This is a genomic window from Nocardia jejuensis NBRC 103114 (assembly GCF_001613145.1).
Lineage (GTDB): Bacteria > Actinomycetota > Actinomycetes > Mycobacteriales > Mycobacteriaceae > Nocardia > Nocardia jejuensis.
In genome coordinates this window covers 1-57,671 of record NZ_BDBU01000010.1, presented here as the reverse complement: position 1 = coordinate 57,671, position 57,671 = coordinate 1, and the positions used below count along the sequence as shown (strand labels likewise).

The window sequence follows — 57,671 nt, the reverse complement described above, 5'->3', positions numbered from 1 at the left end:
ATGACCGTGCCGAACCAGTTGGGCGGCTGGGCCTCGGAGAACCCGCTGCTGGCACCGAACGTCGCGCAGCTGGCCACCATGGAGCCGTGGATCTCGCTGCCGGGCAACAACTACCTGCAGATCCGCGACGGCATGATGGACGCGATCGAGTCGATCGTGTTCCAGGGCAAGGATCCCCAGTCCACGCTGACCGCCGCCCGTGAGCAGGGCGCCAAGCTCCTGCCGGTCTCATGAGCGAACTGACTCTGGTCCAGATCACGGACACGCACCTGCGGGCCGACGGGGAGAAGGTGTTCGATCAGGTCGACACCCACGCCGCGCTGACCGGCGTGCTCGACCAGCTGAAGTCCTCCGGACGGCGGATCGACGCGCTGGTGCTCTCGGGCGACCTAGCCGACAACGGCTCACCCGAGGCGTACCGGCGGCTGCGAGCCCTGCTCGAGCCGGCCGCCGCCGAACTCGGCGCCCAGCTGATCTACGTCATGGGAAACCATGACGAGCGTGGCGCCTTCGGGGTCGAACTGCTCGACCTCGAACCGGGTGCGGCGGATCGATCGACGCCGCACGATCAGGTCACCGAGGTGGACGGGCTGCGGATCGTCGTGCTCGACAGCACCACCCCGGACATGGCCGACGGACGGCTCGAGGTCGATCAGCTGGCCTGGCTGCGGACACAGCTGAGCACGCCCGCGCCCCGGGGAACCGTCCTGGTGCTGCACCATCCGCCCCTGCCCTCGGCCATCGCCGCGGCCCAGGTGCTGAAGCTGCAGGACCCCGACGCACTGGCCGACGCCCTCGCCGGCACCGACGTCCGCATGATCCTGTGCGGGCACAACCACATGACCGCGGCCTCCTCCCTCGCGGGGATCCCGGTCTGGGTGGGACCGGCGCTGGCGTACCGGCTCGACGCCATGGCTCCGGCCGGGCGGCAGCGCGCGATCACCGGATTCGGTTACAGCCGAATCGATGTGCTCTCCTCGACGGTGATCGCCACCGCCGTGGAGGCCACCCCGGCCGCCGAGCTCTACAACCGCGCCGAGGCCGAGGTGCTCGAGCACCTGGCCGCGGTCGTCGGGGAAGCCGGGTAGCCCGGGTGTTCGTCCTCATCGACGCACAGGACGCGCCGCCGGAGTCCGTCTCGGCTCCGGCGGCGCGTCCGCGCACCGCGCTGCTGCACCGGGTGCGGCGGACCGCCGCACCGTACCTGTACCTCGCGCCCGCGCTCTTCCTGCTGATCGTGTGGACGTATCAGCCGCTGGTGCAGGCGTTCCAATTGTCCACGTACTCCTGGAATCTGCTGCCGACCTCGCCCATGAAACCGGTCGGCGCCGCGAATTACGAACGCCTGCTGGACCTTCCGGAGTTCTGGGCGTCGCTGCGCCGGACCGGGTGGCTGATCGCGGGCATGCTGCCGTTCACCATCGTGCTGCCACTGCTGATCGCGCTGGCCAGTCGGCGGGTGCAGGGCCGGGCCCGAACCTTCTATCACGCACTGATATTCATGCCGTTCCTGGTCGCGCCGGTCGCGGCGGCGGCGGTATGGCGGTGGCTGCTGCACCCCGGTAGCGGATTCGTGGATCAGCTGCTGGGCACCCATCGCAACTGGGTCTACGACTCCGGCACCGCGCACGCGGTGATCATCGGCATCACCTGCTGGCAGTTCATCGGCTTCGCGGTGCTGGTGGTGTGGGCCGGATTGGCCGGCATCAGCGGCGATTACGACGAGGCGGCCCGGGTCGACGGCGCGAGCGCGGGACAGATCCTGCGCCGGATCACGCTGCCGATGCTCTCACCCACCCTCATGTTCCTGGTGCTGACCACCGTACTGCTCAGTCCCACACTGACTTTCCCGCTGATCGACACCATGACCCAGGGCGGCCCCGCCCAGTCCACCACCAATGTCTACTACCTGCTGTGGGATTACGCCTTCCACAGCTTCGACGCCGGATTGAGTTCGGCGGCCGGTGTGATGCTCTTCGGTGGATTCAGCGTGCTGGCCGGAATTCTGGTCTGGATATCGGAAAAGGTTTCCTTCCATGATGATTGAGTCTCCGATCATGGATCGAGTGCGCACCGCCGGCAGCCATCTGCTGCTGGCGGTCACCGCCCTGATCTGTGTCTTCCCGATCTACTGGCTCTTCGCCACGGCCCTGCGCCGCCCCCAGGACGTCATGTCCCAGTCCCCCGTTCCGTGGCCGCTGTCGCTGGGGAACTTCACCACCGCGGCGCGCGATGTGGACATCACCGGCCTGATCGCGAACACCTTCCTGGTGGCGATCCTCTCGGCCGTGGGTCAGCTGCTGATCGCCCTGCTCGCGGCGTACGCCTTCGCCATGTACACCTTCCCGCTGCAACGCCTGCTCTACCTGGCGTTCGTGGGCACCTGGCTGGTGCCGTTCCAGGTCACCATGCTGCCCAACTACATCCTGCTCACCCGTCTGGGCCTGATCGACGCCCTGGTCGGCGTGGTCCTGCCCACCCTGTGCTCCGCGCTGGCGGTCCTGCTGCTGCGCCAGCACATGAACGCCTTCCCCAAGGAGCTCGTGGCCGCCGCCCGAATAGACGGGCGCTCCTCCTGGTCCATCCTGTGGACGGTCGTGGTCCCCAACCTGCGGCCCGCGCTGGCGGCCCTGGGCATCCTGCTGTTCATCAACGCCTGGAACGAATACTTCTGGCCCGCGGTGGTGCTGCGCCATTCCAACAGCGTCCTGCAGTTGGGCCTGCGCAGCTTCATGGGCACCGAGGGCGAACAGTGGGGTCCGATGATGGCCGTGGCGGGGCTGGCCTGCCTGCCCGTGCTGATTCTCTATCTGGTGCTGCAGCGCCACATCGTCAACGCGTTCGTGCGCTCGGGACTGAAGTAGCGGCCCGAATAGTTCAGCGGTACAGCACTTCAGCGGTACAGCGTCGGCTCGATCACCAGATCGAAGAGCGGCGTATCCACCCGGACGGGTGCGAGCGCCGTCGCGTCGAGTGTCGCCGGGTCGGTCCCGGGCCCGGCGAACACGCAGTGCCCATTGGGATTGATCACCAGTGATCGATCCGCGCCGTTGGCCGCGGCGATCCCCCCGGCCTCGGGTATGCGCACCCGCACCGCGCCCCGCAATTCCACCGCCGTGCCCGGCGCCACCGGCACCACCTCGTGCACCCACGGCGCGATGAACGGGTGCGCGACGATCACGGTGCCCTCGGGTCCGTCCCCGACCGCCACCTGTGGGACCTGAATCGGCGAGAACCCCGGCGTGAGCAACTCACCCTGGGTGTATCCCGCGCCGTTGGCCACCTGTGCGTAGTCGGGCCGGAACGTGTCGGCCTCGGCATTCCCCGCGCCGAGCGCGACCATTCCCACGCCCACGCCGACCGCGATTCCACCACCGATGATTGCTCGTCTCATCTGCCCGATTCTGCGGAAACCTCCGCTACCAGCACAGACTTAGACTCACCGCGATTGATCCACCCGCGTGGGAGCGGTCGCGGTGATCAGGCGGGGGATTTATTTCTTCAAGACGACTCGGTCTCGGCGCTCTGCAGGGTGTCCAGCGCGGCCGCGGCGAGGGTGCGGCCCTCGGCGATCACCGAGTCGGCTCGATGGAAATCCAGAGTGCCGCAGACGTTCTGGGGAATATCGATGACCAGGTCCGGTGGGTGAGCCGCGAGGTGATGCCTGGTCAGCGCGTTCAGCATCAGATCGATCGACCGCTGGGCCACATCGGTCGCGCGGATGCTGGTGAGCGCGCGCGGCGCGGCGTCGGCGGAGGCGATCTCGGCCGGGACCGCACCGCTGCGACGCTGTGCGGCATTGCGCCGCCACTGGGTGAACCAGTTGGGGCGCGGCTGAGCGCGGTCGTAGGCCGGATCCGGCGGTGCGGAGAGATTGACGCCGATCGTCAGGTCGGCCGGCCCCATCGCCATGGTGGCGATGACCGGCAGCGGATCCAGCACGCCACCGTCCACGAGCACGTGCCCGTCCATCAGCACCGGCGTGACGAACCCCGGAATCGCGATCGACGCGCGGATGGCGGCATCGAGCGCGCCCTCCCGGAACCAGATCGAGCGCCCGACCGTGAGATCGGTGGCCACCGCGATGTACGGCATCGTCAGCCCCTCGATCCGCAGATCGCCCAGCATCTCCCGAATTCGATCCAATACCCGCTCGGCCCGGATCACCCCGGGTTCGCTGAGCGAGGGATCCAACAGGCGCACCACCTCGAACTGCCCGAGAGTCGTTGCCCACGCGGTGAATTCGTCCAGTCGCCCGGCCGCGAACAGACCTCCGACGAGCGCCCCCATCGACGATCCCGCCACTCCGACGACCTCGTAATCGCGTTCGCGCAGCTCCGCGATCACCCCGATGTGCGCGTACCCCCGCGCCCCACCGCTGCCCAGCGCGAGCTTCACCCGTTTGCCCGACTTGCCCGACGACATCCTGTCACCGTACGGCGATCGGCAACTCTTTAGCAATCACAACTCGCGGGCGTGCGCTCCTCGGCGGCACGCCCGGAGAAAGTGCGGTCGATCAGCAGTCGATTCCGCCGGCCGATCCGAGACTGCGCTGCAACACGCATGCCAGCCCGGTCACCACGGTGCCGACCGAGCCGGAGCTCGATCCGGAATCACCGGCCACGTGCTCGACCGCGCCGGGCTGCTCGGCGGGCGCCGCCGTGGCCTGACCGGCGATCCCCATCAGCGCCCCCACCGAAACCGCCGCAGCCACCGCGGCATTCGCGATACCTCGCATGCTCACACACCTTCCGTCCTCGAATACCGCGGCCGCCCGCACGATTCCGGCGAAACGGCCGATTCCGCACTCGCAGCGAAGGCGAGTGCGAAATGGGACAGCCGTAGCCGGGACGGAGAAAAGTGAAACGCCGCTATTTCCATGGGCCTGAGCCCAGCGCCTCGGGTGATCACGGGGCCACCGGCGACGCAGCAGAACCGGCCCTGTTCCAGGTCGACCTCCGATTGCCCGAGCGCGACGACGAATTCCGGGTCCTGCTGCGCCATGCCCCCGGATTCGATTCGCGTGATCGCGTCACGCGTGCACAGCGACCGGGTCGGTGAGGGTGGCGATGAGGGCGGTGTCGTGGGTTGCGGAGTGGAAGCGGGGGTGATCGAGGACATCGTGCAGGAAGTCGGTGGTGGTGGCGATGCCCGGGCCCTCGAGCCGGGTTTCGGACAGTGCACGACGCATGCGGGCGATCGCGGCGGGGCGGTCGGGCGCCCAGACGACGACCTTGGCCAGCAGGGAGTCGTAGTGCGGGGGGATGGCATAGCCGGGGGCGATGTGCGTGTCCACGCGGACGAAGGGACCGGCCGGGAGTTCACAGGTGGTGAGAACGCCGGGGGCCGGGGCGAATTCGCGGGTCGGATCCTCGGCATTGATCCGGCATTCGATGGAAACGCCCTGGGGAACACGGTTTCGAGCGGTGGTGAGCGGCTCGCCGGCGGCGATGCGCAGCTGTTCGGCCACCAGGTCCACCCCGGTGACCATTTCGGTGACCGGATGTTCCACCTGCAGACGGCAATTCATCTCCATGAAGTAGAACCGGCCCTGGGTGTCGAGCAGGAATTCCGCCGTCCCCGCGCCGACGTACCCGGCGGCCGAGGCACCCCGCACCGCCGCGGCGCCGATCTGCTCGGCCAGCTCCGCGGACAGTCCGGAAGCCGGAGCCTCCTCGACCAGCTTCTGATGACGGCGCTGCAGGGAGCAGTCGCGCAGGCCCAGATGGATGACCGTGCCCTGGGTGTCGGCCAGGATCTGCACCTCGACGTGGCGGGCCTGATCGAGGTAGCGCTCCACGTACAGGCGCGGATCACCGAAGACCGCACCGGCATTGGCCCGGGTGCGCTGCCAGGCCGCGGCGAAGTCGGCCGGATCGCGCACGACCGACATACCGCGGCCACCGCCACCCGCGACCGCCTTCATGATCACCGGATATCCGATGTCGGCGGCCAGCTCCTGCGCCTCCTCGACCGTGTCGACGGGGTCGCGGCTACCGGGCAGCAGCGGCAAGCCCGCATCGGACATGAGCGCGCGTGCGGTCGACTTGTCACCCAGACGCGCCAGCACCGCGGCCGGGGCCCCGACGAAGATGAACCCCTCCGCCTCGCAGACCTCGGCGAAATCCGGGTTCTCCGAGAGGAATCCGTAGCCGGGGTGGATGGCGTCGGCTCCGCTGAGCCGGGCCGCCTCGATCACGGCCGGGATGTAGAGGTAGCTGCGCTTGGCGGGGCCCGGGCCGATCTGCACCGCTTCATCGGCCAACCGCACCGCCGCCGAATCGCGATCCGCGGCGGAATACACCGCCACGGTGGCGATTCCGAGTTCGGCGCACGTGCGGATGATCCGCACCGCGATCTCGCCCCGGTTGGCGACGAGCACCTTGCGGATCTGTCGCGTCATCGCAGCGCCTCGAAGACGATCAGCGCCTGTCCGTGCTCGACGGCCTCACCGTCGCCGACCAGGATCTCGGCCACCACGCCCTCCTTGGTCGCGGTGACCGGAATCATCAGCTTCATGGCCTCGACGATGCCGACCTGCTGACCCGCGCGGACCGGATCTCCTTCGGCCACGAACGGGCTCGCCCCCGGCTCGGACGCGTGATAGAACACCCCGACGGTCTCGGCCGCGAGGGTGAATGTCGCTGTCTGCGAAGTGGATTCACCGGACGACGCATCGCCGGCCGCGAGGTTCCCCGCGCCGGAACCGTTCGGAGCGACGGCGCCGGGCGCGACCTGGCCGCCGTTCGCGGAGCCGGCGCCGTTCGCGGAGCCGCCCGCGTGCTCGGCGGCGAACTGCTGCGACGAGCCCCCACCCTCCCAGCTGACCAGCAGCGACACCGGCCCGTTGGCCACCGTCACCGAGGTCGGCGCGGGTGTGGTGCCCGCGCGCACGGTCAGGGCGTGGCGCGCGAGCACCGCGAGGCTGTGGTCGGCATCGGCGGCGCTCACGGCGCGCGCACCGGATTCGGTGGTGACGGGGTTGTTCATCGGTTCTCCTGCAGATCGTTTCGAGCGACGCCGAAGCCTCGGAATCTGTTGTGCCGCCGCGCGAGCAGCTCGGACGTGGGCCATGCCCGCAGCTCGTGCACGGCCTGCCGCAGCGCCCGCCGCAGCAGTGCGGTGGCGGCGGCCGGATCGCGGTCCGATCCGCCCTCGGGCTCGGGCACGACGGCGTCGGCGATGCCCAGTTCCAGCAGCGAGGCGGCGTCCACCCGCAGCGCCCGCGCGGCCTGCGGCGCCGCTGCCGGGTCCTGCCACAGAATGGCCGCGCAGCCCTCCGCGCTGATCACCGAGTAGACGGCGTTCTCGCACATGAGGACTCGGTCCGCCAGCGCCAGGGCGAGCGCTCCCCCGCTGCCGCCCTCACCGGTGATCACCGCGACCACCGGAACCGGCAGCCCGGCAAGCAGTTTCAGGTTCTCCGCGATGGCTACGGCCTGGCCCTGCTCCTCGGCCTCGATCCCCGGATACGCACCGGCGGTGTCGACCAAAGTCACCACCGGGAGCCTGAGCTTGGCCGCCAGCCGCAGGACGCGCGCGGCCTTGCGGTACCCCGACGGGGTCGGCATACCGTAGTTGCGCTGTGCCAGTTCCGCTGCCGTGTGTCCCTTCTGGGTTCCGATCACCACGACCGGCACACCGTCGAGCCGCGCCAGCCCGGCCACCATGGCCGAGCAGTCCGCGCTCATCCGGTCACCGTGCAGTTCGATGAAATCCTCGAACGCACCGGCCAGATGATCCAGGGTGGTCGGGCGGCCGAGCCGTCGGGCGGCCCGCACTCGCTCCCACGGATCACCGGCGGACAGCACCGACGGATCGGTGATCACCGCCTCGGTGTCGTCCGAATACGGCCGCGCCGAGCGAACGGTCATGCCCACCAGGCGAATCAGCCGATCACGCAGTGCGGATCGATGGCAGATCAGATCCACGATGCCGTGCTCGAGCAGGAATTCCGCGGTCTGGAATCCGGGCGGCAGGGTCTGCCCGATGGTCTGCGCGATGACGCGCGGTCCCGCGAAGCCCAGGCGCGCACCCGGTTCGGCGACGATCACATCGGTGGAGGTCGCGAACGAGGCCGCCACGCCGCCGTAGGTGGGATCGGTGATGACCGAGACGGTGAGCACACCGGCATCGTCGAGGCGGCGCAGCGCGCGGCTGGTCTTGGCCATCTGCATGAGGGCGACGATGCCCTCCTGCATCCGCGCACCGCCGGAGGCGGTGACGATGATCAGCGGACGGCGTTCGGCCAGTGCGACTTCCGCCGCGGCCGTCACCGCCTCACCGAGCGCGCTGCCCAGACTTCCGCCCAGGAACCGGAAGTCCATGGCGGCCAGGACGACCGGCGTACCGCCGAGCGTGCCGCGCACGCAGTCGATCGCGTCCGCCATCCCGGTCTTGCGCCGAGCGCCCGCCAGACGATCCGGGTAGGGCCGGGAGTCGGTGAACGCCAGCGGATCCGGCACCGTCTCGGCGTACTCGATATCCACCGCGGAGCCGGCGTCGATCAGCAGATCGATGCGCTGGCGCGCGGTCAGCATGCCGTGGTCGTCGCATTCGGGGCAGACCCGATCGCTCCGGTCGTAGCGCTTGAGGTAGATCATGGCTTCGCAGCCCGGACACACCATCCAGGAGGCGCGGGCGGTCGTTCCGGTGTCGAGGATGGTCATCGTTCCTCCAGCGGTCGGGGTACATACCGGGCACACTCCGCCGGGAGACGCACTCCGGCGGAACGCAATTGCGCGACTCGCGTGAGATAGGCCGCCCCGGTCATGACCTGCCGCGCGATATCGGCCACGGACCGATTCTCGGGAGCGGCCAGGTAGGTGCCCTCGGTCCAGCCGTTGAACGCACCCATCGACGGGCCGCACCAGATCTGATAGTCCGCCGCCCGGTCGGCCTCGCCTCGAATGCTCCAGCCCGAGGACAATCCCAGGTACCAGCGGAACACCAGCGCCATGCGGGCCTTAGGATCTCGTTCTGCGACCGCCAGCTGCGCGGGATCACGCTCGGTGAAGAAGCTCACGCAGTCCTGCCACACGTCCTCGAGCGGACGCCGGAAGAGCCCGGCCTCCAGGTCTTTTCGCACCTTCTCCGGCAGCGCGTCCATGCTGTCGTAGGCCCGGTACAGGTCGTACAGCTTGTGCGCGCGGGCGGCGAACATGGTGCCCCGCCGCAGCACCTGCACCTGCACCCCGAGCTCGAACATGTCCGAGCTGGGAGCCATGGTGCAGTCCGCGAACTGCGCGGTGGCGAGCAGCTTCCTGGTCGACTCCGACTGATTCGCCTCCCGCGCGGACTGATTGATCGACCCGGTCACGACATAGGCCGCGCCCAGGGTGAAGGCCGCCGCCGCGGCATCGGGGGTGCCGATGCCGCCCGCCGCGCCGATGCGGACCGCCGCGGCCGCCGGTACGGTCCGGGCGATGCGGTCGCGCGCGGCCACCAGCTCCGGCAGCAACACCAGCAGCGGTCGCCGGTCGGTGTGCCCGCCCGAATCGCCCTCGGCGGTGATGTCGTCCGCCATCGGCACCTGTGCGGCGAGCGCGGCCTGCTCGGCGGTGATGCGCCCGCTCTCCACGAGCGCGGACAGCAGCCGAGCCGGTGCCGGCTTCAGGAACAGTTCGGCCACCTCGACCCGGGATACCTTGGCGATCAACCGGTTCCGGCAGACGATCCGGCCTCCGGAATCGACCGCCAGCCCGGCGGCGCGGTACAGCACCACCTCGGCGGTGAGATCCATGAACGCCGATGCCTCCACACAGCGCACACCGTGCTTCAGACACGCCTCCACGATGGCGCGCTCCAGCGCGGGCTCGGACGGGCTGTGAATCAGGTTGCAGGCGAACGGCTTCGCGCCGAGTCGCCCGGACAGCTCGCCGAGCGCGGCGTCGACCGCCGCCGGGGGAACCCCGGCCGCACCGTAACTGGCCAGATAGCCCGCCTCCGCCATGGCGGCGACCAGTGCGGGCGAGGCGATGCCATTGGCCATCGCACCCGCCGCGTACGCGGCCCGAACCCCGTGTGCGGCCCGGAAACCACTGTCGCCCAGCTGTTCCGGCGGCAAGGGCCCGACCGCCGCGAGGATCTCGCCGTGTGCGGCGAGTGCCTCGTCGGTGGTCGCCCCGACCCGGCCCTCGTGCCGCACGATCCACAGCGGCCGGTCCAGTTCCAGCAACCGGGCCGAGATGTCCTCGGCCGTGTGTGCCACGACCGGCTGTCGGAAGGTGGTCATGCCCGGGCCCCTCGATCGGCGAGTTCGACCGACAGGTCGACGAGTTCGTAGATCCGCAGGCCCGGCTTCCACAGCGACCCGTCGACCACGACGGTCACGCCGTTCGGCCCGCGCCGCACCGACTTGATGTGCACCTCGAGCTCGACGCTGCCGTCGCTGGGCAGGAACTGGCCGCGGTAGCGCCAGCTGAACGCGATATCGCGGGGAATCCGGAACACCGGATCGGTCAGGCCCGCGGCGAATCCCGCGTCGAGCATCCATTCCTGCACGGCGTGGATCACCGACTCGACACCCAGCGAACCCGGAATCACCGGATCGAGATGGAAATGGCGGGCGAAGAACCAGTCGTCCGGGTCGATGGCCCGCAGCGAACGCAGGTATCCGGCGCCGTAATCGCCGCCCTCGTCCACGACTTCGACGCGGTCGATCAGCGCCAGCTTGCCGCGCGCACACGGCGTCGCCGCCGAATCCGCTCGGCGCGCGGCCACATCGATGACCCGGACCGGAGCCTCCGGGTGTCCGGCCAGCCAGGTCGGCGCGAAACGCCCCGCGTCCAAGCCGGTCTGGTTGGCCAGCGCCTCGTCGCTGAAGTAGCCGAACATGGTTTCGCCGCGATAGAACGGCCGACCGTCGACGCTGAGGGTGTAGTCGAAGGTCTGCAGCGAGGATCCGGGCAGGATCGTGGTGGACAGCAGCCGTGAGGTCTGCTCGATGGTGGCATCGCGCAGATCGACCTGCCGCAGCACGGTGGCCGTGCCGCCGAGATTGCGCAGGCTCAGCGTGACGCCGGGCTGGGTCAGGGTCGGCCCCGCGTAGTACCCCATGAGCAGAGCGGCCTGCAGCGAGGTCTCCATGTACACGAAGTGCGGCATGGATTCGTCCGCCGTGTCCGCGTAGTACCAGGAATCGGCCGGCGAGACGTATTCCGTTGTGTACGTGGCACCCTCGAGCACGCCCCGCGCGCCGTCGAACTCCACGACACGGTCCACCAGCAGCAGGCCGCCGGTCGGCAGGCGGGTAGCCCGCACCCCCGTGTACGGCGCGAACTCCGGACCCATGGCGATCCGCTGATCCCCACGCGCCAGGTGCGCCATGTGGAACTCGTTGAGCAGCAGGCTGTTCACCGCCTGGCCGGGGCCGATCCCGGCCCCGGCCGCCTCGGCGACCTCGACCAGGACGCGCACCGTCGCCGCACCGCCGCCGAAGGTGGCCGTGGCCTCGAGATGCGGTCGCGGCACCAGGTCGAGTCGATCGACGATCAGCTCGAGCGTGCCGGACGAATGTCCCTGTGCCGCGGTGCCTCCGGCGAGCACTCCGCCGGTGAGCGTGCTGCCCGAGAGCACCAGCGGCATGCCGGTGAACAGTGCGAACACCTCCGCGGCCTGCACGGCGGCCGCGTGCACGTCACCGTCGAACCGCGCGAGCACCCGGCCGTTGCCTCGGCCGCCGTACAGCTCGAGGGTGGTGACCTCGGTCAGCGCCAACGGCGTCGTCGCCGCGATCCGGGCCACCGCCTCGACACCGTGCCGGTGATGGCCGGGGCCGAACACCGCACGCACCTCACCCGCCGCCAGAGCGAGCAGCGCTGCCCGGTCCAGCTCCGTGCGACCGGTGCGGGCGAGCGCCTTGAACGCTCCCTCCCGGGCAACACCGTTGCCCGCCACCGTCGGCACCATCGCCGCCGGTGCCGCGACCCGGTCGCGCACCCGCCGCCACAGCTCCCGCTGCAATGCGGTCTGTGCCGACAGCGCGGCCCGATGCGCGGCGACGACGCCCGCGCGGATCTCCGCGATCGGATCCGTACCGGCCGGAAGCACATGGAAGCCGCCGCGAGTCATCGGATCGTGCCCGGCCTGCGTGTTCTGCCGAGCCGGCGCGGCATCGCTGGCCGCCGTCGGTGCGGCTTCCCTGCCCGCCGCCGGTTCGCCCGGTGCCGGGAACTCACCGGCCACAGTGGATTTCCCAGTCGCCGCGGCCGATGGCTGCGGCGCGCCCAGGGGGTTGAAGGCGATACCGTCGAATTCGAGCATTGTCATGCCATCCACCCCCGTACCGAGGTTCGGAACTTCTCCGTCAGATCGGGTGTCGTCAGCACTGTGACATCCGAGAATCGTTGCAGTACATCGCCGTCGAGCGACAGCGCCGTCGCGTCGATGCGAGCTTCCATCCGTCCCGCGCGGGGGTTGTCCACCACGACCAGGAACGGTTCGCCGGTCGGGAGCGGCGCGTAGTAGTCGACGCCGCCGATGCCGAGCGGCAGACAGGCCGTCCCGAGCAGCCGGTGCCCCAGGATGGGCGGCACCTGCAGGATGAGGTCGGCGTTGACCGGATCGTGCAGCCGCCCGGCGTAGGCGCCGTGTGCGACCGGATCGGCCGCGAGCACGCATTCGATCACCAGGGCGTCGTCGCTCTCGGCCCGGATCGCGTGCAGCCCCTGCAGAGCGGGGCCGTGGAACTGGATCGCGTCACGGTAGATCCGTGCCGCACTCTCCCCCGGTCCGTGCGGCACCTGCCGCCGAGCGGGCCGGGTGGACTCGTCCACCGCGTCCGCCAGCAGCAACGTCGCCCGGAAGTGCGCGACCGAGTCACCGAAGACGGTGGTGCGCAGAGCTATCGGGCCGGTCGACGTAGGAATCTGCCCGGCCTGGTCACCGGCCTCCACGGGTTCGAAGTCGAACTCCAGTGTGTTCACCGGGTGGTCGAAGACCAGTCCCTTGAGCACCTGGAAATCGCGCACTCCCACCACGATTCGGCCCGGCAGCGCCCGTTCGGCGGCATTGATCATCGCGCCGAGCCCGAACGTGGCGGGCAGCACGATGTGCTCACCGATCCGGTGTGCCTCGATCACCGGCTCCTGTGCCAGCCCCGCGATGCCGCGGCGCATCCGCAGTGGAGCGGGAGTGGACTCGGCCGAGGACAGCGCCGTCGCCGCACCGACCAGCAGCACCGGTTCGGTCCGCCGTCCGGCGCTGAACTGCGCCGTGAACGCGGCCGCACCGGCCGCCGGGGCCAGCAGCGGAATCCCGCGCTCGCGGAAGTATTCCCGCAGTGTGGGGGTCACCATGCCGCCGTCCCAGGCGCCCCAGTCGATCGCGGTCGCGAAGCCGTCCGGATTCCGGTCGGCCCAGCTCACCGCGAAGCGGCCCAGCGCCTCGTTGGCCGCCGCGTAGTCGGCCTGCCCGGCATTGCCGAACAGCCCGGCCACCGAGGTGAACAGCACCAGATGACGCAGCTGTCCCACCGCCGCGAGGACCGCGCGCAGCCCGTCGAGCTTCGGCCGCAGCACCCGCTCGATGGAGTCGGCGCTCTTGTCCGGGATCAGTGAATCCGCGAGCACGCCCGCACCGTGCACCACACCCGTGATGGAATCCCGCCACGGGGTGAGCGCCTGCTTCAGCGCCCGCTCGTCGGTGGCATCCACCGCGAGATAGGCTGCCCGGCCGGACAATTCCTCCAGCGTCGCGCGAATCTCGCGCACCGCCCGCACATCCGAGCAGGCCCGCTCGATCTCGCGCGGTGTGACACCGCGTCCGGCGAGGGCCCGCACCGCCGCGCCCTTGAGGTCGGCCCCGGCCACCCCCAGCGCCCATTCGGGTTCGGGCGTCTGCTCGGTCCGTCCCAGCAGGACGAACCGGCACTCGCTCGTGCGGGCCAGGGCCAGCACGCACGTCGCGGTCACGCCGCGCGCGCCGCCGGTCACCAGCAGGACATCGTCCGCCGTCAACAGGCTCGCGCCGGTATCGGCACCCGCCGTGACGATCTCGACCGTCCGGGCCGCGCCGTGGCGGCTCGGGACCGGCGTGCGCCGAACACCCGTGCCGTCGATGCCGACCTCCAGGGTGTCCCGCGCGGCGTCGACCAGTTCCTCGAGCACGTGCTCGGCCAGTCGCTGCGGCAGGGCCGCCGGATCGATGTCCAGCGCCCGGCAGAACAGCGACGGCTGCTCCGCGGCAAAGCTTTTCACCACGCCGCCCAGACCGCCGAGCAGCGCGGCGACCGGTTCGGCGTCACCACGCAACCCGAGGTGACCGTCGAGCCGGGTGACGGTCACGAACCCCGCCCGTCCCGTGGTCGCCCGCAGGCGCGGCAGCACCTGTCCGGCGACCAGAATGGAGTCGGCCAGCACCCGCTGCGCCTGCTCCCATTCGGTGGCCACACCCGCGACCACCACGCAGGCGTCGATCGCGGCGTTCCCGGCCACATCCTCGGGCCCCGCGGCTCGGCGCACCGACCAGCTGCGCGCCCGGAATTGCTCTTCGATTGCCTCGCAATCGGTTTCAGCCGAATCGTCCAGGCATACCACTACCGCCTGGCCCGCCGGCCGGTACGGATCCACCGCCGGATCGACCGGCGGGAGCACGACGAGCTCGACGACATGCCGCGGCGTTTCGGCCGCGGCTTCAGCTTTTGGGTGGACATCACCCCCGGCCAGCTCGCTCACGATCTGATCGAGCGTGTGCAGCGTGCCGAGTTTCTCGGGTCCGAGCACCGGCAGATCCGGGAACCGCTCCTGCAGCGCGCCGATCACCTGCACCCGTTTGATCGAATCCACACCCAGGTCGGCTTCCAGATCCATCGACGGATCGACCATCTCCACCGGGTAACCGGTCTTGTCCGCCACCACCTCGCGCAGCGCCTGCAGCAGCGAGTCCCCGGACAGGCCGGTCGCGGAAACCGCTGCCGCCGAGACGGTCACAGCGGCGACCGGGCCGTCGGCCACGGCCGAGGGCTCGATCTCACCTGCGTCCAGCTCGCTCACGATCTGATCCAGCGTGTGCAGCGTGCCCAGCTTCTCGGGGCCCAGCACCGGCAGATCCGGGAACCGCTCCTGCAGCGCCCCGATCACCTGCACCCGTTTGATCGAATCCACACCCAGGTCGGCTTCCAGATCCATCGACGGATCGACCATCTCCACCGGATAACCGGTCTTGTCCGCCACCACCTCGCGCAGCGCCTGCAGCAGCGAGTCCCCGGACAGCGCGGCCGAGCTCGACGCGGCGGCTGCCACCGGAGCGGAGACCTGCTGCGCAACAACAGGTTCGGCAACAGCGAGTTCGCCAACAGCGGCTTCGGCAACAGTCGGCGCAGCAGACACACCGTTGGCGGGCGCGGCAGCGCCATTGGCCACCACCGGCGTGCTCGGAGCCGCAGCGACCGGGGCGGCCGCGATGCTCGGCGCGGACGAGGCCGCGATACTCGGCGACACCGCCGGAGCCGTGATCCGCTCGCTGAACACCGGCACCGGGCGCGGGCGCGAGACCGCCGACCCGGACTCCAGCTCCGCCAGCTGCGCGATCACATCTCCTGCGCGGGAATGGCTTTCGCTGATCGCGACGCCATGGTCCTTCACGGCTTCGATGGCCCGGACGGTCAGATCGTCCAGGGCGCCCTGACGCAGCGCACCGGCCAGGTCACGGGCCAGTTCGAGCTGGCCGTCCAGGTAGTGACGATGAGTGTGCAGATGCTGCACCAGCGCACTGTCCAGTGCGTCCGGCGCGGACACTCGATACTGCGAATCCGCGGACACGCGATACTCCGTTCCTGAGGTCGGACTGTTCGTGGGGGCTGCGCTGTTCGATAGGGCCGCGTCGCCCGAAAGAGCCGCACTGCCCGAAAGAGCCGCGCTGCCCGAAAGTGCCGTCGGGTACGACGAATTCGACGGAGCCGAGCTGGGCGACGGAGCCGAGCCGACCGCCGTGGTCGAGGCGCTCGCGCCGTTGGAGATGCTCGAAGAGCCCGCGTCGGTGACCACCCGGTAGCCGTCCGACAGTGCGGCGGCGTACGCCTTGCGGCGGGTCTCGGGCACGTACTCCGGAGCCGAGATGGTGACCGACATGGCGGGTTTGCCCGCACGGACCACCGGAGCCTCCGCCGCGTGGCGGTTGATGCCCGTCAGGGAGACACCGAGCACGGCCAGTCGCACCGCGGCCCGCTTGAGGGTCAGGTCGCCGTTGCCGATCGGACCGGAGTCCGTGGCGATCGCGATGACCTCGGGACCGAAGGTGCGCCGCACCAGCGAGGTCAGCACCTGCTTCGGGCCGAACTCGACGAATACGTTGCAACCGTCGGCGCGCATGGCGGACAGCGAGTCGAAGAACTCGACCGGGTTGCTCAACTGGGCGGTGAGGGTGGCCCGATTCTCCTCGAGGTCGGCCCCGTAGGAGCGGCCCCGGGTGTCGGCGTACACGGGCGCGGCGGGCTCGCCGATCTCGATACCCGACACGGCCGCGCCGAACGCCTCCACCGCATGCCCGACGTACGGGGTGTGGAACGCACCGGACACCGGCAGATGCCGAGTGGCCCAGCCTTTTTCGGACGCGCGGTCCACCATCGCGGCGATGCCGTCGGCCCCACCGCCGACAACCACCTGGTCCGGCGCGTTGTGGTTGCAGATCCAGACGTCCTCGATGCCCTCGAGCGCCGACTCGACCTCGTCGCGCGATGCGCCGACCGCGATCATGGTGCCCGCGTCGACATCGTCGGCGACGGTCATCGCCAGGCCACGGGCCCGGGCCAGCGCGTAGAAATCCTCGGTCGTCAGCGCGCCCGAGGCCCACAGCGCGGTGAGCTCGCCGAAGCTGTGACCCAGGTATCCGGCGGCCTCGAAGCCGTACTCGCGCAGCACCTGGAACTGTCCGGCCGCGAGCGCGCCGATCGCGGGCTGTGCGAATTCGGTGCGCCGCAGCGTGTTCTCCTGCTCGGCCCGTACCTGCTCGTCGAACGCCGGCGGCGGGAACACCACTGCGCCCAGTCGCCGCGAGGCCTGCGCGAAGGCCGCGTTGGCCGCGTCGAAGGCCGCGCCGACCGGCGGATTGTTCAGTGCCGCATCGATTCCCATATCGACGTACTGGCTGCCCTGACCCGCGAACAGCGCGCCCACCCGGCGATCGGGCAGCGCGGCGGCGCGGAAGTAGACGCCCTCGGGGTGATCCCAGTGCGCCGCATCGGGATTTCGCACGAGCTCGTCCACCGCGAGAGCACGCAGTTCGGCCGCGCTGTCCTCGTCCAGTGACACGAAACCGATGCGGGCGTGATCCTCGGGAATGTCGCCACCGTCGACGCCCTCGGTGGTGCGCACCGCGTCCACCAGACCGGCCACATCCGGCGCGTGCCAGATCTGCGCCCGCGGTGTGCGGTGCAGCACGCGCATCCCGTCGCGACCGGACTCCGCCTCCTCGAGCACGAGGTGGAAGTTGGTGCCGCCGAAGCCCATTGCCGACGCGGCGGCCCGGCGCACCTTGCGGTTCGGATCCAGGATCCACGGCCGCGTGCGGGTGTTCACGTAGAAGGGCGTGGTGGTCGCGTCGATCTCGGCGTTGGGCCGCTCGACATTGATGGTCCCGGGCAGCACCTTCTGATGCAGCGCGAGCGCGAGTTTCATGATGCTGGAGGATCCGGCGGCGCCCTTGGTGTGCCCGATCTGCGACTTCACACTGCCCAGCGCCGCGAACCCGGTCTCGGGGCTCGCATCGGCCAGCAGGCCCTTGAGCGCGGTCAGCTCGGTCTTGTCGCCCACGGCGGTGCCGGTGGCGTGCGCCTCGATGAGCTCGATATCGGCGGGCGAGCAGTCGGCGTCGGCGTACGCGCGATCCAGCGCCACCCGCTGCCCCTCGGCCCGCGGCGCGTAGATGCTCTTGGAACGCCCGTCGCTGGAGGACCCGAGCCCGCGAATAACCGCGTAGATCCGGTTACCGTCGCGGCGCGCGTCCTCGAGCCGCCGCAGCGCCAGCATCGAAATGCCCTCGCCCAGCATGGTTCCATCGGCTCCGTCGGAGAACGGGCTGATCCGGTCGGTCGGCGAGAGCGCGCCGACCTTGCTGAAGCACATGTAGATGAAGATGGTGTTCTCGGTGTCGACGCCACCGGTGATCATCATGTCCGCGCGGCCGTCCCGCAGTTCCGCGATGGCGGTGCGGATGGCCGCCAGCGAGGCCGCGCAGGCCGCGTCGACGGTGCAGTTCATCCCGCCGAGACCGAGCCGGTTGGCCACCCGCCCGGCCACCACGTTCGCCAGCAGACCCGGGAAGGAGTTCTCCTCCCACGGTGCGAAGGCGGCCACGAAGCGGTCCGCGATCGCGTCGGCGTCGCCGTCGGACAGGCCGACCGAGCGCGCCGCCTCCTTGAGAACCGGCGTGGACAGACGCGCGGCGAGCGGATGCATGAGCGGCACCGGGCCGGTGGTGCCCAGCACCACACCGGTGCGCGAGGGGTCGTACCACTGCGAGTCGGTCGCGCCCGCATCGGTCAGCAGGTCGCGTGCGACGCCCAGGCTCAGCGTCTGCATGGTGCTGGTCACCTCGAGCTGGTTGGGCGGCAGCCCGAACTCGAGCGGATCGAAATCGACGTCGGGCAGGAAAGCCCCACGGCGCGAATAGGTCTTGTCGGGTGCCGATCGATCGGCGTCGTAGTAATCGTCCAGCCCCCAGCGCGACGACGGCACCTCCTCGGTGCAGTCGACACCGTCGACGATGTTCTGCCAGTACTCTCGATGGTTGCGTGCCTTGGGCAGCAGGCCCGACATCCCGACGATTGCGATCGGGTCGTGTGCCAGGCGTCTGTCGTCCGTCACGGATATTCCTCTCGAACCCAGGCCGTCGCGCCGGTCAGGCGGCGACGGTGGTGGCGGTGGTCGACGAAATGAGTTCGCCCGCGGCGGCGGCGAACATGCGGTGGCCGAGCGGGCTGGGATGCAGCCCGTCCTCGGTCCAGACCTCGGGGCGGTCCCACTCCGGCCGGGCGGCCAGATCCAGCAGCAGCGCGCCGTGGTCGGCGGTGACCTTGGCGAGCACCTCGTTGGCGTGGGTAAATCGTTCGCGCAGCAGTCCGCGGAAGCTCTCCGGAACCGGAAGGCGGCCGGGGATATCCGGGTAGTCGGCGGTGAAAACCGTTGCCCCGGTGGCGCACAGCGTGCCGAAGATGGTGTCGAGGTTCTGCTCGAACGCATCCGGGTCGAATGCGCTCACCAGATCGTTCACACCCACGACCACGCCGTAGAGCCCGGCGCGGGCGGCGGCCGGCAGCTGCCGCGCCACCACGTCACCGGTGGTGGCGCCGTGCGTCCCGCCATTGCGTACTGCGCTGGGCCGCATACCGAGCTGGCCCGCCAGCCGTGGCACCCAGCCCCGGTAGCCGCCGGTCGCGGCCGGGTCGCCGCGACCTTCCACGAACGAGTCGCCCAGCGCGATCAGACCCACGCCGGTCATAGCGGAGCCGCGGCGTTCTTGGGGGCCGAGTTGTTCTCGGGGGTCTTGGCGACGTGCCGATCGGCCTCGGGGAAGTCGACCTGCGCGTAGAGCTCGCCCAGTTCTTGTTCGCCGAAGAACTTGTCCGGCGGGTACAGGCCCGCGATCAGCCCGAAGAACTTCTTGGAGTAGTCCGGGCTCAGGCTCGACGCGCGGAACACCGAGTCGTAGTACGGCGTCAGGGTCAGCTCGGAGATGCTCTGGGTCAGCTCGTAGGTGCTGGCGCTCTGCTCGTCGCGCTCGCGCTGGTACTCGGGCAGGGTCTCCTCGAACGGGCGTGCGCCCGAGAGGCTTTCGTCGACCAGGTCGGCCAGCAGCTGGGTGTACTTGAAGGCGTCGGTGATGCCCCAGCCGGTGAACGGGTCCTTGTGGTACCCGGCGTCGCCCACCAGCGCCCAGCCGGGGCCGAAGGACTGGCGGCGGTAGTTGTCCGGGTACAGCATCGGACGGAAGGGCTCCTCGCGCTTGCCGGTATCCCGCAGGCGCGCACCGATTTCCGGGTCGATCTGATCGACGATCTCCTGAACGCCCGCATCGGGGTCGGCCTTGAAATCGCGGAAGCGGTCGCGCTTGCGCATCACCGCGACGAGGTACTGATCGTCGTTGGTCGGCCACGCGGCGAACTGCTGCTCACCGAAACCGGTGCGGTGGTTCATGCCCCAGTCGATGCCCGAGTAGTACGAGTAGTAGACGAAGCACGCGGCCGAGGAGCCCTCGTAGGTCTGCGCGCCGACCGTCTTGGCCACGATCGAGTTCGCGCCGTCCGCGCCCACCACCAGCGTTGCCCGGAACTCCTGTTCACGACCATCGCCGACGTGGCCGCGGATACCGGTCACCCGATCGCCGTCGGTCAGCAGACCGGTGACGGTGAAGCCCTCGATGATCTCCGCGCCGCCCTTGCCCGCCGCGTCCACCAGGATCTTGTCCAGGATCGTGCGACGCGGGCAGTACACGGCGTCGATGCCGTCGGCGCTCGGATCCGCCATGCCCTTGATGACGATGTCCGTGTAGGTGAAGTTCAGCTCGCGCACCGGCGGGCAGCCGGTGGCGATCACCTCGTCGAGCAGACCCCAGGACTTCAGCAGCCCCAGACCGGCCTGGTGAATGTAGTGCGTGGAGGGGGTGTCGCTGGGGAAGGAGGCGCGGTCCACCGCGAGCACCCGATATCCCTTGCGGGCCAGCAGCATGGCCAGCGGCGCACCGGCCACGCGCGTACCGACAACGATGACGTCGTACATGATGTGATCACTTTCGGTAGTCGAATTCCGATTTCGAGTCTGTCGCCGCCGCGCGGCGAGACCCTCTGCGAGTCAATGCAATTCATCGACCGATCGGTCGCGGCTATCGCCGCCGGCCGAAGGATCGAATTTCGCGGATGTTCATCCGCGCGACATGTAGAGCTGATCGATATCCGCCGAATACGATTCCGCGATCGCGGCCCGGCGCAGTTTCAGCGAAGAGGTGAGCAGCCCGCCCTCGACGGTGAAATCACCGTCCACAATGCGGAATTCACGAATCGATTCCGCCCGCGATACCAGCGAATTCGCGTCATCCACCGCGGTCTGGACGGCCACCGCCGGATCACCCTCCGGATGCTCCGCGCGCCAGGCCTCGAGCCGCGCCGCGTCCATGGTCACCAGTGCCGTCACGAACGCCCGGCCCTCGCCGACCACCATGCAATTGCTCACCAGCGGATGCAGCCGCACCCGGTCCTCGAGCGGGGTCGGGGCGACGTTCTTACCGCCCGAGGTGACCAGAATCTCCTTCTTGCGGCCGGTGATTCGCAGCAGGCCGCCGTCGAGCTCACCGATGTCGCCGGTGTGCAGCCAGCCGTCCGCGTCCACGGGACGCTGCTCGCGCGCCGCACCCCAGTACCCCGGGGACACGTGCGGACCGCGCACCAGCACCTCGCCGTCCTCGGCGATGCCGACCGCCGTGCCGGGAATCGGCCCGCCCACGGTGCCCACCCGATAGGTCTTGGGCGCGCTCACCGTGACCGCGGTCGCGGCCTCGGTCAGGCCGTAGCAGTTGAGGATCACCGTTCCGAACGCCGCGTAGAAGCCCGCGGTCGTATCGTCCAGCGACGCGCCGCCGGAGATGACGTAGCGCAATCGACCGCCGAGCGCGTGCGCCACCGGATGATCCACCGCCACCGGCGATTCGCCGGCCTCCAGACGCAGCAGCCCGGTGACCACGGCGTCACGCTCGGACTCCTCGGTCAGCAGCGCCCGGATGTTCTTGCGAATCTTCTCCAGCGCGTAGGGAACCAGCGCCAGGAACGTGGGCTGGATGCGGGTGAGCGCCGGAACCAGATCGGGGATGCCCGGCAGCAGTGTGGTGCTCGCGCCACCGACCAGGCAGGCGAAGAGCATCGTCTGACCGAACACGTGCGCCAGCGGCAGCGCGAGCGCGGTGCGGCTGGCGCCCTCGAACAGTTCGGCCGCCTGCCGGACCGTATTGGCCGAGGACACGTGCATGTTCCGGTGGGTGATCATGCAGCCCTTGGAGAGCCCGGTGGTCCCGCTGGTGTAGACGATCATGGCGAGATCGTCCGAGCGCACCGCCGCGATCCGCGCGTCCAGCGCCTCGGTCGCATCCGCGGACGCCCGCGACCAGGCCGCGATCTCCTCGAAGGTCCACACCGTGCCCGCGCCCGCGGCGGTGAGCCGTGCGGCGTCCGCTGCCGTCTCGGCGGCGAAATACGTACTGCCGCTGTCGCTGAGCATGTGCTCGATCTGTGCGGGCGAGGAGGTCGGGTACACCGGCACCACGACCGCGCCGACCGCCAGCGCCGCCAGGTTCAGCAACGCCCATTCCAGCCCGGTCCGCCCGAGCACCGCCACCCGGTCCCCGGTCGCCACCTCACGCTCGAGCAGCGCCGCGGCCACCGCACGCACACCGGCGTCGAGCCCGGCACACGTCAGCAACACCCCGTCCGCGCCGCCGAGCGATTCACGCAGCGGATCACGGCTCGCCGCATCGGAAACGATGGAATACAAACTCGCGTTGTCGGGCGGATCGAATCCGAACCCGATGGCAGACTCAGTCTTCACAATTCGAATTGTGCGCGGCGACAATCATTCTCGTCGCCGCCCGGGTCGCCATTCCTACCGCGCGAAAGTCATTGTCTATCGAATAGCACCGACGACATCTTCCCGGGCATCATCGAGCTGTGCGGGTTCCGCGGATTCCATGCAATCGAGAAACGCGGCCACCGCGGGATTCGTATCGTCGGAACGCCACACCGCATACAAATCCAGAGTGGGAACCGGATCCAATAGTTTCACCGCGGCCGAAATACTGCCGGGTGCGCCCATTCCCATGGACACCGCCCGGGGCAGCGACGCGAAGCCCACCAGCGGGCGCACCGAGACCATGTGCGCCGTCGCACCCGGATCGTCGGCGTGATGCGCCACGTTGAGCGATATCCGAGTCTGCGCGGCCGAGCGGAAGATGGCGTCGTACATCGCCGGACACTGCTCGCGCGCGAACAGCACACACTCCTGACTCGCCAGCTCCGCGAACGGCACACCCGGCCGATCGGCCCAGCGGTGCCGCCGACCGACCACCGCGACCAGCGGGACCCGGTGCAGCAGTCGCCGATACCGGAACTCCGCGGTGCTGGGATGGCCGTAGACCAGCGCGATGTCCAGTGAACGGTCCGCCAGACCGGTCAGCTGCGGTCCCGTGCGTTTCTCCCACAGCGACACCACGATGTCGGGGTGGCGTTCGGTCATCTTGACCAGGGTGTCGGGCAGCACATGCCTGCTCGCGGGCAGGTTGTATCCGATGCTGAGGGTTCCCGAGCGGCCCTCCGCGGTCGCCTTGGCCGCCCGTGCGGCCCGGTCGACCTGCGCGACGATCTGGCGGGCCTGAAGTTCGAATTCCCGACCGGCCGCGGTGAGCCGGACCTCGTGCGAGTTCCGTGCGACCAGCTGTACCCCGAGCGACTTCTCCAGTTTCTGCAGCTGGGCGCTCAGGCTTGGCTGAGTGAGATGTAGGCGCTGCGCTGCGCGGCCGAAGTGCAACTCTTCGGCGATGGTGATGAACGAAACCAGATGTCGGAACTCCATGATGCCGGCTCCCTCCGAGCTACCTGCCACGGTAGCCACGGCAGATAACCGGTGATGAATCCAAGCCGCACAGTTGCCCCCGATTCGGTTGCGTACCAGTGAATCCCACCCGGAGACAGCCGCTCCATGCTAGTTGAGCCGGTCCGCCCACTCGCGGTAACCGGACGTGATTCCCATCTCATCGGAATAAAGGCGCGCGGCCGCTCGTTGTACCTGGACGGCGAAAAATGAGCCGACAACGGTATGTACGTTGTGCCACCATGAGTTTCGACGACGATGAACCGACCCCCGAGGTCGTGACCAGCAGGAAGGAGGAGGCGGCAGTGGAACCGACGCACCGAGAGCAGAACCCGGCGACAGCCCGAGCGCGAGTGCTACTCGTCGGCGGCAGCGCGCGCTACGAGCACGGCACCGATCGGCCCTACCGCCTCCAGGCCGGCGCCTAGACCTACCGCCCTTCGCTTCCTGTTCTTCTTCCTCTCTTTCGAAACATGGTGACTCCCATGGCTTTCCGTCACGCCGAAGACCCTCACATAACCTCCGACAATTGGATCCACGCCGGTGTTCTGGTACTGAACGCCTCCTACGAGGCGCTCACCGAGATCAACGCCGAACGTGCGGTGGTGCTGCTGCTGAGCGGCACCGCCGAAACCGTCTCGGACCGGCGGCCCGAGTTCCCGATCCGCTCCAAGCACGTCGAGATCGCCCTGCCGGAGACCATCCGGTTGACGCGATACGTCTACCTCGAGCACCGGGTACTCGTGCACGACGAGAGCCGCGCCACCCTCCCGGCCGTGCTGCGGCGCGACCGCTACCGCTGCGGGTACTGCTCGGGCTGGGCCCGCACCGTGGACCACATCCGCCCGCGTTCCAGGGGCGGCCCGAACACCTGGGCCAACCTGATCGCCGCGTGCGGTCCGTGCAACAGCCGCAAGGCGGACCGGACTCCCGAGGAGGCCGGCATGCGACTGCTGTGGGAGCCCAAGGCGCCCGACGAACTGGCCAAGCGCCAGCGACAGATCTGGAAGGACCTCGCCGCGGCGGGGTGAGACAAGCACCGTGATCGGCAGCGAAAGGAGCAGACCCGATGACGAATACCGCAGTGCAGGAGATTCAGGAGCAGACCCTCGCGGAACTGCTCCCCATCTCCGACTCGACCAACGCCTGGCAGCACGCCGCCTGCGAGGGCGATCCCAACCATGAGGCGTGGTTCCCCTACCCGTCGCAGGACTTCGAATACGCGCGGCGTATCTGCGACGGCTGCCCCATTCGCCGCGAGTGCGGTGACTTCGCTTCGCGCACCGGCCAGTCCGGTGTGTGGGGCGGGCACGAGTACGACCGCGGCAAGATGATTCGCGAATGAACGAGGGAAATCGGTGAGCGCCCCGGCGGCGCTCACCGATTTCCCTTTCTCCGATAACCCTGTCTCGCGTGACCGTCCGGCACAGGTGGAGAATTTCGGCTGAACATACACTTGCGCCCGTGGGTACTCATCGCGCCGAAGGCCGATCACGAAGCATCAGCAAAGGACCGGTTATCGTCGTGGCGGCGGTGATCGTGCTAGCGCTCGCAGTCGTCGGCTGGTTCTTTCTGCAGGAACGGTCCAAGGACAAGGACATCGCGGCCGCGGCCGCCTGCGTCGAGGGCACCACCACGCTCGACGTCACCGCCGATCCCGATATCGCCGCCCTGGTCAAGACCGCCGCGGACCGATTCAATGCCACCGCGCCGCACGTGCGCGACCACTGCGCCGTGGTCGCGGTCACCGCGCAACCCTCCACCGCCATGGTCGCGGCCCTCGCCTCGGGCAAGGCCTGGGACCCGGCGCTCGGACCCCAGCCCGCGCTGTGGATTCCGGATTCGGTGCGCTCGGTCGAGCTCATGCGGGTGCCCGGTCTGATCGCGGGTACGCCCGCACCGATCGCGCTCAGCCCGATCGCGCTGGCGGTGCCGGACGAATTGCGCCGCGCCCTCGATAGCGCGCAGGCGCACTGGGCCGATCTGCCCAAATACCAGCAGGGCTCGCTGAGCGATATCGGCCTCGGCTCGTGGAACGGCCTGCGCCTGGCCCTGCCGCCGGGCGATGCCGCGCTCGCGGTCGCGACGGCTGTCGGCTCGGGCGTCTCGGGCACCGACCCGCTCGACGAGAACGCCGCCAAGTCCGGGCAGACGGTCTCGGCGATCTCCAATCTGGCCGCGGGCGCGCCCACCGCCACCGACACCGCCGCCGCGCTGACCGCGCTGGCCGCCGCACCGGATGCGGGCGCCCCCGTGCACGCGGTAGCCGCTACCGAGCAGCAAATCAAAGCCCACAACGGCCTCACCGCTTTCCGCCCCACCGGGAACGGTCCCGTGGCCGACTACCCCGCCGCGGAACTCACCGGATCCTGGGTGGATCAGACCCAGAACCTGGCCGCGGGCCTGTTCGCCGACTTCCTGCGCGCACCCGAGCAGTCGAAGCTGTTCACCGACAACGGTTTCGGCGCCGCTCCCCCGGCGACCTCGGGCATCGGGCCGAAAGCGGCCCTGACCCAGGTCCAGCAGGTGCTCGCCCACCCGGTCCTCGGTGTCTCCGCGACGGTCCTGCTCGATGTCTCCTCCTCGATGGGCACCACCGACGGATCGCTGACCCGGCTCGCGAATTCCGTTGCGGCGCTGCAGTCCACGATGGGCGTGATGCCGCCGGACTTCGGGCTCGGAGTGTGGACCTACGCCAAGAGCCTCGAGGGCGACACCCCGTACAAGGTCGCCGTACCCACCGCGCCGCTCACCGATGCCCAGCGCACCGCCGTCGGACAGGCGCTGAGCACCGTCACCGCGAGCACCGCCAAGCCGGACCGGGCCTACCCCACCATCGAGGCGGCCTATCGCGGGGTGATCGGCAACTACGCCGCCTCGCGCACCAATTCGATCCTGCTCATCACCGACGGACCCGAGGACGACTCCACCGTCACCGGCGATCAATTGCTCGCCGATATCGCCGCCGCGACCGATCCGGCGCATCCGATCCGGGTCGACGTCATCGTGGTCGGCGGTTCCGGGACCCAGACCCTGCAGACCCTGGCCCAGCGCACCGGCGGCACCTACACCAAGGTCACCGCGACCAACAGCCTGCCCTTCGGCACCGCGGTATCACAGGCGCTGACGACCCCCTGAGCTGCGATCACTCCGGCATGTCGTCACAAACTTACCGGTCGGTCATGGGAGATTCGAAGAAGTTAGGACTCGTTCACGAGTCCAGTGACGCTTCATCGACAATCGAAGGGGTCTCACCATGGCACACACCACGGGCACCGAAAGCCCGGTCAAACAGGGAATAGCGGCCGGCGCCTCCATCGCGGCGGCGGTGCTGTTCCTGGTCATCGGAGTGCTCTCGATCCTGCAGGGCATCTCCGCCGCCCGCGACGACGATCTGCTGATCGTCGGCACCAACGACTACATCTACAAGTTCAACACCTCGGCCTGGGGCTGGATCCACATCATCGTCGGCGCGCTCGTGGTCCTGGTCGCCATCGGCCTGATGACCGGCGCCACGTGGGCCAGGGTCGCCGCGATCGTCATGGCCGCGGTCTCGATCATCGAGAACTTCCTGTGGCTGCCGTACTACCCGGCGTGGAGCCTGCTGATCATCGCCCTGGACGTGGTGGTCATCTGGGCTATCGCCACCTGGAAGCCGGCCACGACCTAGCCGGAGCCCGGCGGAGACTCGGCCCGCTGCGACATCCGTCGACATAACGCAGCGCCCGATATAACGCAGCGCCCGAACGGATTCCGTTCGGGCGCTGCGTTGTTCGGTTCGACCTGCTGTTCGGGTTCGACCCTGCTGTTCAGGTACGACCGTGCTGTTCAGGTACGACCCCGCTGTTCAGGTGCGACCCCGCTGTTCAGATACGACTCCGCCTCACTCCGCGTACGAGTCCATCGGCGGGCACGAGCAGACCAGGTTCCGGTCGCCGTACGCGCCGTCGATCCGCCGGACCGACGGCCAGACCTTGGCGCGCGCACCGCCCACCCCCTGCGGGTAGACGGCGATTTCGCGGCTGTACGGGTGATCCCATTCGCCGACCAGGCACTGCGCGGTATGCGGCGCGCCCCGCAGCGGGTTGTCCTGCACCGGCCAGACCCCGGCCTCGACCTGATCGATCTCGCCCTTGATGGCGATCATGGCGTCGATGAACGCGTCGACCTCCTCGAGGTTCTCGCTCTCGGTGGGCTCCACCATCAGGGTGCCCGCCACCGGGAAGCTCATGGTCGGAGCGTGGAAACCGTAGTCCGCCAGGCGCTTTGCCACATCGTCCACGGTGACGCCGGTGCGCTTGGTGATCTCGCGCAGATCCAGGATGCACTCGTGCGCGACCATGCCGTTGTCGCCGGTGTAGAGCACCGGGAAATGCGGATCCAGCCGCCGCGCAATGTAATTGGCCGAGGCGATGGCGGTCAGGGTGGCGCGGCGCAGACCGTCCGCGCCCATCATGCGGATGTAGGACCAGGTGATGGGCAGGATCGAGGCCGACCCGTACTTGGCCGCGGACACCGCGTGCGAGCCCGCCTCGAGCGGATCACCGGGCAGGTACCGCGCCAGATGCTCGCGCACCGCGACCGGGCCCACGCCCGGACCGCCGCCGCCGTGCGGGATGCAGAAGGTCTTGTGCAGGTTCAGGTGGCTGACGTCGCCGCCGAATCGGCCCGGTCGAGCCAGCCCGACCAGCGCGTTCAGGTTCGCGCCATCCACGTAGACCTGACCACCGGCATCGTGCACCAGGGCGCACAGCTCGGCGACCTCGTGCTCGTACACGCCGTGCGTGGACGGGTAGGTGATCATGATGCAGGCCAGGCGATCGGCGTGATCGGCGATCTTGGCGCGCAGGTCGTCCAGGTCGACGTCGCCGTTGGGGCGGGTCTTGACGACCTCGACCCGCATGCCGACCATGGCCGCGGACGCGGCGTTGGTGCCGTGCGCGCTGGAGGGGATCAGGCAGGTATCGCGGTGCGAGTCACCACGATCGAGGTGATACCGGCGGATCGCGAGCAGCCCCGCGTACTCGCCCTGACTACCGGCGTTGGGCTGCAACGAGACTCGGTCGTATCCGGTGACGTCGCACAGCCAGCCCTCGAGGTCCTCGACCAACCGGATCAGGCCCGGAGCGTCCTCTACCGGCGCGTACGGGTGCACGCGATTGAATCCGGGCCAGGTGATGGATTCCATCTCGGCCGCGGCATTGAGCTTCATCGTGCACGAACCCAGCGGAATCATGCTGCGGTCCAGCGCGACGTCCTTGTCCGAGAGCGCGCGCAGGTAGCGCATCATCGCGGTCTCGGTGCGGTAGCGGGTGAACGCCGGCGCGGTCAGGTACTCCGAGGTGCGATTCTCGATGTGCGGGCGCAGCTTTCCGTGGAACAGCGCGCCCTCGGGGCCCACCGGGATCTCCGCGCCGAAGCAGTCGAGCACGGCCACGACATGGGTGTCGGTGGTCGCCTCGTCGCACGCGATGCTCACGTGATCCGCGTCCACCAGGTGCAGGTTGATGCCCTGCCCCTTCGCCTTGGCGACGATGGCCTCCGCACCGCCCGGCACGTGCACCAGCACGGTGTCGAAGAAGCTCTGGTGCACGATCGCGTCGCCCAGGCCCGCGGCCAGCCACTGCGCGTGCCCGTGCACCCGGCGCGCGATCGTGCGCAGCCCGTCCGCGCCGTGGTACGAGGCGTACATGGCGGCCACGATGGCCAGCAGCACCTGTGCGGTGCAGATATTGGAGGTCGCCTTCTCGCGGCGAATATGCTGCTCACGGGTCTGCAGTGCGAGTCGGTAGGCGGTGTTGCCGTCGGCGTCGACCGAGACGCCGACCAGACGGCCCGGCAGCTGACGCGCGTGCGCGGTACGCACCGCGAGGTATCCGGCATGCGGTCCGCCGAAGCCGAGCGGCACGCCGAAGCGCTGCGAGGTGCCGAAGCAGGCATCCGCGCCCTGCTCACCGGGAGGCGTGATCATGGTCAGCGCGAGCAGATCCGCGCCCACCGCGACCAGCGCGCCGCGCGCGTGCGCCGCCTCGATGACCGGAGCCCAGTCCACGATCCGGCCCGAGGCGCCCGGCTGCTGCACCAGCACACCGAAGAATTCACCCTCGGGCAGTTCGCCGCCGGCCAGATCGGCCTCGACGATCTCGATGCCCAGCGGCTCGGCGCGAGTGAACAGCACCGTGCGGGTCTGCGGGAACAGATCGCTGTCGATGAGCAGTCGTTGCGACTTGCTCGATCGGTTCGCGCGCTGCAGCAGCGTCATCGCCTCGGCCGCCGCGGTCGCCTCGTCCAGCATGGACGCGTTCGCCACGTCCATCCCGGTCAGATCCGAGACCATGGTCTGGAAATTGAGCAGCGCTTCGAGGCGGCCCTGGCTGATTTCGGGCTGGTACGGCGTGTACGCGGTGTACCAGGCCGGGCTCTCGATCAGGTTGCGCACCAGCACCGGCGGGGTCAGGGTGTCGTAGTACCCGAGCCCGATCATGGTGGTGGCCACCGTATTCGAGCCGGCGAGGGCCGCGAGTTCGGCGAGCACCTCGTGCTCGCTCGCCGCGGGCGGAAGCGCGTCGAGGCCATTGCCCTCGGCGGTGTCGAGAATGCTCGCGGGCACGGCGCGCGCGGCGAGATCGTCCAGCGATTCGGTGCCGACGACGCGCAGAATGCGCTCGAGTTCGCCCGGATCGGGTCCGATGTGGCGGTCGGCGAAGGAACGAGACACGAAAGCTCCAGGGGGTTCGGGCGGGGGTCGATCCCGAGGATCGACGCGACGTCAGCCCTCCCCCTCTGTCGTTGGCGCCTGAGAGATTCGGCTCGCGGCGACCGCGTCTCGTGAACGCGGTGCCGTGTCCTTTCACCATGGGCGGATGGCTCGAGACCATCACTTTCCAGAGGCGCCGAAACTCCGCACGGTCCCTTGTGCCTGAGAGATTGACGGAGAGGTGCTGCTCCTTCGGCGCCCGGAGTTACCCGAGACTCTCCCGCACGGCTGCGACGCACCCACAGTGTAGTGCGCCGCCGGTTACAGGAATGTTGCCTGGGTTGATTTCACACGGGGAGGTGTCGGGCTACCCCGTTTTGCTCATGCGTGCCTTGCGCCGGAAGGACAGCTCGTCCTCGGGGCGCTCGGTGGTGCTGCCCGCTTCGGCGCGCTCGGCCGGGAAGCTGGCGATCGCCCCCGTCAGCTCGCGCATCGCGCCGCCGACGGCGATGCCGAAGACACCCTGACCACCCTGGAGCAGGTCCACGACCTCCTCCGGGGAGGAGCACTCGTAGACCGTGGCGCCGTCGGAGAAGAGGGTGATGCCGGCCAGATCCTCGACACCCCGGCTGCGCAGATGATCCACGGCGATGCGGATGTTCTGCAGCGAGATGCCGGCGTCGAGCAGCCGCTTGACGATCTTGAGGACCAAAATGTCCTTGAACGAGTACAGCCGCTGGCTGCCGGACCCCGTGGCGCTGCGAATGGACGGTACGACCAGTCCCGTGCGAGCCCAGTAATCGAGCTGACGATAGGTGATCCCGGCCACCTGGCAGGCGCTGGGAACCCGGTAGCCGACCAGTTCGTCCGGCACCGTGTCGTCGGGGAACAGCCCTGGCTGCACCACATCCTGAGGTTGCGGTTGATCTCCCACTGACTACTCCCTTGCTGCCATGCCTATCGCGACCCATACCTGTGATCCGAAACTGCGACCTGGAACGTGGCCTAACAATCGAGGCTACTCCCCTGATTCTCCCGACAGAATCGGCAGTCACCAAGCTTGGCGACGCGCGTGTTTCTAGACCTAAACCTAAGGTCGAGACACGGATCCGTCACGGAATCGGTACAGAGTGGGACGAACCGCCCAAGCGACCGGCCAAATCCGAAACGCTATTGGGTCACGCGGCGGCAACAGGGCCGGGCGCCGAGCCGAAAACTTCTCAGCTGTCCGTCGCCTTGAAGTCGTCCGGCGACACGGATTCGAGAAACTCCTTGAACTTCTCGACCTCGTCCTCGCGCTCGTCCGGCATCACGAGACCGGCTTCCTCGAGCACCGGCTCCTCCGCGTAGATCGGGCAACCGACCCGCAGCGCGATGGCGACCGAATCGGACGGCCGTGCGGAAATTCGCAAATCGTTCTCGAACACCAGATCCGCGTAGAAGGTGCCCTCCTGCAGATCCACGATCCGCACCTCTTTCAAGGTGTGGCCCAAGTCCTTGATCAGGATCTTGATCAGATCGTGGGTCAGTGGCCGGATGGGCGTGACGCCTTCCTGCTCCAGAACGATCGCGGTCGCCTCGGCCTGCCCGATCCAGATCGGTAGATACCTGTCGCCGGACACCTCACGGAGCAACAGCACGGGCTGGTTCTGTGGTTGCTCGACACGAATGCCGATCACACGCATTTCGCTCATGACCGTGCCTCGCTAGCGCTCATCGCCCTGCCTCCCATACTCGCCGGCCGCCAGACCTGCCCTCGAGTCGGCCGTATCACCGAGTCTAAGCGAAGATTTCAGCCCCCGAGCGAAGCGCGCACCGAGGTCTTCACCAGGCACGTGTGCAGTGTCAGCGACAGTGCCGCCAACTCACGTACGGTCTCCTCGGCACGGGCTCGGGCGTCCGCGTCCCGGCTCTTCGCGATGGGTGCGGCGATCTGCGCGACCATCGCGGCCTCTCGGTCCGCGGCCAGTTTGAAGGCACGCAAATGCCTTGCCTCCAAACCGAATTCGCTCAAAGCCTTGGCGGTGCGGGCCAGGGTCACCGCGTCGGCGTCGAAATACCCGGCAGCGCCGGGCGTGATCAGGTTGGCGCGAATCAGTTCGGTGAGGAACTTCTCGTCGATTCCGGCCTGAGACAGCAGGTCCGCCCGTGGAATCCGGATCTCGTGATCGAACCGGAGTTCCTCGGGCGACACCTCACCTGGCACGACACCGAGCCGCCGAAAGCGGCTCACCCCGTTGGGGGCTCCGGTATCGATGGGCACTGCGGCCGCTCGGGCGCGGGCTTCGCGTTCCCGCACCCCGAGCGTGGCAGCGCCGCTGTCGATCGCTTCGAGTTGTTCCTTGATCACCTTCAGCGGAAGGTACTGATCCCGCTGAGCCGTCAGCACGAACCGCAACCGCTCCACATCGGAGATATGGAACCTGCGATAACCCGAGGGCGTGCGCTCCGGGCTGATGAGTCCCTCCGATTCGAGGAATCGAATCTTCGAGATGGTGATGTCCGGAAAGTCCGGACGCAGCAAATCCAGCACGGAGCCGATCGACATTCCCCCGCGAGTCCACTGCGCTGCGCCAGTCATTCCCGTAAGTCCTATAGCGTGCCCGCTGCCTCGCTCGACGCGGGGCGCGGGCCGGTCAGGAATACGAGACGGAACTTGCCGATCTGCACCTCGTCGCCGTTCTGCAGCTCCGAGGAATCCACCGGCTCCCGGTTCACGTAGGTGCCGTTCAGGCTGCCCACATCGACAACCTGGAAGGTGTCGTCGTCCTGGCGGAACTCCGCGTGGCGACGACTGACGGTGACATCGTCGAGAAAGATGTCGCTGTCGGGGTGGCGTCCCGCGGAAGTCGTCGGCTGGTCGAGCAGGAAACGCGAACCCGCGTTGGGGCCCCGCTTCACAACCAGCAGTGCCGCGCCCGCGGGGAGACCCTCGACTCCTTGCACCGGCTGCTCGCCGGTCTGCTCGGTGCGCGACGTGTCGACCTCGTTCAGGAAATCGGCGCGGAACACCGAAGTGGTCTCGGCTGCCGTCTCCTGGTAACCCGGGTCCTTGTTCTCGCTCACCCTTGCTCTCCTCCTCGAACCGAATAATCCATGCAAGCAGTTGATGCCTTCAGCGATACGGCCACCGGCCGCTCCCCGCCTCGGGCAGGTCCGGACTCTCGAAAAACGTTCTCGAGCCCGGGCACCGGCTGCCGGCACATCTGTTGGCATTGACCGTACCCTGCCAGGGCGTACCCGTGCAGGTAGAACTGTGAAGGCTGCTTCAGCCTCCGATAACTCCTTGATAACCTGCGGCATCGAGCAGACCATCGAGTGCGGATTCGAGCGCTTCGGCGGAGTCCACCTCGAGCTCGAAGATCCATCCGTCACCATAGGGGTCGGTGTTGAGCGTCTCGGGCTCGGAGGTCAGAACCTCGTTCACCGCAACGACTTTCCCGGCCATCGGCGCGTAGATGTCGGACACGCTCTTGGTCGATTCGACCTCGGCGATGCTGTCCCCGGTGGCCGAATCCTTCTCGACCTCGGGCAGTTGCACGAACACCACGTCACCGAGCTGTGACTGCGCGTAGTCGGTGATGCCCACCCGCACCCGGGTCGGGCTCAGCGTGCGTACCCATTCGTGTTCCTCGGAATAGCGCAGTTCCTCGGGTAGGTCGCTCACAGGCGGATTCCTTTCAACGGGCGTTCCTCTCGGGATCGACGTCGATCCGTATGCCCCACACCCTATCGGCTAGCGATCTTCGTGCGGCGCGGCCGGTATCGCTCGTGCGATGGCAATGGCTTTGCCCAGGTAGAGCAGGCCGGTCCAGACGTAGACGGCCGTGCCCCAGACCAGGAATGCCCCACCGAAGGCTCGGCTGAAACCTGCGGCGGCCCAATCCATCTGGCCGGCCAGCGTCCACGGCAGCGCGGACATGAGCGCGAAGGTGGCGGCCTTGCCCAGATAGATGACCTCCGGCGGAGGCAGTCCGCGGCGTCGGTAGATCGGCAGCACCAGGAACAGCACCAGGTCCCGGGCGACCAGGATCAGCACCACCCACCAGGGCAGAATGCCGCGAATCAGGAAGCCGCCCAGGGTCGCCAGCAGATACAGCCGGTCCACCAGCGGGTCCAGAATCGCGCCCAGTTTCGAGGACTGATCCAGTAGCCGGGCCAGTTTGCCGTCGAGGAAATCGGTGAAGCCGCTGGCGATCAGCAGCGCGAAGGCCCAGCCGTCGGCCTTCTCGACCAGCAGCAGCCACAGGAAAACCGGCACGCCGATCAGCCGGATCAAGCTCAGCACGTTGGGCACGGTGAGGATACGGTCGCTGTAGACCGGATCGGTGCTCGGCTCGGTTGTCACAACCTGGTCTTACCTCACTCGCCGCGACGCCACCATCCGGGCACGCCGCCCGCCTGGGGGCGGACGGAAAAGATATGGTCGCGACCACATTCAGTCAGTGAGAGAATAACCCGGAAACTTTCTCATCGGTCGCTCAGCCCGCGACCGATCGTTCGGCCCTGCGAGAGGAACAACCATGCCCGACTTCGACTACGACGTCGTCGTGATCGGCTCCGGCTTCGGCGGGAGTGTGAGCGCGCTGCGTCTGACCGAGAAGGGGTACCGGGTCGCCGTGCTGGAATCCGGTCGCCGCTGGAACGCCGAGGACATTCCGAGCTCGAATTGGAATGTGCGCAAATCGATCTGGGCCCCCAAGCTCGGCCTGACCGGACCGCAGCGGATCAGCGTGCTCGGCAAGTGCGCGGTCTTCTCCGCCTCCGGCGTGGGCGGTGGATCCCTGATCTACGGCAACACCCTGTACGAGCCGCTGCCGGACTTCTACACCGACCGGCAGTGGGCGCACATCACCGACTGGAAGTCCGAGCTCGCGCCGTACTACGACCAGGCCCAGCGCATGCTGGGCGTGGCCCCCAATCCGCGGATGACCCCCGCTGACGACGTGATCCTCTCCGTCGCAAAGGATCTCGGCGTCGAGGACACCTTCCACCCCACCAATGTGGGTGTGTTCTTCAACGAGGAGGCCCCCGGCGAGGAGGTCGCGGATCCGTACTTCGGCGGAGTGGGCCCGCGCCGCAGCGGCTGCATCCACTGCGCGCGCTGCTTCACCGGCTGCCCGCACAATGCCAAGAACACCACCCCCACCAACTACCTCTATCTGGCCGAACAAGCGGGCGCGACGGTCTTCGAGTTGACGACGGTCACCAGCGTGCGCCCGATGACCGGGGGCGGCTACGCGCTCGAGACGGCCCGCTCGGATCGCTGGGTTCGCAAGCAGCGCAAGACATTCACCGCCGAGCAGGTGGTCTTCGCCGCCGCGGCGCTCGGCACCCAGAAGCTGCTGCACAAGATGCGCGACGAGCACATCCTGCCGAATCTGTCCCCGCGCCTGGGTGAGCTGACCCGCTCCAACTCCGAGGCCATCCTGAACGTGGTCAGCCGCGAGCGCGCCGATTTCGCCGAGGGCATCGCCATCACCTCCTCCATCCATCCCGAGCCGAACACGCACGTGGAGGTCTGCCACTACGGCAAGGGCCAGAACGCGCTGTTCCCCATGTCGGTGCCGATCGTGGACGGCGGCGCGTTCCGATTCCTGCGCTTCCTGCTGGCGATGATCGTGCATCCGCTGGTGTTCGCGCGCTGCCTGAACGCCCGCCGGGCCTCGGAGAAGTCGGTGATCCTGCTGGTCATGCAGTCGCTGGACAACTCGCTGACCTCGTTCCGGCGCTGGGGACAGCTCAAGACGCGGGCGGGCACGGGTGAACCCAATCCGAGCTGGATTCCGCTCGCGCACGAGGTCGGCCGCCGCTTCGGCGAGAAGGTCGACGGCGATGTGCACGGCCTGGTCATGGATGTGTTCAATATCCCGGCGACCGCGCACTACATCGGCGGCTGTGTGATCGGCGAGACGCCCGAAACCGGTGTGGTGGATCCGTACCAGCGCGTCTTCGGGCATCCGGGCCTGCACATCGCGGACGGTTCCGCGGTCACCGCGAATCTGGGCGTGAATCCCTCGCTGACCATCACCGCCCAGGCCGAGCGCGCGATGGCGTTCTGGCCCAACCGGCACGAGGCCGACACTCGCCCGGAACTGGGACTGCGGTACCGGCGCATCAGCCCGGTCGCTCCGAATCAGGCGGTGGTTCCCGATGCCGCCCCGGGCGCGCTGCGACTGCCGATCTTCCCGGTGCAACAGTTCGGCAGGCATGCGGATCGGTCCGATCAGCTCCACTGAGCGATTCCTCCCGCACACCGGTAAGTTCGATCGTCGTGTGTGCCAATATCTTCGACTTCCGCGCTCGAGTCTCGGCGGAAGAGGTGTGGGCTCGCGGCCGTGCGCTGCGGGACCGCACGCCCGTCGAGACCCGGGACCGGGCGGCGGCTTCCGCTACCCGGCCGGGAGTGCTCGACTTCATCGAATCGAGCAACCAGGGACGACTGTCGCACCTGGTCCCGCTGCGGATCGGCCGGATGGCGGCGTCGCCGTACTCGTTCTTCCGCGGTTCGGCCGGGCTGATGGCCGCCGATCTCGCCGCGGGCCCCAGCAGCGGGCTCTCGGCCCAGCTGTGCGGTGACGCACACGCCGCCAACTTCGGCCTCTACGGCACGCCGCGCGGCGAAATCGTCATGGACATCAACGATTTCGACGAAACCGTGCCCGGTCCGTGGGAGTGGGACCTCGAGCGCCTGGCGGCCAGCCTGGTGCTCGCCGGCCGGGAGGGCGGGGCCTCGCAGGACGAGTGCTTCGCCGCCGCCCGCGATGCCGCGCACTACTACCGTCAGACCGTCACGGACCTGGCGGAGCGTCCGTTCCTCACCTCCTGGACGGCCCTGCCGGACGAGTCGGCGATCGCCGAGGCCAGCGCGGACGCCCTGCTGGACGATTTCCGCAAGGCCGCCAAGAAGGCTCGCAAGAACACCAGCGCCAAGGTGGCGCGCAAGTGGACCGAGCATCTCGAGGATCACGTCACCGGGATCAGCAGCCGCCGCTTCATCGCGGATCCGCCGATCCTGACTCCGGTGGACACCGGGGTCGCCGACGCGGTGATCGACGGCCTCGGCGAGTACGTCGGCACGCTGCGCGAGTCCCGCCGCCGCCTCATCACGCGATACTCGGTGTCCGACATCGCTTTCCGCATCGTCGGCACCGGAAGTGTGGGCCTGCACACGTATCTGGCGCTCCTGCACGGCAACGGCGACGAGGTGGTCGTGCTGCAGATCAAACAGGCGCGACCGTCCGCGCTCACGCCGTATCTGCCCGCCCAGCAGCAGCGGCACGAGGGCGAGCGAATCGTGCAGGGCGCCAGAGCCGTTCAGGCCGAGACCGACATCCTGCTGGGCTGGACGACCATGGAGTTGAACGGAGAGCGGCTGCCGTTCATCGTGCGCCAGTTCCGCAATCTCAAGGGCGACATCGACGTATCAGCCCTGGACTCCGATCATCTGGACGATTACGGCCGCCTGGCCGGAGCGCTGCTGGCCCGCGCGCACACGCGCTCGGTGGATCCGCGCCTGATCGCCGGATACCTCGACGGCGCCGAACCGTTCGACGAGGCGATCGCCCGCTTCGCGGTCCGATACGCCGACCGCACCGAGGCCGACCACCAGGAATTGGTGAAAGCCGTCGAGAACGGCCGCCTGGCCGCCGACACCGGAAGCGACTGATCGGACCGACACCGACACACGGCCGGGCGACAAATCTGTCCCAGCGGGTGGCCTGTCAGTACCATTGCGATATCGAGCCCGTCCGCGTCGATTCGACGAGAATCGACCGACGAGAAAGGTGTAGAGCCGATGCTCGTCCGAGTACAGAACACCGCCGGCGCGCACGCCGAGAAGGTGCTCATCGATTGGCTGCGAACCTGGAAGGGCAGTGGGGACCCCAAGGGTGTCGCCACCGTCAATTGCAGTCTCTTCCACGGTGATCGGCTCTATCCCTTCGACGCGGTGGTGTGGACGCCGACCAGCTGCGTGGTGATCGAGGCCGAATCCCTGGTCGAGCGGATGGACGGCGAACTGCAGGTGCCGATCAACGGCCCATGGCGGATCGGCGACAAGCTGGTCAGCTTCGAGGGCGGCGACAAGCGCACGCCCCTGGACAAGTCCCGCGATCACACCTTCGCGCTGCAGAACTGGCTGGCCGAGCGAGGCCTCGGTCAGCGCGTCATCCACGGGGCCGTGCTGGTGATGCCGCCGCCCGGCTCGAAGCTTCAGGTGCAGCAGCTCTGGACCGACCCCAGCTTCCAGGTGCTGATCGGCGACGAACCGAGCCGTCTGCACGAGTACTTCACCGGTCTGCTCTCGCGAGGCCGCCCGCAGTGGTCGGCCAACGATGTGGCGTGGGCGTTCCGCGGTCTGGGCATCCTGCCGTATCTGCCCGGGCCGGAGGACCTGATCAACGAGGGCTTCCTGGGTCCGATCGACGTGACCCTGTGGCACGGCGGCCCGCAGCAGGCGCAGGCCGAGGCCTATGTGGAGGAGCAGGCGCGGCTCGAACGCGAGGCGGCCGCCGACGGGCCGCGGTTCCACGTGCCCGCACCCTGGTTCAGCCCCGGGAAGCTCTACCCGCGCCGCAGCGGCCAGCTGGACGCGGGGCGCAGCGTCATGCGGATCATGCTGATGCTCGGCATGCTGGTCGCGGTGCTGTGGGTGGTCTGGTTCATCATCGCCGGTGCTATCGCGTACGGGTGAGATACCGGAAGGGCAGGTAGGCGGCGGCCACGAGCGCGACGGCCGCCCCGGTCCCGCCGATCACGTCGGTCGGATGGTGGTAGCCGAGTCCGACCATGCCCACCAGCACGGCCGGGAGCACCACCGCCATCACCACCGCGGCGCTCACCCGCACCCGCACCGACTCGCTCACCAGGGCGAACGCGGTCACCACCGCCACCAGGTGCACGGTGTGCCCGCTCGGGTACGCCAGATAGTGCTGTAGCTGCCGGTCCCAGAATGGTTTGAGCACAAGCGAATTCATGATGATCGCCAGTTCCGGCGCGAGGAACATGAACGCGGCCCGCCACCATTGCCGCCGCACCGCGAACCACGCCACACCCGCCAGCAGCATCGGCACCACCACGTACCCGTTGCTCGGGAACACCAGCACCCGATACACCCAGGTGTGCGCGCCGACCGAGGTGTGGATGTGCTCCCCCAGCGACCGATCGAATCCGGTCGGGCCGCCGTCGGCCGGAAAGAACTGCGGCACAACGACGGTGACGAGTATCCCCACCAGAATCAGTGCGGGCAGCGCCGCCCGCCGGGCCCAGGAATCCACCGGCGTCGGCACGGGTACGGTCGATCGAGTCACCGCTGCACAGTAGTCAACGCACCCGGCAGGCCCCATACACGGTGGCTGCTGCGCCACAGCGATCACTGCACACGATCGTCGACAGGGTGCCCGCTCACTCGCGTAGCGCGACCCTCTCCAGCAGTGGCCGCGATCGAGCCGGCGCCCACCAGTTGGCCGTGCCCATGACCCGCATGAACGCGGGCACCAGCACCATTCGCACCAGCGTCGCGTCCAGCAGCACCGCCATCGCGAGCCCGATCCCCAGCATCCGGTTCATGGTGACCCCGCTGACCGCGATGCCCGCGAACACCACCGCCATCAGCAGTGCCGCGGCGGTGACGATCCGACCGGAGCGCGCGATGCCCAGCGCCACCGCGTTGTCGTTGTCCGCCCTCGTCTTACCCGAGTTCTTCCACTCCTCGGTGAACCGCGCGAGCAGAAACACCTCGTAATCCATCGACAGGCCGAACGCCACGCAGAACAGCAGCACCGGCAGCGTCGCGATCGTGTACCCGGTGGCGGCGGTCCCGAACCCGCCCAGATGGCCCTCCTGGAATACCCACACCAGCGCCCCGAAGGTCGCCGACAGCGAGAGCACGTTCAGCACTATCGCCTTGAGCGGCAGCACCACGCTGCCGGTGAGCAGGAGCAGCAGCGCGAAGGTGATCACCACGATCCAGAGGACCGCCTTCGGAAAGCCCTCCTCGATCCCCGTCGTGGAATCACCGGCCTGCTGTGCGAGCCCGCCGAACAAGGTCGGCGCGGGTGGCTGCACCGAGCGCAACGCCTCGAGCTGGCGGGTTCCCTGATCCGAGTAGGGGTCGAGGTGAGTGCCGACGGTCAGGTGCACGCTGTCCGGCCCCGACGCGCCCGGATCACCGGGTCCGGCGGGCAGACCGCGGGCGAAGGTTCCCGCCGGGCCGCTGACCCGCTCGACCTCCGGAACCCGGGACAGCGCGGCCGAATACGCGCCCACGTCGGTCCCCTGACCGCTGACGATGATGTGCACGGTCCCGGTGGCGTTGTCGTCGAACCGGTCCCGAAGCAACTCCCCCACCTGTGGCGCCTGCAGCGAAGCGGGCAGCACCCGATCATCGGGCAGTCCCAGCTTCAGCCCGAAGATCGGCGCGCCGAGCACCACCAGCAGCGCCAGCACGGGCAGTGCGCACACCGCCGGCCGTCGCTGCACGATCCGCGCGATTCGATAGAGCAGGCTTTCCCGCACCGGCCAGGCCTCGCGCAGGGGCTTGCGGTTGATCCGGTCTCCGAGCAGGGTCACCATCGCGGGCACCAGTGTCAGCGCGAGCACGATCGACAGCGCCACCACCGCGAGCCCCGCGAACGCGAGCGACCGCAGGAACGCCATCGGGAAGAACGCCATCCCGATCAGCGCGATACCCACGATGACTCCGGAGAACGCCACCGCTCGGCCGCCGTGCTTCATGGCGAGCCGCAGCGCCTCGGTCCGCACCCGCCCCGCCGCGATCTCCTCCCGGTACCGGCCGATGATCAGCAGTGAATAGTCGATCGCCAGCGCCAGCCCGATCGCGGTGACGATATTGAGCGCGAACACCGACAGCTCCACGACATAGGTGAGCAGGTACAGCACCGCACTGCTGCCGGCGATGGCGACGACACCGGTGACGAACGGGATAGCCGCCGCCACAACACTTCTCAGGTACCAGACCAGCAGCAGGAAGGTCAGCGGCAGCGCGATGGCCTCGGCGACGGCCAGGTCCTTCTGGGTCTGCTCGGCGGTCTCGGACCAGATCATCGCCTGCCCGCCCGCGCGCACGGTCACCCCGTCGCGGCTGCCGATGTACTGATCGGCCAGTTCCCGGGCGGATCCGGGCGCGTGGTTCTCGTCCCCGCGCACGTCGGCCACGATCAGCCCGACCTTGCCGTCCCGGCTCACCAGTGCCCGGCTCAGCTGCGGATCGGTCCACGGCGACACCGCCCGGGAGACCCGGGAGTCCCCGCGCAGCTGCTGTGCGATCTCATTGCCCCGCGCGGCGGCGCCGGACATGCCGCCGTCGGATTCGACGGTGAGCACCAACTGCATTCCCGACATGCCGTAGTCGCGTTCGAGAATCTCGGCCGCCCTGGCGGATTCGGAGTCGTTGGCCACGAATCCGCCGTTGGACAGCCGCGCGGCCGTCAGGGAGCCCACCGCACCGCACAGCAGGAACGCGATCCCGATCACGACGAGCGCCAGCTTCGGCGCTCGCATCGACGGTCCTGCCAACCTGGTGATCATCGACACGGGGACTCCCCTTCGCCTCATCGCGATCGTTCCCGCCCACGAGGGGCGGGAACGGGACTCATCCTGACGGTCGCCGGAAGGCCCGGGAGGAACCTGTGGTCAACCTCTCAATGCTGTACTGCCGCAACAGCGTCCGGTGAATCGGCGATCTCCGGCGCCACCTCGCCGTGGAGCATCTCGGCGTGCAGCATGCTCGCCGGGACGCCCATACCCTCCACCAATGTCAGGGCATACGGGCGCAACCGCTCCACCAGTTCATTCACTCCGCGCCGCACGATCTTCGCCCGTTCCACGGACATGAAGCGGTGCATGATGAACCACGCCTGGTTCTGCTCGATGGTCGAGTAGACGAACAGGTCGCACACGGTGTCCGCGAGCGCACGCGCGTCGGGATCCTCGATATCGGCGATGCCGTCGATGAACGCCTCGAGCACGAGCCGTTCGATGTGGGCATTGCCCGCCGCGAGGATGTGGTCCTGCGCATTGTTGAACGCCTCGAACGGACCGGTCTCCCCGGCACGCGCCCGCAGACGATGCCCGGCGGTGCGGACCAGGTAGTCCTCGCGGTCCGCGAACAGCTGCAGCTGCACCGACCGACGCGAGAGATCGGCGTCGTCGACGCCGTCGTCGGAGCGGTCGCGCAGGCGCTGGATCATCTGCCGCACGCCGGAACGCTCGCGCACGACGTCGCGAGCCGCGGTGGCCGCGAACTTCACCCAGCCCATGGCGTCGAGATCGCGCACCTCATCGGCGTAGGAGGTGAGCAGTTCCTTCGCCACGAGCTGGGTCAGGACCAGGTTGTCACCCTCGAAGGTGGTGAACACGTCGGTGTCGGCCTTGAGGGTGACCAGCCGGTTCTCGGTGAGATACCCCGCGCCGCCGCATGCTTCGCGGCATTCCTGGATCGCGTCCGTGGCGTGCCGGGTCTGCGCGACCTTGAAACCGGCGGCCCGCTTCTCCAGTGCGCGTTGCGCCGCCGGATCCACGACCTGTCCCGTCTGCACCAGGTGCATGCGCAGCACGAGGTCGTTCTGCGCGAAGGCCAGCGCGTAGGACTTCGCGACCAGCGGCAGCAGTCGCCGCTGATGGCTGCGGTAGTCCATGAGGACCGTCTCGACACCCGTGTCGGGGTCGGCGAACTGCCGTCGCTGCTCGGCGTAGCGGATCGCGATGCTCAGTGCGACGCGCGCACCGGCCGCCGCCGCGCCGCCGACGCTGACCCGGCCGCGCACCAGCGTGCCCAGGGTGGTGAAGAACCGGCGGCTGGGGTTGGAGATCTCGGAGCTGTAGGTGCCGTCGGGTTCCACGTCCGCGTAGCGGTTGAGCAGGTTCTCACGCGGAATTCGCACCTGGTCGAACATGATTCGGCCATTGTCGACGCCCGGCAGACCGCCCTTGAGGCCGCAGTCGGAGGTCGTCACGCCGTGCAGATCGTTGCCGTCGTCGTCGCGGATGGGGACCAGGAAGCAGTGCACGCCCTGGCTCTCACCGCCGGTGATCAACTGCGCGAAAACCGCTGCCATACGGGCATGTTCGGCCGCGCCGCCGATGTAATCCTTACGCGCCGAGGGCGTCGGGCTGTGCACCACGAATTCCTGGGTGCCGGGGTCGTAGGTCGCGGTGGTCTCGAGGTTGGCCACATCGCTGCCATGCCCCGTTTCGGTCATGGCGAAACAGCCGAGCAGGTCCAGGGTCAGCAGTCGCTGCACGTATTCGCTGTGCCGTTCGGTGCCGAGGTTTTCGACCGCGCCGCCGAAAAGTCCCCACTGCACACCACATTTCACCCACAGCGACAGATCGGTGTAGGCCAGCATTTCCAACGCGGTGACCGCGCCGCCGGGGTCGGCAGCCCCGTGGTTCTCGCGGCGGAAGCCGCGCTCCGCCCATCCGAACTCGGACACCAGTCGCATTTGCGCCAGCACCCGGGTGCGGGCGTCCTTGTAATCGAGGAAGGGATCGCCGTAGAGACGCTCGTCGTCCAGGTGTTTGCGCGCCTGGTCACGCACTTCTTGCCAGGGGCCGTCGAGGGCCGCGCGTAGCTGATCCGCTATCCGCTCATTACCGGTCTCCATACTCGAAAACATTACCGCTGCCGGTCTGCTCAACCGGGTGATCTCCCGCACCCGTGTACGTTTCTACTGTGAGCAATGACCTGGCAATCCAGACCACCGGGGCCTTGCGAAGCGCGCGGAGCCGGTGGCGACAGGTGCTGACCGGCGTGACAGATCGCGTGGTCGCCGAGAATCCGTCGACAATGGACGTCGTCACCGAGGCGCCGGCCCCGCTGCAGCCGATCGATCTCACCGACGATGCGAAAGTCACCCAGGTTCTCGACCTCGCCGAGCGTGTCGGCGAGGTGATGCTGGCGGCGGGAACCGCCGTCATGGACGTCACGACTCAGGTCGAATTCATCGCCTCCACGTATGGCCTCTCGAATTGCGATATCGACGTCACCTACAACTCGATTCGTATTTCGGCCGATCGAGGCCCCGCTATGCCGCCGGCGTCGACTATGCGCGTCGTGCACTATCGCTCACTCGATTTCACCAGGCTGGCCGCGGCGGACCGATTGACCCGTCGAATCCGCCAGGAACTGCCCCCGCCCGGCGAGGCGCTGGCCGCACTCGACGAGATCACCTCGGCTCCGCACCCATACAACCGCTGGTGGGCCACCTTCGGCTGGGCGCTCATGGCGGCGGCGGTGGCCGTGCTCCTCAACGGTGGCCCGCTCATCGCGCTGATCAGCTTCGCGACCACCATGCTCATCGACCGCGCGAACCGACTGCTGAATCGTCGCGGGCTTCCGTTCTTCTTCCAGCACATGGTCGGCGGCATGATCGCCGCGATGCCCGCGGTCCTGGTCTCCACCTATGCCAGCCATCTGAACATGGACCCGGCGCTGATCATCGCCGCCGGAATCACCGTGTTGCTGGCCGGTCTCCAGCTGGTCGGCGCGGTCGAGGACGCCATCACCGGGGCGCCGATCACGGCCTCGGCCCGCATGCTCGAGGTCGTCATGATGACCGGCGGGATCATCGCGGGCATCACGCTCGCCCTGCGCGCCTCCGAACTGTTGAGCCTGACGGTTCCGTCGGTCGACATGGCTCCGGGCCGTGACCTCACCAATTGGCCGCTCAAGCTCATCGCCGGTGCGTTGATCTCGCTGGCATTCGTGCTCGCCTGCTACGCCGAGCGGCGCGCGCTCGCGGCTGCCGCGTTCAGTGGCGCCGCCGCCACCATGTTCTATCTACTGGTCACCCAGGCGGGGTTCGGGCCGATCGTCTCCTCTGGTGCGGCGGCGACGGTCGTGGGTCTGGCCGGTGGTCTTCTGGCTCGGCGCGCTCTCACGCCGCCTCTGGTCGTTGTCGTCGCGGGTGTGACTCCGCTGCTTCCCGGTCTTCGGGTGTATCGAGGGCTCTATGCGCTCCTGAACGACGAGCAGCTCATCGGGTTGAATCAATTACTGAGCGCGTTCGCGGTCGGTTTGGCGCTGGCGGCGGGTGTCACGCTCGGTGAGTGGATTGCGCGAGATCTGCGGCGGCCTCGGATCATCAAACGGTTCGGGAGTATTCGGCGGCCGCGAATGACGGCTCGGTTCTTCGATTTCCGGTATCAAGATTCCAAGAGCAAAAGACAAAAGATGCCTGGAAGAGAAAAGAATGGAAGAGCACCAAAACTCGACAATTGACGGCTGAGACCCCTGTCGGTTTTTTGTGGAAGGTGACCACAGCCTTCCAGCCAGGCTGGGGCGAGAGACTACGGCTCCCAATGGGGGAGCTCAGGTCGGGTACGGCACGCGAAATGACCAGCACTGCCATCTTTTTGCTCTTCCTGTTCGGGGGCACACGACGGCAGATGCGGAACCCAGCCAGATCTCGAGTCGAGAGATGCCCGAATAAGCCCGGCACTGCAGGGCGGGGCAGGGCACGAGGACAACCCAGGCAGCACCGAGCCCCCGAAGGGAACCGGTGTACCTGGGTTTTCGCAGAGCGCGACCGCCCTAACTGCGCGGGAAAGGTTTCGCGCGATGCGCCAACAACCCCTGGCGGCAGACTTTCTCACGCCGCTTACGCTCGAGACGGCGCGCTTGAGCAGCCGCGAGCATCTCCCCCGGGTGGTGACGATGGTTCACCTTCGGGGTCCCGGTCGGGTCGATGTGCTCCGGGGCGATCCAGCCGGTGCGCCCCGGGAACTCTGAATCCTCGCCCATCACAATCGTTTTCCAGCCGCCCGGGCCGTCGTGCACCAACGCATGGCAGGCATCGCACGCCAATGTGAGGTTCTCGATATCGGTGGGGCCACCCTTGGAGTGCTCGGTGATGTGATGCGCTGCCGACAAGGTCGCCGGAGCGTTGCAGCCCGGGCGAGTGCAGCCCCGCTCGGACGCGATCAACGCCATCCGCTGGTATGAATTCGCCAAACGCTTCGAGCGTCCCAAATGCAGCGGCATCGAGTGGTGGTCGAACAATGCCAGGAACGGCTTGGACCGCTCCGCCAGCTTCAACGCTTCGGGGATGGACACCGTGCCCCCGGACGCGGTGGTGACCACACCGGCGGCGTCTTCGAGTTCGGCGATGCTCATCGTGAAGATCGCCGAGACCGGCACACCGCGATGCGAACCCAGCTTGCCCGGTCCTATCTCCGGGCGCAGGAACGCCAGCAACGCATCATGATTACGCTGCGCCGCCGACCGTGAGTCCCGCTTGGCGGCCGCGTCCAGAACCTCCCGGGACACATGATCGGTATCCGCGAACGGACTCTGCGGATCATCGGGATTGCACATCCCCGGACGCGCGAGTTTCGCCAGGACCGGTTCGAACAACGCACGCAGTGCCGGGGTCAGTTCCCCGGAGATCCTGGACATCCCATCCGCACGCGTATGCCCGAAACTGATACCGCGCATACGCGCTCGGTCCAGATCATCAGTGAGCGAGCCATCGGGGTCGACGTACGCGAAGATGCCTTGCCCGATCGTGGGCAGATCATCCGGAGAGCCGATCCGGGAGTGCTCGGCCATGAGTTGTTCGGCTTCGGCTTTGAGTTCCGGGCTCACCCCGTGCGGCAGGCGCGTGTAGATCTTCCCGATCATGCGCGCGTGATCACGCGAAATCTCGCCTGCTTCTTGGGCTTTGGCGGTGTGTGGCAGCAGGGGCGGCAGCTCCCGGCCCGAGACCTCGTGCCAGGTGCCGAGTTGCTGAGCGGCTTTGAACCGGGAGAACGCTTCGATATGCGAAATCCGCAACGTCTCTTCCAGGAACCGCACCGCACTCCGGACACCAGCGTGTTGGGGCATGCAGCGTTCTTCGATCTGCACGATCAACCGGTTCCACATGACCGCGAGACGTCGTTCACTGGTCTCGATCTCCCGCATCATCTCCACGATCGAGGCTTCGGGAAGTTCGGACAAGGTGGTGCACAGGAGCGCATCGACCGCGGCAGCCAATTTGGCCCCCGCGGTGTCGCTCACCGTGTCCATCTCGTTCGAATGCATGTGCTAATTCTATCGCGAACGATCACGAAATGGAACCGAAAACAGCATCTGATCTGCGGTTATTCAGAATATATGCCTGTTCGCATTGCCCCTACTTATCCACAGCCCGCTCGCCCCAGAGACCATCCGCGTCCACAGCCTCGCCAGTGCCCCACCACGATTGCCACCCCACCGCACACCCCCACCCCACCCCGCTCCCAAACCCCGAGCGATTCTCATCACCCTCCCCCACTCCCCCGCATCATTGCAGGTAGAGCCGAAATCCCTACTCGCCGAGCCCTTTTGCCGCCTGTCGCCTTTGCTACCGTGAAATATGAATCTGTTCGCCCGCTGGGGTGATCTCGTCTGTCGTTGGCGGTTCGTGGTCATCGCGATTGTCGCGGCCGGCCTACTGGGTCTGGGTGCGTACAGCTGGGGCGTTCAAGATCACCTGAGTTCCGGCGGACTGGACGATCCCACGTCGGAGTCGGCCCTGGCCGCGCGGATGGCGGATTCGGCGTTCGGGCGCAATCACGATGTCGATGTCGTGGTGCTCTACACCGCCCCCGAGGGTCTGACCGTCGACGATCCGCAGTTCGCGCACGCCGTGACCGACAATCTCAATGCCCTGCCCCGCCTGTATCCGGACCAGATCTCGGGCGTGAACGGCGCGTACTGGCGCACCGATACCGGCCGGGCCAGCGGTCCACAGCTGGCGACGGCCGACCGCCAGCGCGCCATCGCGTCGATCGCGATACGCGGTAGCGACGATACGACCCTGACGAACAACTACCGGAAGGTGAAGGACGCCTTCGATATTCCCGGGGTGGATGTTCAGGTCGGTGGGTTGCAGGGTGTCGCAGGGGCTTTGAACGACACCATCGCCACCGATTCGCATCGGATGGAATTGATCGCGTTCCCCGCCGTCGCGGTCCTGCTGTTCTTCATCTTCGGCGGTGTCGTCGCGGCGGCTCTGCCGTTGATCGTCGGCATCCTGACCGTGATCGGCGCGATGGGTATCGTACGCGTGCTGACCAATGTCACCGAGGTGAATTCCTTCGTCTCCCCGGTGGTTTCGATGATCGGCTTGGGCCTGGCCATCGACTACGGCCTGTTCATCGTGAGCCGTTTCCGCGAGGAACTGGCCGACGGCTACGACACCCGGACCGCCGTCAAGCGTTCGGTGATGACCGCCGGGCGCACCGTACTGTTCTCCGCGACAATGATTGTCGCGAGTCTCGGCGGCATGCTGTTGTTCCCGCAGGGATTCCTGAAGTCGATGGCTTACGGTGCGATCGCGACCGTCTCGCTCGCCGCGCTGACCGCGATCACCATCCTGCCCGCCGCCCTGGCGATTCTCGGACCACGGGTGGACGCACTGGGATTCGAGCGATTCCGCCGCACCAAGACCACCGAGGAGATCGAGAACGGGTTCTGGGGTCGCGCGACCGACTGGGTGATGCGGCGGCCGGGCAAGGTCGCCCTGCCCCTGGTGCTCGGGCTGATCCTGTTGATCCTGCCCATGAAAAGCCTTGCGTTCGGCGGCTTCAGCGAGAAGTACCTCCCGCCGGACAGCCCGACCCGGGTCGCTCAGGAACAGATCGACAAGTACTTCCCACTGCGCAAGTCCGACCCGATCGAGCTGGTCATCGTCTCGGACGACAGCACCGCCATCGGTCCCGTCGTCGCCCAGGCGAATCACGCTCCGGGACTGGCTTCCACCCTGTTCGAGACTCCCGCGCGCTCGCTTTCGGATCGAGACGTCTACCGCACCAAGGCTTTCCTCGCCGATTCCGGTCAAGCCGACGCCACCGTCGACTACCTGCGCTCGCTCGACGCCCCGGACGGCGCGAGGATCCTGGTGGGCGGCGTTCCGACGATCCAGAAGGACAGCATCGACGCGCTGTTGAGCCGCGTCCCGATGATGATCGCCCTGGTTCTGCTGCTGACCACGATCCTGATGTTCCTGACCTTCGGCTCCCTGATCCTGCCGATCAAGGCCGCGCTCATGAGCGCTCTGGGCCTGGGCTCCACGATCGGCATCCTGACCTGGATCTTCGTGGAGGGTCACGGCGCGGGAATTCTCGACTTCACTCCGCAGCCGATCCAGTCCAATGTCCTGGTGCTGATCATCGCGATCATCTACGGCCTGTCCACCGACTACGAGGTGTTCCTCGTGTCCCGCATGGTCGAGGCCCGCGCCCGGGGCGCGACCACCGAGGAGGCGATTCGCACCGGCACCGCGCACACGGGTCGCATCATCACCGCCGCCGCGCTGATTCTGCTGGTGGTCACCGGCGCGTTCGCGTTCTCGGACCTGGTGATGATGCAGTACATCGCCTACGGCATGATCGCAGCGCTCTTCATCGACGCCACGATTCTGCGCATGCTGCTGGTCCCGGCCGCCATGAAACTGCTCGGTGACCGCTGCTGGTGGGCGCCGGCGTGGATGACGCGCGTGCAGAAGCGGGTCGGTCTCGGCGAACCGGTCCTGGACGACGAACGTCCCCGTGCCGTGGCGAGCACCTGAGCGCCCGGCCGTCAGCCGCCGACCAGCCCTATCGATCGCCCGATGTCGGCGAGGGTCGCGTCGAAAAGTACGTCGGGGTCGGTGATCCGGATCGGATAGTTGCCGAAGACTTCCAGGGTCACGTGACCGTAGAGGCGCGCCCAGAACTGGATCATCACGTAGCTGACGCCCAGATCCAGTTTCTCCGCCGGGAACTTCTGGCCCGAGTCGGCCAGCACCGCGAGCAGGTTGGTCTGGAAGCCGATCAGGTCCTCGCGCAGTTCCGCGGGGATGAGTTCGGTTGGCGGGGTCAGGATTTCGTGTTCCGTCAGCAGGCGGCCGGCCGCTTCGAGGAACAGCCGACCCACCGGTTCGCCGAATTGCCGCATGGCGCTGTCGATTCCGGCGGTGGCCGGGGAGGCGAAGACCAGGGTGAATTCGCGGGAATGGGCCAGCGCCCAGCCGCGGAAGCCGCGGCAGATGGCGAAGAAGCGCAGCGCGGCGTCGTCGGGCAGGTCCGCCAGCGTGCTCGCGATATCCAGGGCGAGGTCGACGCAGACGTCGCTGCGCACGGCCGAGACCAGGCATTCGCGGGATTCGTAATACCGGTAGAGCGCGGGGGCGGTGATGCCGAGTTCCCGCGCGATGGCCCGCAGGGTGATCGCGTCCAGGCCCTGCTCCACCAGCAGCGACCGCGCGACGCGCCGGATATCCGCGTCGCTTACCGCGGGTATCCGGCCGCGTCTGCGGGTGTCACTCATACCTTCTCCATGTCGAATGACCGGTGGCCCCGCGTGGTCGCGCAGGCTGCCACTGCCGGGCCTGGCCGATCACTCGTACTTGACCTGCCAGCTCTTGATGCCGTTGAGCCAACCCGAACGCAGTCGCACGGGGTCCGAGACCTGGCTCAGGTTCGGCATCACGTCGGCGATGGCGTTGAACATGAGGTCGATCTCCAAGCGGGCCAGGTTGGCGCCCACACAGAAGTGGGTTCCGGTGCCGCCAAAGCCTACATGCGGGTTCGGATTCCGGAGGACATTGAACTCGAACGGGTTCTCGAAGACCTCTTCGTCGAAGTTGGCGGCGGAGTAGAACATTCCGACCCGCTGCCCCTTCTTCATCTCCTGGCCGCTGAGCACGGTGTCCTGCAGCAGGGTGCGCTGGAACGCGATGACCGGCGTGGCCCAGCGGACGATCTCGTCCGGAGCGGTGCGCGGACGCTGCTCGCGGTAGAGCTCCCACTGCTCGGGGTTGTCGACGAACGCCTTCATGCCGTGCGTGATGGCATTGCGGGTGGTCTCGTTGCCCGCGACGGCCAGCAGGATCACGAACCAGGCGAACTCGTCCGAGGCGAGGGCTTCACCGTCGACGTCGGCATTGAGCAGCTTGGACATGATGTCGCCGTGACCGTCGAGATCGACCGGGCACTTGCGCTTCTCTTCGGCCAGATTCCACGAGTAGCCCATGACCTCGGCGGTGGCGACCTTGTGGTCTCCCTCGAAGTCCGGATCGTCGTAGGAGATCATCTGGTTGGTCCAGTCGAAGATCTTGCCGCGATCTTCCTGGGGGATACCGATGAGCTCGGCGATGGCCTGCAGCGGCAGCTCGCACGCGACCTGGGTCACGAAGTCGCCGGAGCCGGTCTTCTTGGCCTCGTGCACGATTCGCTCGGCGCGGTCGCGCAGCGCGTTGCGCAGCGATTCGACCGCGCGCGGGGTGAAACCCTTGGCGACGATGCGGCGCAGCTTGGTGTGGCGCGGCGGATCCTGGTTCAGCAGCAGGTAGCGCTGGACCTCGATCTCCTCGCGCATGATGTCGTCGTAGAAGCGGATGACCGCGGTGTTCTCCTCGGAGGAGTACACCTCCGGAGTCTTCGAGATCTCCTTGATGTCATCCATCTTGGTGACGGCCCAGTAGCCGTCATCTTTGAATCCACTGCCCACCTGTGGAATCCAGGCGATGGGGGTGGTGCGGCGCAGCTCGGCGAACTCGGCGACGGGCAGTCGCTGGGCGAGCAGGTCGGGGTCGGTGAAGTCGAACCCGGTGGGGATGGACGGGGCTGACACGGGTACCTCCTTTGGAACACGTCCGGATGAGTGAACCACACCACACCCGGTTTTGTGAACAGGTATTAGTAAAAGGCGTTCACTTGATATGTCACGGCGCGAATTCATCCCGGGTAACGCCTCTCGCCGTCGCAGCGATGTGCAGTCGCGGGCAGCGAACGAAAACCGTTGCGTTCCATACCATTCGGTCCCAGCGCCAATGCTCGCCATCCGGCCGGGGGAACCAGTAGGATTCAGCTCTGGCGTCCGGATCGGGGGGACGGCCACGAGGCTGACTGTGTGCATGATGGAGCTGCAATATGGCCTTCCAGATCGACCAGGACCTTCTACTCGAACCCACTCCTGCCCGGCTGCGTTTCCCCAGGTCAGGACATGGCCGCTGGCAGGCGGCATACGGCCGGCGACTCCGGATCATCGACGCGGTCGTGGTCGGTGGCGCGGTCGCCGCGGCGCAGCTCATCCGCTTCGGCGGGCTGAACAACGACTCACCGCTGGACTGGACCGGGGACACCCGCATCGAGTACTCGGTCATCTCGATCCTGCTCGCGCTGGCCTGGATCGCCTTCCTGGCCGCGGGCAACGCCTGGTCCTCGGCCGTAATCGGCAGTGGCCCAGAAGAATACCGCCGGATTCTGGCGGCCACCATGCGGCTGTTCGGTCTGATCGCGATCGTGTCGCTGCTGCTGCGCATGGAGTTCGCGCGCGGCTATCTGGCCATCGCGTTGCCCGTGGGGCTCGCGGGACTGATCCTGAACCGGCTCTGCTGGCGTAAGTTCGCCGCACAGCAGCACCGCTCCGGACGGTTCCTGACCTCGGTGCTCGTGGTCGGGCGGCACGATTCGGCCCGCGAGATCATGGGGTGTTTCGAGCGCGATCCGGCCGCCGGGTACAGCGTGGTCGGCGTCTACACCCCGTACGGCGCGGCGGACGCGAACGATCTCGAGCGCGAACTGGAGGGAGCCGATCTGCCGATTCTCGGGGAGGGTTCCTCGGTGATCGAGGCCGTGCAAGAGACCGGGGCCGATACCGTGGCGATCGCGGCGACCGAGCAGCTCGGCACCACCGGGATCAACGATCTGGTCTGGCAGCTGGCGCCGCTGGGAATCGACCTGGTGGTGACGCCGGGCGTGGTGGACGTGGCCGATCAGCGGCTCACCATTCGGCCGGTATCGAATCTCCCGCTGCTGCATATCGGCAAGCCGCAGTACGACGGGGCGAAGTCGTTCGGCAAGGCGGCGTTCGATCTGTTGTTCGCCGGGGCCGCGCTGCTCGCGGTGCTGCCCGTCATGCTGGCCACCGCGCTGGCCATCAAGCTGACCAGCCGGGGGCCGGTGTTCTATCGCTCCGAACGGATCGGGATCAACGGCGAGCCCTTCCGAATGATCAAGTTCCGCAGCATGTTCCAGGACGCCGACAAGAACATCGAGGTGCTGCTCACCGCGAACGAAGGCGCGGGGCCGCTGTTCAAGATGCGCGCGGATCCCCGGGTAACCCCGGTGGGACGGATCATCCGCAAGTTCAGCCTCGACGAGCTCCCGCAATTCATCAATGTCCTGCGGGGCGAGATGAGCGTGGTCGGCCCGCGCCCGCCCCTGCGCGCCGAGGTCGAGCGCTACGACACCAAGGTGCGCCGGCGGTTGCTGGTCAAACCCGGGGTGACCGGGCTCTGGCAGGTCTCGGGACGCTCCGATCTGTCCTGGGAGGAAGCGGTGCGACTCGATCTGTCCTACGTCGAGAACTGGTCCATGGTGCAGGATCTCTCGATCATCAAGCGGACGGTGTTCGCGGTGGCGCGCAGCGACGGGGCCTACTAGCTCGCGATCGAACTAGCTCGCGATCCGGCGCTGCAGTTCGCGGTGCCACACCTCGAGCGACAGCAAGGTCCAGATGCGCGGCTGTTCGTCGCGGGCACCGGAGCTGTGGGCCTGCAGCAGACGGCGGACCGCGTCGGGCTCGAAGGTACTGCCGACGAAGGACGAAGGGCCGGTGAGCAGGTCGTGGGCCATGGTCTTCAACTCACCCCGGAACCATTCGTCGAGCGGGACCTTGAAGCCGATCTTGGGACGGTCAACCAATTCGGCGGGCAGGTGGCGGCGCGCCAACTCCTTGACGATCCACTTGGTGGTTCCGTTGCGCACCTTGACCGAACTGGGCAGGTGGAACGCCAGTTCCGCGACGCGGTGGTCGAGGAAGGGCGGGCGCAGTTCCATGGAGGCGGCCATGGACATGCGATCGCCGCGTTCGAGGAGGTTGTCCGCCAACCAGGTGTGTACGTCGGCATAGAGCATGCGGCGCAGCGGATCTCCGCGACCGTCCAGATACGGATCCAGGACGGTGCGGGTGGCGGGTCCGCCCAGCAGGCGGTCGCGTTCGCGGGTGGTGAAGGGGGCGAACCAGCCGCGCATGCGTTCGGCGTAGCTGGGTTCGGACAGGGCGCGCAGGGCGACGGTGAGGCGGGCTCGCTCGGCGGGCAGGCGGCGTTCGAGCGCGCGCAGGGGTGCGGCGGGCAGCGCGGCGGCCAGCCTGGTGGTGCGCGCGAAACGGTATTTCGGGTAGCCCGCGAACAATTCGTCGCTGCCCTCGCCGGACAGGACGACCTTCACATGGTCCCGGGCCAGCTCGGCGAGGTGGTAGACGGCCACGTCGGCGGGTTCGGAAAGGGGTGAGTCGCGGTGCCAGCTCAGGCGCGCCCAGTCGCGCTGGAAATCCTCGGCGGAGACGATCGTTTCGTGGTGGTTGCTGCCGACGATCTTGGCGGCCATCCGCGCCCATTCGGTCTCGTCGAGGCGTTCGTCGCCGAATCCGGCCGAAAAGGTGTGCAGCCCTTCGCCGTTTCGCTGCTCGGCGACCAGGGCACAGATCAGACTGCTGTCCACTCCGCCGGACAGGTACGCGCCCACGGGGACATCCGCCACGAGGGCATCGCGGATCGAGGACTGCAGGGCGTCGTCGAGCAGGTCGACCGCCGCGTCGGGCGTGACATCCAGGATCTCCGAATCGACCGGTAGGCGCCAGAACGGCTCGATACGGATGGAGCCGTCGGCGCGGGCGGTGACGTGATGGCCCTGCGGGACCTTCCGGACTCCCTCGAGGAAGGTGTACGGGGCGGGCACCGAGCGGTGGGCCAGGAAGTCGTGCAGGCTCGCGGTGTCCACGCGCGGGGACTCGATCACCGGGAGCAGGGCTTTGATCTCCGAGGCGAACGCGAAGAGGGTGTCGGTGACGTAGTAGTACAGCGGCAGGATGCCCAGGCGGTCGCGGAACAGGTGGGTCTCGCGGGTACGGGAATCGTGGATGGCATAGGCGAATTGGCCGCGCAGCTCGTTCACTCCGCGCGGGCCGTACTTCTCGTGCACGGCCAGCAACACCTCGGTGTCACCGCGCGTGGTGAACGGATAGTCCAGGCCGGAGCGCAGTTCGCGATAGTTCAGGATCTCGCCGTTGAAACAGATGTGGGTGTTGCCGCCCGCGCCCGCCATGGGCTGCGCCGAACCTTCGAGATCGATGATGGCGAGCCTGGTGTGGGCGAAACCGACCGACCCGTCACACCACACCCCGTGGTCGTCGGGCCCGCGGTGGTGCAGGAGCCGCCCCATGTCCGCGAGCAGGTCCCCGCTCACCGGAGCTCCGTCGAATCGACGCACGCCGGCTATGCCACACACATCGTCTCCAGTTCGCCGTCGACCCTCACGTACTTCCTCCCCCTGAGTCCGCCTCGACTGTTCAGCGTAGTCGTGGCAAGCGCGAGGTGTCAGGTTGTGTAAATGCCTGCGGCGGCTATGGATTCGCGATGACCTTCGCGGGCACTCCGGCGACGTGGGCTCCGGCGGGGACATCGCGGATGACGACCGCACCCGCGCGGATCTCCGCACGGTCCCCCACCGTGACGCCCAGTACGACGGCATTGGGGCCGATGAAGACGTCGTCGCCGATGCTCGGGCAGCGCCCGTCCGCGCCGTTGCCGAGGGTGACGCCCTGGTGAATTCGGCACCGCTCCCCCACGCGTGTACCGCTGTTCACGGTGAGCAAACCCACATGCGCGATCGACAGGCCCGGTCCGAAGACATTGCGCGGCACCGTGAATCCCATCCGCTCGCCGAGCAATTTCACCCGCAGGGCGTACCAGGCGAAGATCAGGCGACCGAGCGGGTCGGTGCGCGCGTTGGCCCAGTATTCGGACTTGCGCAGCAGGCGCTGGAAGTACGCGACGCGCTGGGTGAGGCGATGGTGCGCGCGCCATCGGGGTAGCTCGTGAGCCGCGAGATCCGCTGCGAGATAACGCCGCAGGGACTCCTTGGAGTCGATCACCCGGCTGATGATCCCCCACTCCCGAGCCGGTTCACAACCGGAAGTCACGGTATCGTCCACACCGTTGTCCGAACCGCCGGGGAGCGTTCGGCGGTCTCGTCGGAAGGGGGGCTCGTGAGCCGCCTGGACTGGTATCTGCGTCGTCTTCGAGCGATGAGCGGGCGTGAAATGCTGTGGCGGGCGGATCGATTGCGCCAGCGGGTGACGGCAGGGCGGGTGACGTGGGAGTCCGCGGGGGCCGCGGTGCTCGGTGGGCAGGATCCGGCGGTGCTGCTCGACCGATTCCGGAAGGGGACGGATCGGCCGGTGCTGCTCGATCACACGCGGGCCGCGCTGATCGCGGCCGAACATCCGGAGCAGGTGGCCGCGGTGGTGGCCGCCGCCGAGCGGGTGTTGGACGGGCAGGTGCGGTTCTTCGGGTATCCGCCGGTGTCGGTCGGGGACGCGATCGACTGGAACTTCGACGCACAGCACCGAATGCACTGGCCGAGTGCGAGTTCCGCGCGGATAGACCATCGCACCGCGGCCGGGGATGCGAAGTGGATCTGGGAGTTGAACCGGTTGCAGCATCTGCCGTGGCTGGCGCAGGCCTGGCTGTTCACCGGTGAGGAGCGTTTCGCGGAGGGGGCTTTCGCGCATCTGGACAGTTGGATCGAGCAGCAGCCGCCGGGTGCGGGGATCGCCTGGCGTGGGGCGTTCGAGTGCGGGATTCGGGCGATTTCGGTGGCGATCGCGGTGCAGGGGCTCAGGGACGCACCGAGATTGACGGTGGCGCGGTACGAAAGTTATATCGTGCTGCTGGGTGAGAGTGCGCGGCGCTGCTGGGCGGAGAGGTCGCTGTTCAGCTCCGCCAACAATCATCTGATCGGGGAGCTGGCGGGTTTGGCCGTGGTGGCGATTCTGCTGCCGGAGTTGCCGGCGGCACGACGGTGGGAGCGGGACGCGCTCGCCCAGTTGGCCGTTCACGCGGATCGGCAACTGCTGCCGGATGGGTCGGGGGCCGAGCAGGCCATCGCCTATCAGCTGTTCACGGCGGAGCTGCTGGGAATCGTTCACGCGCTGCTGGTGATTCGGGATGGTGCATCGGTGCGCGAGGAACCGCTGGGCCGGGCTGCCCAGCGCGACACACCCCTGGACCGGAGGGAAGAGCCGAATGCCCAGCGGGAGCGGCTGGGCGCGGCCATCGAACGCAGCTCGCGATACCTCGCGCTGCTGGTCGGCGACAACGATCCACAGCCGCGATACGGCGACGACGACGGCGGATTCGCCTTGCGCCTCGGACCCGAGCACGTGCGGACCGTCCGCGACCACCTCGGCATCGCGAACGCGCTGATCCCGAATCCGGCCGCGGCGCGCGCCGGGTCAGCGACGATCACCGCCGCCTGGCTCGGCACGGCGACAGTCGCGGATTCGCCGGGGGCGCGGTTCCCGTCGCCGGGCGCTGAGTTGCCGTCAGGTGACGCTGAGGCCCCGTCCGGGGACTCTCAATTCCCGTCGG

Annotated in this window: 44 protein-coding genes and 1 riboswitch (1 of these 45 running past the window's edge); of the genes, 16 read left to right on the top strand and 28 right to left on the bottom strand. The window is 68.0% G+C overall.

Going from position 1 to position 57,671, the window contains the following annotated elements; genetic code table 11:
* The 4 genes in view from NJ1_RS07740 to NJ1_RS07725 are tightly spaced (at most 5 nt apart) and all read left to right on the top strand, a layout consistent with a single transcriptional unit that may run on beyond the window.
* A protein-coding gene (locus NJ1_RS07740) for an ABC transporter substrate-binding protein (RefSeq protein ID WP_067689487.1) crosses the window boundary here: on the top strand, positions 1 to 234 show its end. The gene continues 1,134 nt to the left of window position 1, outside the view; only the last 234 of its 1,368 coding nucleotides appear in the window; its start codon lies beyond the left edge, outside the window; it ends in the stop codon at positions 232 to 234.
* Positions 231 to 1,088, top strand: a complete 858-nt coding sequence (locus NJ1_RS07735) for a metallophosphoesterase (protein ID WP_067689484.1) — start codon at positions 231 to 233, stop codon at positions 1,086 to 1,088. The genes NJ1_RS07740 and NJ1_RS07735 overlap by 4 nt, the downstream gene beginning before the upstream one ends.
* A gap of 5 nt (positions 1,089 to 1,093) precedes the next feature.
* Positions 1,094 to 2,047 carry a carbohydrate ABC transporter permease gene (locus tag NJ1_RS07730; RefSeq protein ID WP_084477856.1) on the top strand — a complete coding sequence of 318 codons (954 nt, stop codon included), beginning with the start codon at positions 1,094 to 1,096 and terminating at the stop codon, positions 2,045 to 2,047.
* On the top strand, positions 2,040 to 2,864 hold the full coding sequence (locus NJ1_RS07725; protein ID WP_422615741.1) for a carbohydrate ABC transporter permease: 825 nt from the start codon (positions 2,040 to 2,042) through the stop codon (positions 2,862 to 2,864). Before NJ1_RS07730 ends, NJ1_RS07725 begins: the two co-directional genes overlap by 8 nt.
* A gap of 29 nt (positions 2,865 to 2,893) precedes the next feature.
* On the opposite strand, the gene NJ1_RS07720 is transcribed toward NJ1_RS07725, so the two are convergent.
* The 13 genes from NJ1_RS07720 to NJ1_RS07655 form a co-directional block, all read right to left on the bottom strand.
* Complete coding sequence (locus NJ1_RS07720; RefSeq protein ID WP_067689478.1) at positions 2,894 to 3,394, bottom strand: hypothetical protein; 501 nt, start codon at positions 3,392 to 3,394, stop codon at positions 2,894 to 2,896.
* A 107-nt stretch (positions 3,395 to 3,501) separates the two neighbouring features.
* Positions 3,502 to 4,425 carry a patatin-like phospholipase family protein gene (locus NJ1_RS07715; protein WP_067689475.1) on the bottom strand — a complete coding sequence of 308 codons (924 nt, stop codon included), beginning with the start codon at positions 4,423 to 4,425 and terminating at the stop codon, positions 3,502 to 3,504.
* 91 nt (positions 4,426 to 4,516) lie between these two features.
* Positions 4,517 to 4,738 carry a hypothetical protein gene (locus NJ1_RS07710; RefSeq protein ID WP_067689467.1) on the bottom strand — a complete coding sequence of 74 codons (222 nt, stop codon included), beginning with the start codon at positions 4,736 to 4,738 and terminating at the stop codon, positions 4,517 to 4,519.
* Positions 4,739 to 5,032: 294 nt separating this feature from the next.
* Positions 5,033 to 6,403: an acetyl-CoA carboxylase biotin carboxylase subunit gene (locus NJ1_RS07700; RefSeq protein ID WP_067689463.1), complete on the bottom strand. Its 1,371-nt coding sequence runs from the start codon at positions 6,401 to 6,403 to the stop codon at positions 5,033 to 5,035.
* Complete coding sequence (locus NJ1_RS40055) at positions 6,400 to 6,990, bottom strand: acetyl-CoA carboxylase biotin carboxyl carrier protein (RefSeq protein WP_067689460.1); 591 nt, start codon at positions 6,988 to 6,990, stop codon at positions 6,400 to 6,402. The genes NJ1_RS07700 and NJ1_RS40055 overlap by 4 nt, the downstream gene beginning before the upstream one ends.
* On the bottom strand, positions 6,987 to 8,669 hold the full coding sequence (gene accD, locus NJ1_RS07690; protein WP_067689457.1) for an acetyl-CoA carboxylase, carboxyltransferase subunit beta: 1,683 nt from the start codon (positions 8,667 to 8,669) through the stop codon (positions 6,987 to 6,989). The genes NJ1_RS40055 and accD overlap by 4 nt, the downstream gene beginning before the upstream one ends.
* Entirely contained in the window at positions 8,666 to 10,234 is a 1,569-nt protein-coding gene (locus NJ1_RS07685) for a PfaD family polyunsaturated fatty acid/polyketide biosynthesis protein (protein WP_067689454.1), read from the bottom strand. The genes accD and NJ1_RS07685 overlap by 4 nt, the downstream gene beginning before the upstream one ends.
* A complete protein-coding gene (locus NJ1_RS07680; protein WP_067689451.1) occupies positions 10,231 to 12,270 on the bottom strand; it encodes a hotdog family protein in 2,040 nt (679 codons plus the stop codon). Before NJ1_RS07680 ends, NJ1_RS07685 begins: the two co-directional genes overlap by 4 nt.
* Positions 12,267 to 18,803 (bottom strand): type I polyketide synthase, encoded by a 6,537-nt coding sequence (locus tag NJ1_RS07675; RefSeq protein ID WP_067689449.1) that lies wholly within the window; start codon positions 18,801 to 18,803, stop codon positions 12,267 to 12,269. The genes NJ1_RS07680 and NJ1_RS07675 overlap by 4 nt, the downstream gene beginning before the upstream one ends.
* A gap of 34 nt (positions 18,804 to 18,837) precedes the next feature.
* Positions 18,838 to 19,437, bottom strand: coding sequence for an SGNH/GDSL hydrolase family protein (locus NJ1_RS07670; RefSeq protein ID WP_067689446.1), 600 nt, complete (start codon positions 19,435 to 19,437; stop codon positions 18,838 to 18,840).
* Positions 19,434 to 20,714: an NAD(P)/FAD-dependent oxidoreductase gene (locus NJ1_RS07665; protein ID WP_067689443.1), complete on the bottom strand. Its 1,281-nt coding sequence runs from the start codon at positions 20,712 to 20,714 to the stop codon at positions 19,434 to 19,436. Before NJ1_RS07665 ends, NJ1_RS07670 begins: the two co-directional genes overlap by 4 nt.
* A 141-nt stretch (positions 20,715 to 20,855) precedes the next feature.
* A complete protein-coding gene (locus NJ1_RS07660) occupies positions 20,856 to 22,529 on the bottom strand; it encodes an AMP-dependent synthetase/ligase (protein ID WP_067689440.1) in 1,674 nt (557 codons plus the stop codon).
* Positions 22,530 to 22,604: 75 nt separating this feature from the next.
* Complete coding sequence (locus NJ1_RS07655) at positions 22,605 to 23,549, bottom strand: LysR family transcriptional regulator (RefSeq protein WP_067689438.1); 945 nt, start codon at positions 23,547 to 23,549, stop codon at positions 22,605 to 22,607.
* 260 nt (positions 23,550 to 23,809) lie between these two features.
* Between NJ1_RS07655 and NJ1_RS07650 the strand changes: the two genes are divergently transcribed.
* From NJ1_RS07650 to NJ1_RS07630, 5 genes are all read left to right on the top strand, one after another.
* Positions 23,810 to 23,995, top strand: a complete 186-nt coding sequence (locus NJ1_RS07650) for a hypothetical protein (protein ID WP_067689436.1) — start codon at positions 23,810 to 23,812, stop codon at positions 23,993 to 23,995.
* Between the two features lie 57 nt (positions 23,996 to 24,052).
* Complete coding sequence (locus tag NJ1_RS07645; RefSeq protein WP_067689434.1) at positions 24,053 to 24,598, top strand: HNH endonuclease; 546 nt, start codon at positions 24,053 to 24,055, stop codon at positions 24,596 to 24,598.
* A gap of 38 nt (positions 24,599 to 24,636) precedes the next feature.
* The gene (locus NJ1_RS07640; protein ID WP_084477854.1) at positions 24,637 to 24,912 is read left to right on the top strand and encodes a WhiB family transcriptional regulator; all 276 of its coding nucleotides are present in this window, start codon (positions 24,637 to 24,639) and stop codon (positions 24,910 to 24,912) included.
* 119 nt (positions 24,913 to 25,031) lie between these two features.
* A complete protein-coding gene (locus tag NJ1_RS07635; protein ID WP_067689432.1) occupies positions 25,032 to 26,705 on the top strand; it encodes a VWA domain-containing protein in 1,674 nt (557 codons plus the stop codon).
* Between the two features lie 118 nt (positions 26,706 to 26,823).
* On the top strand, positions 26,824 to 27,237 hold the full coding sequence (locus tag NJ1_RS07630; RefSeq protein ID WP_067689430.1) for a DUF7144 family membrane protein: 414 nt from the start codon (positions 26,824 to 26,826) through the stop codon (positions 27,235 to 27,237).
* Between the two features lie 213 nt (positions 27,238 to 27,450).
* Here NJ1_RS07630 and gcvP read toward each other — a convergent pair whose 3' ends face one another.
* The 7 genes from gcvP to NJ1_RS07595 form a co-directional block, all read right to left on the bottom strand.
* Positions 27,451 to 30,285, bottom strand: a complete 2,835-nt coding sequence (gcvP, locus tag NJ1_RS07625; protein ID WP_067689428.1) for an aminomethyl-transferring glycine dehydrogenase — start codon at positions 30,283 to 30,285, stop codon at positions 27,451 to 27,453.
* A 178-nt stretch (positions 30,286 to 30,463) separates the two neighbouring features.
* Positions 30,464 to 30,557: riboswitch (glycine riboswitch) on the bottom strand.
* A gap of 74 nt (positions 30,558 to 30,631) precedes the next feature.
* On the bottom strand, positions 30,632 to 31,198 hold the full coding sequence (locus tag NJ1_RS07620) for a MerR family transcriptional regulator (protein ID WP_067689425.1): 567 nt from the start codon (positions 31,196 to 31,198) through the stop codon (positions 30,632 to 30,634).
* Positions 31,199 to 31,484: 286 nt separating this feature from the next.
* A complete protein-coding gene (locus NJ1_RS07615; protein ID WP_067689422.1) occupies positions 31,485 to 31,958 on the bottom strand; it encodes a bifunctional nuclease family protein in 474 nt (157 codons plus the stop codon).
* A 98-nt stretch (positions 31,959 to 32,056) separates the two neighbouring features.
* Positions 32,057 to 32,812, bottom strand: a complete 756-nt coding sequence (ftsR, locus tag NJ1_RS07610; RefSeq protein WP_157573833.1) for a transcriptional regulator FtsR — start codon at positions 32,810 to 32,812, stop codon at positions 32,057 to 32,059.
* A 44-nt stretch (positions 32,813 to 32,856) separates the two neighbouring features.
* A complete protein-coding gene (gene odhI, locus NJ1_RS07605) occupies positions 32,857 to 33,330 on the bottom strand; it encodes an oxoglutarate dehydrogenase inhibitor Odhl (RefSeq protein WP_067689416.1) in 474 nt (157 codons plus the stop codon).
* 202 nt (positions 33,331 to 33,532) lie between these two features.
* Complete coding sequence (gene gcvH, locus NJ1_RS07600) at positions 33,533 to 33,931, bottom strand: glycine cleavage system protein GcvH (RefSeq protein WP_067689413.1); 399 nt, start codon at positions 33,929 to 33,931, stop codon at positions 33,533 to 33,535.
* Between the two features lie 69 nt (positions 33,932 to 34,000).
* Positions 34,001 to 34,612 (bottom strand): CDP-alcohol phosphatidyltransferase family protein, encoded by a 612-nt coding sequence (locus NJ1_RS07595; RefSeq protein ID WP_067689410.1) that lies wholly within the window; start codon positions 34,610 to 34,612, stop codon positions 34,001 to 34,003.
* Positions 34,613 to 34,787: 175 nt separating this feature from the next.
* Here NJ1_RS07595 and NJ1_RS07590 point away from each other — a divergent pair, with 175 nt between their 5' ends.
* From NJ1_RS07590 to NJ1_RS07580, 3 genes are all read left to right on the top strand, one after another.
* On the top strand, positions 34,788 to 36,503 hold the full coding sequence (locus NJ1_RS07590) for a GMC oxidoreductase (protein WP_067689407.1): 1,716 nt from the start codon (positions 34,788 to 34,790) through the stop codon (positions 36,501 to 36,503).
* A 35-nt stretch (positions 36,504 to 36,538) separates the two neighbouring features.
* Positions 36,539 to 37,933 carry a DUF2252 domain-containing protein gene (locus NJ1_RS07585; protein WP_174557052.1) on the top strand — a complete coding sequence of 465 codons (1,395 nt, stop codon included), beginning with the start codon at positions 36,539 to 36,541 and terminating at the stop codon, positions 37,931 to 37,933.
* A 129-nt stretch (positions 37,934 to 38,062) separates the two neighbouring features.
* On the top strand, positions 38,063 to 38,959 hold the full coding sequence (locus NJ1_RS07580) for a nuclease-related domain-containing protein (RefSeq protein WP_067689401.1): 897 nt from the start codon (positions 38,063 to 38,065) through the stop codon (positions 38,957 to 38,959).
* Here NJ1_RS07580 and NJ1_RS07575 read toward each other — a convergent pair.
* The 3 genes from NJ1_RS07575 to NJ1_RS07565 form a co-directional block, all read right to left on the bottom strand.
* On the bottom strand, positions 38,943 to 39,575 hold the full coding sequence (locus NJ1_RS07575) for a phosphatase PAP2 family protein (protein ID WP_169813109.1): 633 nt from the start codon (positions 39,573 to 39,575) through the stop codon (positions 38,943 to 38,945). The two genes, NJ1_RS07580 and NJ1_RS07575, sit on opposite strands and share 17 nt — an antisense overlap.
* Positions 39,576 to 39,669: 94 nt before the next feature.
* The gene (locus NJ1_RS07570; protein WP_169813108.1) at positions 39,670 to 41,787 is read right to left on the bottom strand and encodes an MMPL family transporter; all 2,118 of its coding nucleotides are present in this window, start codon (positions 41,785 to 41,787) and stop codon (positions 39,670 to 39,672) included.
* A gap of 140 nt (positions 41,788 to 41,927) precedes the next feature.
* On the bottom strand, positions 41,928 to 43,892 hold the full coding sequence (locus tag NJ1_RS07565) for an acyl-CoA dehydrogenase family protein (RefSeq protein WP_067689395.1): 1,965 nt from the start codon (positions 43,890 to 43,892) through the stop codon (positions 41,928 to 41,930).
* A gap of 182 nt (positions 43,893 to 44,074) precedes the next feature.
* Between NJ1_RS07565 and NJ1_RS07560 the strand changes: the two genes are divergently transcribed.
* Complete coding sequence (locus tag NJ1_RS07560) at positions 44,075 to 45,508, top strand: threonine/serine exporter family protein (RefSeq protein ID WP_084477869.1); 1,434 nt, start codon at positions 44,075 to 44,077, stop codon at positions 45,506 to 45,508.
* Between the two features lie 312 nt (positions 45,509 to 45,820).
* On the opposite strand, the gene NJ1_RS07555 is transcribed toward NJ1_RS07560, so the two are convergent.
* Complete coding sequence (locus NJ1_RS07555; RefSeq protein ID WP_245717269.1) at positions 45,821 to 47,311, bottom strand: HNH endonuclease signature motif containing protein; 1,491 nt, start codon at positions 47,309 to 47,311, stop codon at positions 45,821 to 45,823.
* A gap of 313 nt (positions 47,312 to 47,624) precedes the next feature.
* Here NJ1_RS07555 and NJ1_RS07550 point away from each other — a divergent pair, with 313 nt between their 5' ends.
* A complete protein-coding gene (locus tag NJ1_RS07550; RefSeq protein WP_422615736.1) occupies positions 47,625 to 49,820 on the top strand; it encodes an MMPL family transporter in 2,196 nt (731 codons plus the stop codon).
* Positions 49,821 to 49,831: 11 nt separating this feature from the next.
* Here the strand turns inward: NJ1_RS07550 and NJ1_RS07545 are convergent, their stop codons facing one another.
* Complete coding sequence (locus NJ1_RS07545; protein WP_067689392.1) at positions 49,832 to 50,560, bottom strand: TetR/AcrR family transcriptional regulator; 729 nt, start codon at positions 50,558 to 50,560, stop codon at positions 49,832 to 49,834.
* Positions 50,561 to 50,629: 69 nt separating this feature from the next.
* On the bottom strand, positions 50,630 to 51,865 hold the full coding sequence (locus NJ1_RS07540; RefSeq protein WP_067689389.1) for a cytochrome P450: 1,236 nt from the start codon (positions 51,863 to 51,865) through the stop codon (positions 50,630 to 50,632).
* Positions 51,866 to 52,164: 299 nt separating this feature from the next.
* Here NJ1_RS07540 and NJ1_RS07535 point away from each other — a divergent pair, with 299 nt between their 5' ends.
* Positions 52,165 to 53,679 carry a sugar transferase gene (locus NJ1_RS07535; RefSeq protein ID WP_084477851.1) on the top strand — a complete coding sequence of 505 codons (1,515 nt, stop codon included), beginning with the start codon at positions 52,165 to 52,167 and terminating at the stop codon, positions 53,677 to 53,679.
* Positions 53,680 to 53,691: 12 nt separating this feature from the next.
* On the opposite strand, the gene asnB is transcribed toward NJ1_RS07535, so the two are convergent.
* Both asnB and NJ1_RS07525 read right to left on the bottom strand, forming a co-directional pair.
* Positions 53,692 to 55,701: an asparagine synthase (glutamine-hydrolyzing) gene (gene asnB / locus NJ1_RS07530; RefSeq protein ID WP_084477850.1), complete on the bottom strand. Its 2,010-nt coding sequence runs from the start codon at positions 55,699 to 55,701 to the stop codon at positions 53,692 to 53,694.
* A complete protein-coding gene (locus NJ1_RS07525) occupies positions 55,643 to 56,173 on the bottom strand; it encodes a serine acetyltransferase (protein ID WP_067689783.1) in 531 nt (176 codons plus the stop codon). Before NJ1_RS07525 ends, asnB begins: the two co-directional genes overlap by 59 nt.
* 114 nt (positions 56,174 to 56,287) lie before the next feature.
* Here NJ1_RS07525 and NJ1_RS07520 point away from each other — a divergent pair.
* On the top strand, positions 56,288 to 57,671 hold a 1,384-nt coding region (locus tag NJ1_RS07520; RefSeq protein WP_281202092.1), incomplete at its 3' end, for a heparinase II/III family protein.

Excerpts from the sequence above, each read along its gene's own strand:
- NJ1_RS07550 (WP_422615736.1), top strand. The coding sequence starts at position 47,625 with ATGAATCTGTTCGCCCGCTGGGGTGATCTCGTCTGTCGTTGGCGGTTC.
- NJ1_RS07685 (WP_067689454.1), bottom strand. The coding sequence starts at position 10,234 with ATGACCACCTTCCGACAGCCGGTCGTGGCACACACGGCCGAGGACATC.
- NJ1_RS07735 (WP_067689484.1), top strand. The coding sequence starts at position 231 with ATGAGCGAACTGACTCTGGTCCAGATCACGGACACGCACCTGCGGGCC.
- NJ1_RS07650 (WP_067689436.1), top strand. The coding sequence starts at position 23,810 with ATGAGTTTCGACGACGATGAACCGACCCCCGAGGTCGTGACCAGCAGG.
- NJ1_RS07655 (WP_067689438.1), bottom strand. The coding sequence starts at position 23,549 with ATGGAGTTCCGACATCTGGTTTCGTTCATCACCATCGCCGAAGAGTTG.
- accD (WP_067689457.1), bottom strand. The coding sequence starts at position 8,669 with ATGACCATCCTCGACACCGGAACGACCGCCCGCGCCTCCTGGATGGTG.
- NJ1_RS40055 (WP_067689460.1), bottom strand. The coding sequence starts at position 6,990 with ATGAACAACCCCGTCACCACCGAATCCGGTGCGCGCGCCGTGAGCGCC.
- NJ1_RS07535 (WP_084477851.1), top strand. The coding sequence starts at position 52,165 with ATGGCCTTCCAGATCGACCAGGACCTTCTACTCGAACCCACTCCTGCC.
- NJ1_RS07640 (WP_084477854.1), top strand. The coding sequence starts at position 24,637 with ATGACGAATACCGCAGTGCAGGAGATTCAGGAGCAGACCCTCGCGGAA.
- NJ1_RS07565 (WP_067689395.1), bottom strand. The coding sequence starts at position 43,892 with ATGGAGACCGGTAATGAGCGGATAGCGGATCAGCTACGCGCGGCCCTC.
- ftsR (WP_157573833.1), bottom strand. The coding sequence starts at position 32,812 with ATGTCGATCGGCTCCGTGCTGGATTTGCTGCGTCCGGACTTTCCGGAC.
- NJ1_RS07645 (WP_067689434.1), top strand. The coding sequence starts at position 24,053 with ATGGCTTTCCGTCACGCCGAAGACCCTCACATAACCTCCGACAATTGG.
- NJ1_RS07545 (WP_067689392.1), bottom strand. The coding sequence starts at position 50,560 with ATGAGTGACACCCGCAGACGCGGCCGGATACCCGCGGTAAGCGACGCG.
- NJ1_RS07680 (WP_067689451.1), bottom strand. The coding sequence starts at position 12,270 with ATGACAATGCTCGAATTCGACGGTATCGCCTTCAACCCCCTGGGCGCG.
- NJ1_RS07570 (WP_169813108.1), bottom strand. The coding sequence starts at position 41,787 with ATGCGAGCGCCGAAGCTGGCGCTCGTCGTGATCGGGATCGCGTTCCTG.
- NJ1_RS07720 (WP_067689478.1), bottom strand. The coding sequence starts at position 3,394 with ATGAGACGAGCAATCATCGGTGGTGGAATCGCGGTCGGCGTGGGCGTG.
- NJ1_RS07615 (WP_067689422.1), bottom strand. The coding sequence starts at position 31,958 with ATGAGCGAAATGCGTGTGATCGGCATTCGTGTCGAGCAACCACAGAAC.
- NJ1_RS07725 (WP_422615741.1), top strand. The coding sequence starts at position 2,040 with ATGATTGAGTCTCCGATCATGGATCGAGTGCGCACCGCCGGCAGCCAT.
- NJ1_RS07700 (WP_067689463.1), bottom strand. The coding sequence starts at position 6,403 with ATGACGCGACAGATCCGCAAGGTGCTCGTCGCCAACCGGGGCGAGATC.
- NJ1_RS07590 (WP_067689407.1), top strand. The coding sequence starts at position 34,788 with ATGCCCGACTTCGACTACGACGTCGTCGTGATCGGCTCCGGCTTCGGC.
- asnB (WP_084477850.1), bottom strand. The coding sequence starts at position 55,701 with ATGTCCCCGCCGGAGCCCACGTCGCCGGAGTGCCCGCGAAGGTCATCG.
- NJ1_RS07580 (WP_067689401.1), top strand. The coding sequence starts at position 38,063 with ATGCTCGTCCGAGTACAGAACACCGCCGGCGCGCACGCCGAGAAGGTG.
- NJ1_RS07555 (WP_245717269.1), bottom strand. The coding sequence starts at position 47,311 with ATGCATTCGAACGAGATGGACACGGTGAGCGACACCGCGGGGGCCAAA.
- NJ1_RS07665 (WP_067689443.1), bottom strand. The coding sequence starts at position 20,714 with ATGTACGACGTCATCGTTGTCGGTACGCGCGTGGCCGGTGCGCCGCTG.
- NJ1_RS07560 (WP_084477869.1), top strand. The coding sequence starts at position 44,075 with ATGGACGTCGTCACCGAGGCGCCGGCCCCGCTGCAGCCGATCGATCTC.
- NJ1_RS07715 (WP_067689475.1), bottom strand. The coding sequence starts at position 4,425 with ATGTCGTCGGGCAAGTCGGGCAAACGGGTGAAGCTCGCGCTGGGCAGC.
- NJ1_RS07710 (WP_067689467.1), bottom strand. The coding sequence starts at position 4,738 with ATGCGAGGTATCGCGAATGCCGCGGTGGCTGCGGCGGTTTCGGTGGGG.
- NJ1_RS07670 (WP_067689446.1), bottom strand. The coding sequence starts at position 19,437 with ATGACCGGCGTGGGTCTGATCGCGCTGGGCGACTCGTTCGTGGAAGGT.
- NJ1_RS07630 (WP_067689430.1), top strand. The coding sequence starts at position 26,824 with ATGGCACACACCACGGGCACCGAAAGCCCGGTCAAACAGGGAATAGCG.